General features: G+C 69.4%; 44 protein-coding genes. 24 read left to right on the plus strand and 20 right to left on the minus strand.

Features of this window, described 5'->3' with window-relative positions:
- Nucleotides 1-506 precede the first annotated feature (506 nt).
- Nucleotides 507-1,514 carry a cobaltochelatase subunit CobS gene (gene cobS, locus AC07NX_RS23550; RefSeq protein ID WP_494645200.1) on the minus strand — a complete coding sequence of 336 codons (1,008 nt, stop codon included), beginning with the start codon at nt 1,512-1,514 and terminating at the stop codon, nt 507-509.
- 136 nt (nt 1,515-1,650) lie between these two features.
- Complete coding sequence (locus tag AC07NX_RS23555; protein WP_494645202.1) at nt 1,651-2,052, minus strand: RcnB family protein; 402 nt, start codon at nt 2,050-2,052, stop codon at nt 1,651-1,653.
- Nucleotides 2,053-2,248: 196 nt separating this feature from the next.
- Here AC07NX_RS23555 and AC07NX_RS23560 point away from each other — a divergent pair, with 196 nt between their 5' ends.
- Entirely contained in the window at nt 2,249-3,013 is a 765-nt protein-coding gene (locus tag AC07NX_RS23560; RefSeq protein ID WP_494645204.1) for a phosphatase PAP2 family protein, read from the plus strand.
- Nucleotides 3,014-3,032: 19 nt separating this feature from the next.
- On the opposite strand, the gene AC07NX_RS23565 is transcribed toward AC07NX_RS23560, so the two are convergent.
- Nucleotides 3,033-3,689 (minus strand): J domain-containing protein, encoded by a 657-nt coding sequence (locus AC07NX_RS23565; RefSeq protein ID WP_035088807.1) that lies wholly within the window; start codon nt 3,687-3,689, stop codon nt 3,033-3,035.
- A 59-nt stretch (nt 3,690-3,748) separates the two neighbouring features.
- Between AC07NX_RS23565 and AC07NX_RS23570 the strand changes: the two genes are divergently transcribed.
- Together AC07NX_RS23570 and cdd are read left to right on the plus strand one after the other, a co-directional pair.
- The gene (locus AC07NX_RS23570; RefSeq protein WP_145683685.1) at nt 3,749-4,021 is read left to right on the plus strand and encodes a BolA family protein; all 273 of its coding nucleotides are present in this window, start codon (nt 3,749-3,751) and stop codon (nt 4,019-4,021) included.
- 104 nt (nt 4,022-4,125) lie between these two features.
- Nucleotides 4,126-4,569, plus strand: a complete 444-nt coding sequence (gene cdd / locus AC07NX_RS23575) for a cytidine deaminase (protein ID WP_494645207.1) — start codon at nt 4,126-4,128, stop codon at nt 4,567-4,569.
- Between the two features lie 58 nt (nt 4,570-4,627).
- Here the strand turns inward: cdd and AC07NX_RS23580 are convergent, their stop codons facing one another.
- On the minus strand, nt 4,628-6,652 hold the full coding sequence (locus tag AC07NX_RS23580) for an alpha/beta hydrolase family protein (protein WP_494645209.1): 2,025 nt from the start codon (nt 6,650-6,652) through the stop codon (nt 4,628-4,630).
- Between the two features lie 352 nt (nt 6,653-7,004).
- Between AC07NX_RS23580 and AC07NX_RS23585 the strand changes: the two genes are divergently transcribed.
- Entirely contained in the window at nt 7,005-9,926 is a 2,922-nt protein-coding gene (locus AC07NX_RS23585; RefSeq protein ID WP_494645211.1) for a TonB-dependent receptor plug domain-containing protein, read from the plus strand.
- A gap of 121 nt (nt 9,927-10,047) precedes the next feature.
- On the opposite strand, the gene AC07NX_RS23590 is transcribed toward AC07NX_RS23585, so the two are convergent.
- From AC07NX_RS23590 to AC07NX_RS23600, 3 genes are all read right to left on the minus strand, one after another.
- A complete protein-coding gene (locus AC07NX_RS23590) occupies nt 10,048-10,416 on the minus strand; it encodes a response regulator (RefSeq protein WP_494645213.1) in 369 nt (122 codons plus the stop codon).
- Between the two features lie 3 nt (nt 10,417-10,419).
- Nucleotides 10,420-12,039, minus strand: a complete 1,620-nt coding sequence (locus AC07NX_RS23595; protein ID WP_494645215.1) for a sensor histidine kinase — start codon at nt 12,037-12,039, stop codon at nt 10,420-10,422.
- A gap of 186 nt (nt 12,040-12,225) precedes the next feature.
- Nucleotides 12,226-13,509 (minus strand): HlyC/CorC family transporter, encoded by a 1,284-nt coding sequence (locus AC07NX_RS23600; RefSeq protein WP_494645279.1) that lies wholly within the window; start codon nt 13,507-13,509, stop codon nt 12,226-12,228.
- 337 nt (nt 13,510-13,846) lie between these two features.
- Between AC07NX_RS23600 and AC07NX_RS23605 the strand changes: the two genes are divergently transcribed.
- The gene (locus AC07NX_RS23605; RefSeq protein ID WP_494645217.1) at nt 13,847-16,585 is read left to right on the plus strand and encodes a TonB-dependent receptor; all 2,739 of its coding nucleotides are present in this window, start codon (nt 13,847-13,849) and stop codon (nt 16,583-16,585) included.
- Nucleotides 16,586-16,668: 83 nt separating this feature from the next.
- The gene (locus AC07NX_RS23610) at nt 16,669-17,907 is read left to right on the plus strand and encodes a histidine-type phosphatase (protein ID WP_494645219.1); all 1,239 of its coding nucleotides are present in this window, start codon (nt 16,669-16,671) and stop codon (nt 17,905-17,907) included.
- 183 nt (nt 17,908-18,090) lie between these two features.
- Here the strand turns inward: AC07NX_RS23610 and aroB are convergent, their stop codons facing one another.
- Nucleotides 18,091-19,200: a 3-dehydroquinate synthase gene (gene aroB / locus AC07NX_RS23615; protein ID WP_494645221.1), complete on the minus strand. Its 1,110-nt coding sequence runs from the start codon at nt 19,198-19,200 to the stop codon at nt 18,091-18,093.
- Nucleotides 19,197-19,811: a shikimate kinase gene (locus AC07NX_RS23620; protein WP_494645223.1), complete on the minus strand. Its 615-nt coding sequence runs from the start codon at nt 19,809-19,811 to the stop codon at nt 19,197-19,199. The genes aroB and AC07NX_RS23620 overlap by 4 nt, the downstream gene beginning before the upstream one ends.
- A gap of 122 nt (nt 19,812-19,933) precedes the next feature.
- Between AC07NX_RS23620 and AC07NX_RS23625 the strand changes: the two genes are divergently transcribed.
- The 3 genes from AC07NX_RS23625 to AC07NX_RS23635 all read left to right on the plus strand — a co-directional run bounded on the left by AC07NX_RS23625 (nt 19,934) and on the right by AC07NX_RS23635 (nt 22,587).
- Nucleotides 19,934-21,382 carry a hypothetical protein gene (locus AC07NX_RS23625; RefSeq protein WP_494645224.1) on the plus strand — a complete coding sequence of 483 codons (1,449 nt, stop codon included), beginning with the start codon at nt 19,934-19,936 and terminating at the stop codon, nt 21,380-21,382.
- Nucleotides 21,379-22,290, plus strand: coding sequence for a site-specific tyrosine recombinase XerD (locus tag AC07NX_RS23630; RefSeq protein WP_494645226.1), 912 nt, complete (start codon nt 21,379-21,381; stop codon nt 22,288-22,290). Before AC07NX_RS23625 ends, AC07NX_RS23630 begins: the two co-directional genes overlap by 4 nt.
- A 75-nt stretch (nt 22,291-22,365) precedes the next feature.
- Entirely contained in the window at nt 22,366-22,587 is a 222-nt protein-coding gene (locus AC07NX_RS23635) for an alkylphosphonate utilization protein (protein WP_035071647.1), read from the plus strand.
- Nucleotides 22,588-22,825: 238 nt separating this feature from the next.
- On the opposite strand, the gene AC07NX_RS23640 is transcribed toward AC07NX_RS23635, so the two are convergent.
- Nucleotides 22,826-23,314, minus strand: coding sequence for a VOC family protein (locus tag AC07NX_RS23640; RefSeq protein ID WP_494645228.1), 489 nt, complete (start codon nt 23,312-23,314; stop codon nt 22,826-22,828).
- Nucleotides 23,315-23,511: 197 nt separating this feature from the next.
- Between AC07NX_RS23640 and AC07NX_RS23645 the strand changes: the two genes are divergently transcribed.
- Nucleotides 23,512-24,651: an aminotransferase class I/II-fold pyridoxal phosphate-dependent enzyme gene (locus AC07NX_RS23645; protein ID WP_494645230.1), complete on the plus strand. Its 1,140-nt coding sequence runs from the start codon at nt 23,512-23,514 to the stop codon at nt 24,649-24,651.
- Here the strand turns inward: AC07NX_RS23645 and AC07NX_RS23650 are convergent.
- Nucleotides 24,648-25,115, minus strand: a complete 468-nt coding sequence (locus tag AC07NX_RS23650) for an Lrp/AsnC family transcriptional regulator (RefSeq protein WP_494645232.1) — start codon at nt 25,113-25,115, stop codon at nt 24,648-24,650. The genes AC07NX_RS23645 and AC07NX_RS23650 overlap by 4 nt on opposite strands.
- 110 nt (nt 25,116-25,225) lie before the next feature.
- Between AC07NX_RS23650 and AC07NX_RS23655 the strand changes: the two genes are divergently transcribed.
- Nucleotides 25,226-25,852 (plus strand): glutathione S-transferase family protein, encoded by a 627-nt coding sequence (locus AC07NX_RS23655; RefSeq protein ID WP_494645234.1) that lies wholly within the window; start codon nt 25,226-25,228, stop codon nt 25,850-25,852.
- Here the strand turns inward: AC07NX_RS23655 and AC07NX_RS23660 are convergent.
- Nucleotides 25,830-26,714, minus strand: a complete 885-nt coding sequence (locus AC07NX_RS23660) for a LysR family transcriptional regulator (protein WP_494645236.1) — start codon at nt 26,712-26,714, stop codon at nt 25,830-25,832. The two genes, AC07NX_RS23655 and AC07NX_RS23660, sit on opposite strands and share 23 nt — an antisense overlap.
- Before the next feature lie 126 nt (nt 26,715-26,840).
- Here AC07NX_RS23660 and AC07NX_RS23665 point away from each other — a divergent pair, with 126 nt between their 5' ends.
- The 3 genes from AC07NX_RS23665 to AC07NX_RS23675 all read left to right on the plus strand — a co-directional run bounded on the left by AC07NX_RS23665 (nt 26,841) and on the right by AC07NX_RS23675 (nt 30,086).
- Complete coding sequence (locus AC07NX_RS23665; RefSeq protein WP_494645238.1) at nt 26,841-27,845, plus strand: aldo/keto reductase; 1,005 nt, start codon at nt 26,841-26,843, stop codon at nt 27,843-27,845.
- Between the two features lie 80 nt (nt 27,846-27,925).
- On the plus strand, nt 27,926-28,963 hold the full coding sequence (locus AC07NX_RS23670) for a mechanosensitive ion channel family protein (RefSeq protein WP_494645240.1): 1,038 nt from the start codon (nt 27,926-27,928) through the stop codon (nt 28,961-28,963).
- 73 nt (nt 28,964-29,036) lie between these two features.
- Entirely contained in the window at nt 29,037-30,086 is a 1,050-nt protein-coding gene (locus tag AC07NX_RS23675; protein WP_494645242.1) for an HpcH/HpaI aldolase/citrate lyase family protein, read from the plus strand.
- Between the two features lie 107 nt (nt 30,087-30,193).
- Here the strand turns inward: AC07NX_RS23675 and AC07NX_RS23680 are convergent, their stop codons facing one another.
- On the minus strand, nt 30,194-30,610 hold the full coding sequence (locus tag AC07NX_RS23680; protein WP_494645244.1) for an OsmC family protein: 417 nt from the start codon (nt 30,608-30,610) through the stop codon (nt 30,194-30,196).
- Between the two features lie 69 nt (nt 30,611-30,679).
- On the minus strand, nt 30,680-30,880 hold the full coding sequence (locus AC07NX_RS23685) for a hypothetical protein (RefSeq protein ID WP_494645246.1): 201 nt from the start codon (nt 30,878-30,880) through the stop codon (nt 30,680-30,682).
- 343 nt (nt 30,881-31,223) lie between these two features.
- On the opposite strand from AC07NX_RS23685, the gene AC07NX_RS23690 reads away from it, so the two are divergent.
- The 7 genes from AC07NX_RS23690 (at nt 31,224) to AC07NX_RS23720 (ending at nt 36,979) form a co-directional block, all read left to right on the plus strand.
- Entirely contained in the window at nt 31,224-32,186 is a 963-nt protein-coding gene (locus AC07NX_RS23690; RefSeq protein WP_494645248.1) for an acetyl-CoA carboxylase carboxyltransferase subunit alpha, read from the plus strand.
- A gap of 297 nt (nt 32,187-32,483) precedes the next feature.
- A complete protein-coding gene (locus tag AC07NX_RS23695; RefSeq protein ID WP_494645250.1) occupies nt 32,484-32,741 on the plus strand; it encodes a type II toxin-antitoxin system Phd/YefM family antitoxin in 258 nt (85 codons plus the stop codon).
- Nucleotides 32,738-33,118, plus strand: a complete 381-nt coding sequence (locus AC07NX_RS23700) for a type II toxin-antitoxin system VapC family toxin (RefSeq protein WP_494645252.1) — start codon at nt 32,738-32,740, stop codon at nt 33,116-33,118. Before AC07NX_RS23695 ends, AC07NX_RS23700 begins: the two co-directional genes overlap by 4 nt.
- Before the next feature lie 89 nt (nt 33,119-33,207).
- Nucleotides 33,208-33,642 carry a carboxymuconolactone decarboxylase family protein gene (locus AC07NX_RS23705; RefSeq protein ID WP_494645254.1) on the plus strand — a complete coding sequence of 145 codons (435 nt, stop codon included), beginning with the start codon at nt 33,208-33,210 and terminating at the stop codon, nt 33,640-33,642.
- Between the two features lie 184 nt (nt 33,643-33,826).
- Nucleotides 33,827-36,052 (plus strand): putative bifunctional diguanylate cyclase/phosphodiesterase, encoded by a 2,226-nt coding sequence (locus AC07NX_RS23710; RefSeq protein WP_494645256.1) that lies wholly within the window; start codon nt 33,827-33,829, stop codon nt 36,050-36,052.
- A gap of 164 nt (nt 36,053-36,216) precedes the next feature.
- Entirely contained in the window at nt 36,217-36,675 is a 459-nt protein-coding gene (locus tag AC07NX_RS23715; protein WP_494645258.1) for a recombinase family protein, read from the plus strand.
- Complete coding sequence (locus AC07NX_RS23720) at nt 36,662-36,979, plus strand: DUF1579 family protein (protein ID WP_494645281.1); 318 nt, start codon at nt 36,662-36,664, stop codon at nt 36,977-36,979. Before AC07NX_RS23715 ends, AC07NX_RS23720 begins: the two co-directional genes overlap by 14 nt.
- Nucleotides 36,980-37,135: 156 nt before the next feature.
- Here the strand turns inward: AC07NX_RS23720 and AC07NX_RS23725 are convergent, their stop codons facing one another.
- The 3 genes from AC07NX_RS23725 to AC07NX_RS23735 all read right to left on the minus strand — a co-directional run bounded on the left by AC07NX_RS23725 (nt 37,136) and on the right by AC07NX_RS23735 (nt 40,160).
- Nucleotides 37,136-38,215, minus strand: coding sequence for a beta-eliminating lyase-related protein (locus tag AC07NX_RS23725; RefSeq protein ID WP_494645260.1), 1,080 nt, complete (start codon nt 38,213-38,215; stop codon nt 37,136-37,138).
- 150 nt (nt 38,216-38,365) lie between these two features.
- Complete coding sequence (locus tag AC07NX_RS23730; RefSeq protein ID WP_494645262.1) at nt 38,366-39,466, minus strand: Zn-dependent alcohol dehydrogenase; 1,101 nt, start codon at nt 39,464-39,466, stop codon at nt 38,366-38,368.
- Nucleotides 39,467-39,689: 223 nt separating this feature from the next.
- A complete protein-coding gene (locus tag AC07NX_RS23735) occupies nt 39,690-40,160 on the minus strand; it encodes a chemotaxis protein CheW (RefSeq protein WP_494645265.1) in 471 nt (156 codons plus the stop codon).
- Nucleotides 40,161-40,387: 227 nt separating this feature from the next.
- Here AC07NX_RS23735 and AC07NX_RS23740 point away from each other — a divergent pair, with 227 nt between their 5' ends.
- Nucleotides 40,388-40,804 carry a hypothetical protein gene (locus AC07NX_RS23740; RefSeq protein WP_494645267.1) on the plus strand — a complete coding sequence of 139 codons (417 nt, stop codon included), beginning with the start codon at nt 40,388-40,390 and terminating at the stop codon, nt 40,802-40,804.
- Nucleotides 40,805-40,952: 148 nt separating this feature from the next.
- Here the strand turns inward: AC07NX_RS23740 and AC07NX_RS23745 are convergent, their stop codons facing one another.
- Nucleotides 40,953-41,753, minus strand: a complete 801-nt coding sequence (locus AC07NX_RS23745) for an inositol monophosphatase family protein (RefSeq protein WP_494645269.1) — start codon at nt 41,751-41,753, stop codon at nt 40,953-40,955.
- A 370-nt stretch (nt 41,754-42,123) separates the two neighbouring features.
- Here AC07NX_RS23745 and AC07NX_RS23750 point away from each other — a divergent pair, with 370 nt between their 5' ends.
- Complete coding sequence (locus tag AC07NX_RS23750; protein ID WP_494645271.1) at nt 42,124-42,516, plus strand: hypothetical protein; 393 nt, start codon at nt 42,124-42,126, stop codon at nt 42,514-42,516.
- Entirely contained in the window at nt 42,513-43,367 is an 855-nt protein-coding gene (locus tag AC07NX_RS23755) for a sigma-70 family RNA polymerase sigma factor (RefSeq protein WP_494645273.1), read from the plus strand. The genes AC07NX_RS23750 and AC07NX_RS23755 overlap by 4 nt, the downstream gene beginning before the upstream one ends.
- Before the next feature lie 220 nt (nt 43,368-43,587).
- Here the strand turns inward: AC07NX_RS23755 and AC07NX_RS23760 are convergent, their stop codons facing one another.
- Both AC07NX_RS23760 and thiE read right to left on the minus strand, forming a co-directional pair.
- A complete protein-coding gene (locus AC07NX_RS23760; RefSeq protein WP_494645275.1) occupies nt 43,588-44,007 on the minus strand; it encodes a hypothetical protein in 420 nt (139 codons plus the stop codon).
- Between the two features lie 79 nt (nt 44,008-44,086).
- Nucleotides 44,087-44,746, minus strand: a complete 660-nt coding sequence (gene thiE, locus AC07NX_RS23765) for a thiamine phosphate synthase (protein ID WP_494645277.1) — start codon at nt 44,744-44,746, stop codon at nt 44,087-44,089.
- Nucleotides 44,747-44,892: the final 146 nt, after the last annotated feature.

Below are 44,892 nucleotides of genomic sequence, written 5' to 3' on the forward strand. Positions count from 1 at the left end.
CACGGGCCGGGCCATGCCCCGGCCCGTGGCGACCACAACTCTGACAGATCCCGGACACACAAGGGGTCGCGCCGCCCCGTCCGTAGAGAGCCTGACGCCAATCCGCCATCGCCCATCGACCCCTCATCCGTCGGCTACGCCGACACCTTCTCCCGCAAGGGGAGAAGGGAAGTTGACGACTATCCATCCTTCCTTCCCGCGCCAGGAAGGGTTGAACAGCGACTACCTGTCGCCTTCAACGACGACTTGAAGCTCAACCGTTAGCTGCTGAATGAGCGATGCGAAGCGCTGGGCTCTTTGGGGCTCGCCAAACGAGATACCCTCCTCAACAGCCCGAAACGAAGCTTCCAATTCCATGAGCGCGTCTGAAATCGCGAGTTTGATCGCGCTGACACTCGCGAGGTTTCCCTGCGGCACAACGATGCTCCATCTATGGGCTGGGACGTCGTCACGACGTTCCGCTGGAGTCGGTATGCCGAAAGAGTTTCGACCGGTCTAGCGACTCCCTAAGCCACCTTCACCCGCGCCGCGCTCTCCGGCAAATCGGTCCCGAACGCGCGCTGGAAGAACTCGGCCACGGTCGGTCGCTCCAGTTCGTCGCACTTGTTCAGGAAGGTCAGGCGGAAGGCCAGGCCGATGTCCTTGTCGAAGATCTCGGCGTTCTGGGCCCAGGTGATCACCGTGCGCGGGCTCATGACGGTGGAGATGTCGCCGTTCATGAAGGCGTTGCGGGTCATGTCGGCGACGCGGACCATGGCGGCGATCGTGCGCTTGCCTTCCGGGGTGTCGTAGGTCGGGTTCTTGGCCAGGACGATGCCGGCCTCGACGTCGTGGTCGAGATAGTTCAGCGTCGTGACGATGCTCCAGCGGTCCATCTGGCCCTGGTTGATCTGCTGGGTGCCGTGATAGAGGCCCGTGGTGTCGCCCAGACCGATGGTGTTGGTCGTCGAGAACAGCCGGAAATAGGGGTTGGCGCGGATCACCCGGTTCTGGTCCAGCAGGGTCAGCTTGCCGCCGGCCTCCAGCACGCGCTGGATGACGAACATCACGTCCGGCCGGCCGGCGTCGTATTCGTCGAACACCAGGGCGATCGGGCGCTGCAGGGCCCAGGGCAGGATGCCTTCGCGGAACTCGGTGACCTGCTTGCCGTCCTTCAGGACGATGGCGTCCTTGCCGACCAGGTCGATGCGCGAGACGTGGCTGTCGAGGTTCACCCGCACCAGCGGCCAGTTCAGCCGGGCGGCGATCTGCTCGATGTGGGTCGACTTGCCGGTGCCGTGATAGCCCTGGACCATCACCCGCCGGTCGTTGGCGAAGCCGGCGCAGATGGCCTTGGTCGTCTGCGGGTCGAAGCGATAGGCCGAGTCGATCTCGGGGACGTGGCTGTCCTTGTGGCTGAAGGCGGGGACCTTCATCTCGCTGTCGACGCCGAACGCGTCGCGGAGCGTCACCCACTTGTCGGGGGCCAGGGTGATCAGGGGATCGGCGGCGTGGCTGTCGGTCAGGTCGGGCATGATGCCTCCCGCTTACCGCTTTGACGTGGGGGAGGGGAAGGGCGAAGGCCAGTCCCGAAGGGAAAAAACACGACGCCCCGGGCGGCTGGGCCGTCCGGGGCGCGCGATGAGGTCCTCCGAGGGGAGAGGGAAGGACCTAGTGGTTGGCGATGATCACCGAGGCGATCAGGCCGGTGGCCACGGCGGCCAGGATGTAGCTGTCGTCCACGCGCTGCCAGCGGTAGCCGCGGGGCGGGGCGCGCAGGCCGTGACGGCGCCAGTCGCTGACATAGTAGCGGTTGTCGCGATAGCGGGCGTCCAGGCGCTGGCCGCGTTCCCAGCGACGGTAGTCGCGGCGCTCGTGGGCGGCTTCCCGGCGGCTGTGGCCGTAGTCGCGGCGGTCGTGGCGATCGTAGCGGCCGTCGTGGCGCTGGTCGTCGTGGCGCTGGTCGTAGCGGCCGCGGTCGTCATGGCGCTGTCCGGCGGCCATGGCCGTGCCCGACAGGGCCGTGCCGGCCAGCAGGGTCGCGGCCAGGGTGGTGATGATCAGACGCTTCATAACGAGGTCCTTTTCTGTTGGTGGCGGTCCGACACCGCCGAACCTCTTCGATAGTCCGACACTAGCGAATGGGGTTTGGACCGGACATGAACGGCGCTGGTCAGGAATGGTTCATCACATTTCGAAGGTGCAACATTTGGCCGGGCCGCCGGAATACTGGCGCGGCGCGAAACCGGCCTTGGCGCGTTCACTTGCCATGACGCGCTTTTCCTTCCTTCAACTTCACCGCGATTTGCCGCGACTGCTGACCGCGGCGCGAAACGAGCTGGGCGCAGTGGCGGCCCTGCTGGTGCTGGCGGGCGGCGCCCTGGCGTTCCTGGAGCTTTCGGACGACGTGGCCGAGGGCGACACCGCCGCCTTCGACCTGGCCGTGCTCAAGGCCCTGCGGCTGCCGGGCGACCCCAACGGCCTGGTCGGGCCGACATGGCTGCACGTGGCGGCGGCCGACGTCACGGCCCTGGGGTCGATCACGGTGCTGGGCCTGGTGGTGCTCCTGGCCCTGGCCCTGATGCTGAGCCTGCGGCGCTGGAGCGAGGCCCTGGTGGTGCTGGTCGGGGCCGGCGGCGGGGTGGCGATCAGCCAGGGCCTGAAGCAACTATTCGGGCGCGAGCGGCCGGACCTGGCCTACCGCGCCGTCGAGGCGGCCAATCCCAGCTTCCCGTCCGGCCACGCCATGCTGTCGGCCGTGGTGTTCCTGACCCTGGGCGCCCTGGCGGCCCGGTTCGCGCCGCGCCGGCGGGTCAAGGCCCTGGCCCTGGGCGCGGCCGTGCTGCTGAGCCTGCTGGTCGGGGCGTCGCGGATCTATCTGGGCGTCCACTGGACCAGCGACGTCCTGGCCGGCTGGAGCCTGGGCGCGGCCTGGGCCATGGCCTGCTGGGTGGCGGCCTGGGCGTGGGAGCGGTGGTTTCCCAAAACTTCCGATCATCCCGGCGAAGGCCGGGATGATCGAGGCATAATATGAACGCAGCCGTGCCGAAGCGCTACTTCGCCAGCCCCGACTTCTGCAGGGTCTTGTAGGCCTTGATAACCCGCTGCAGCTTGTGCTCGGCGCTGCGGTCGCCGCCGTTCATGTCGGGGTGGCAGCGCTTGAGCAGGTCCTTGTAGCGGGCGCGGATCGCCGCCCCGTCGGCCCCCGCCTCCAGGTCGAGGTCGGCCAGCGCCTGGCGTTCCAGCTTGCCGAGGCTGCGGCCGGCGGCGGCGGCGGCCGATTCGGCCCTGCGCTTCTCGGCGCGGAACAGGCCGAACGGGTCGTTCAGGTGGCGGGCGTCGCGGGCGGCGGCGGCGGCGGCCTCGCGCGAGCGGCTGTCGGCCTTCATCGACCAGGTGGGCCGGCCGCCGGTCATCTTCTCCTGCTCCTGCTGGGCGCGGATCTGGCCCTCGCTCATGCCGGCGTAGAAGTTCCAGTTCTTGTTGTACTCGGCCGCGTGGCGCTGGCAGAAGTTGTAGTAGACGCCCGGCATGTCGCGCGACTTGGGCGCCTTGGCCGTGGCGGCCGAGCGGCACTCGGGGTGATCGCAGCGCACTTCGCCCGGTTTCAGGGCGTAGACGTCGTTCTCCCGCGCGGCCTCCTCCGGTGATTTCGGGGGGCGGACACGGATGTCGAAAAACTTGGGGCGATATTCGAAGTCGGCGCTCATGGCGCTTAGAGTAAGCCGCAGCTATTTCCGTTCAAGGATTGACAAGCAAGGAAGCCGCCATGGGCGCTATCGCCGACGCCATCGCCGCCAAACTGACCACCGCGTTTTCGCCCACCCGGCTGGAGGTCGTCGATGACAGCGACCGCCATCATGGCCATGCCGGACATCGCGAAGGCGGGGAGAGTCACTTCAACCTGCTGATCGAGGCCCAGGCCTTTGCGGGCAAGGCCCGGGTGGCTCGCCAGCGGCTGATCTTCCAGGTGCTGGCCGAGGAAATGGCGGGGCCGGTGCACGCCCTGTCGATCGTCGCCAAGGCGCCGGGCGAGGCCTGATCGGAGGGTGCGAAAACGGGCTTGCCAGAGCGGCCCGCGACTGATTGCCTCTCCGCCCGGCGCGACCCCGCAACGACGCGATTTCCGCCGGCGACGAGGCCGGCATGAGCGCAACCGAGACATCCCCCACCATCCCGATCTTCCTGGACGAGGACAGCGAGGCCGCCCTGGCGGCCGCCCTGCCGGCCCTGCTGGCGCGATCCTACGCCCGCTATTCGAACTTCACCGTGGCCGCCGCGGTGATCGACGCCGACGGCCGGGCGCACCTGGGGGTCAATGTCGAGAACGCGGCCTATCCGTCCGGCACCTGCGCCGAGCAGACGGCGATCGGGGCGATGGTCACCGCCGGCGGGCGCGGGATCGCCAAGGTGCTGATCGCCGCCGGCTCAAACGGCGTGGTCCAGCCCTGCGGCGCGTGCCGCCAGCGCATCGCCGAATTCGCCACCGACGCCTGCGAGATCGTCTCGGTCCAGGACGGCAAGGCCACCCGCCGCACCCCGTTCCGGAGCCTGCTGCCCGAGTCGTTCGGGCCGCGGGACCTGGGCTAGGGCGCAAGAAAAAGGGGCGGCCCGAAAGCCGCCCCTTCCCACGTCCGGGCCAGGCCGATCACAGGCCGCCGGGGCCGCAGTCGGTCTTCAGGTACTTCTCGATCTCGACCAGCTGGGTTTCCAGCATGTCCGGGGTCATGAAGGTGTACTGGTGGCCCATGTCCTTGATTTCCAGGTACTTGTAGGTCTTGTCGGCCGCCTTCAAGGCGGCGACGAAGCGACGGGATTCCTCGACCTCGACGGTCTGGTCGCGATCGCCGTGATAGACGAAGATCGGGATCGAGACCTTCTTGGCGTTGGGCAGGGGGTCCAGGCCGTCGATGGTCGGCCGCTGGTATTCGCGCAGGAAGCGGTCGTTGTAGGTCTCGCCCTGGAAGCGCTTGATCTCGGCCACCCCGGCCCCGGCGATCGAGCACTGGTACAGGCCGTTGGGGCGGATGGCGGCGGCGAAGGCCGCATAGCCGCCGTAGGAATAGCCGAACAGGGCGACGCGGTCCGGCGAGGCCAGCTTCTGGTCGATCAGGTACTTGGCCGCGTCGTCGTTGTCGTCCTGCATGGCCATGCCCCACTGGGCGTCGCCGGCCCGGGCCAGCTTGGAGCCCCAGCCTTCCGATCCGCGGAACTGCGGCTGGATCACCACATAGCCTCGCGCGGTGAAATACTTGCTCCAGCCCGAGGGGTCCCAGTCCAGCTCGTCGCGGGCCGAGGGGCCGCCGTGCGGGAGGACGATGGCCGGGTAGGGGCCCGGTCCGTAGACATCCTTGGGCGGGGTGTGCAGGAAGGCGGGGATCATCAGGCCGTCGCGGGCGGCGTACTGCACCAGGCGCGACTCGCCCAGCGTGGCGGGATTGATCTGCGGGCGCGACTTGCCCAGCAGGGTCAGCTTGCTGCCGTCCGTCAGCAGGTAGTACTCCGGCGGCAGGTTCGGGCCGGACTTGCGGACCAGGATGTATTTCTTGTCCTTCGACCAGTCGGTGATCTGGGCGCCGGCGCCGTCCGGGTAGCTGAACTTGGCCGGGGGCGCGCCGCCGGGGTCGGACCATTGCAGGGTGGTGGTCTTGATCCCCAGGGCCGCCGGCAGGCTCTTGGCGGCGGCCGCAAGGGCGGGATCGACCCAATAGTCGCGGCCGGTGTCGGCGCCGTAGCTGAAGCCCAGCACCTTGCCGTCGTCGTCGAGGATCGGCCCGCCGGCGTCGAACAGTTTGATCTCGAAGGCCGGCTCGGTGATCTTCCGCTGCTGGACGTCGTACTCGTAGATGCCGGTCTTGTCGGCGCCGTTCTGGCGGACCCTGACATAGACGATGTTCGGATCGTCGCTGAAGCCGACCACGGTCGTCAGGTTGCGGTCCTTGGCGTAGGAGCGGAAGTGTTCCGACCATTCGCCGGTCTTCGGATCGCGGATCTGCTGGGCGACATAGACCTTGCCGTTGTCGAAATCGACCTTCTGGCGGGCGCGCAGTTCGCCGTTATGGTCGGGCTCCAGGCCGCCGAATCGGTCCGAGCCGCGGGTCACGCGATCGGCGCCGCCATCGTAGAGATCGACCTTGTAGACGTCGCCCGCGCCGTTGGCGCCGGTGTTGAGCACCAGGATGTGCCTGGGGTCGTTGGGCAGCCGGCTGAGGATCGATGGGCTGCTGACCGCCTGCATGAACTCCTCGTAGTCGCTCTTGCCGCGGTTCTCGGGCAGGGCCGAGGTCCATTTCGAACCTTGCAGGTCGGTGATGTAGACCTTCTGCAGATGGGCCTTGGTCGAGCCGTAGGTCCATAGCTGCTGGGCTGTGACCGCCAAGCGGTCGTCCTTGACGAAATTCACCCCTATCAGCTCCATCTTGGATGCGCCCAGGATGGTCGGGGCCTTGTCGGGGTTGGCGGTCTCCCAGATGGCGATGACCCGGGTGGCGCCGTCCTGCGAGACCAGGCCGGCGATGTGCTTGCCGTCCGGCGAGATGCTGACGTCGTCGATCTGGGCGTTGCGGGCGAAGTCGTGGGCGGTCGGCGGGGCCGCGGGGGCCTGGGCGAGGGCCGGAGCCGCCGCCCATGTCAGAGCGGCGCCGACGAGCAATCCAAGGTTGCGTAAAGGCATTGTGGCTTCAGATCCCCGCGTTGGATAAACATTGCTTTTTGTAAGAGTGTACTTACTACGTGTCGCCCCATTTCCGACACGCTGGACGAGCGGCATCGATAGGCTCGATCCCGCAATCTATCCAATTTGCGGATGAGTCCAACCCGTCGTGGGCGTCCAAGACGCCGGTGAAAGCGGCGCCGCGAGGTCTTCGTGGCGACACTGTGACCAGATTGTAACGCTGGTCGCCATAAGTTTCCGAACCCGCTTCTTATCGTTGAGCCGGCTTCCGAAGGTGAATAGCGTTCGCCGTAACAGGGGGGTGGCGCAATTTTTTGTCGCGCCCCGCCGTGATGAATTGGCAGGGGACCATATGCTCGACCGCAAGATTTTGCTCACCACTTCAATCCTGGCGGGCGTCGTCGCCCTTGCCGCCGCGCCCGTGGCGGCTCTGGCCCAGGACACCACGACGACGGCCAAGGCGCCGCCGGCCGACACCGAGGTCGAAGCGCTTGTCGTGACCGGTTCGCGCATCAAGCGCACCGAATACACCAGCGCCTCGCCGATCCAGGTGATCACCTCCGAGCAATCCACCCTGCAAGGGCTGGTCGACACCGGCGACATCCTGCAGAAGTCGTCGGCGGCCAGCGGCTCGTTCCAGTCGAACAACCTGCTGACCGGCTACGTCATCACGGGCGGCGAGAACATCAGCAGCGTTTCGCTGCGCGGCCTCGGCGCCAACCGCACCCTGGTCCTGCTGAACGGCCGTCGCCTGGCGCCGGCCGGCCAGGGCGGCACCGTCGGCCCGGTCGACCTGAACGTCCTGCCGTCGTCGATCATCGACCGCACCGAGATCCTCAAGGACGGCGCCTCGTCGATCTATGGCTCGGACGCCGTGGCAGGCGTCGTCAACATCATGACCAAGAAGGACTTCGATGGCGTTGAAATGAACGCCTACGGTTCGGTCCCGACGCGTGGCGAGGGCGAGACGTATCGTTTCTCGGTCACCGCCGGCAAGGTGTTCGACAAGGGCTACCTCAACATCACGGGCGACTACAACGAGCAGAAGGCCCTGAAGGTCAAGGATCGCAAATACACCTCCTGCGCCGAAGACTACCGCTTCGACGCCGCGACGGGCGAACGTGTCGACTTCATCGATCCGAAGACCGGCCACTACAAGTGCTACAACGCCATCAACAACGGTTGGCAGGCGGCCGACCTGTTCGGCGGCGTGTTCCAGTGGGATCCGACCCTGGCCAACGCCCCTCCCGGAGGTTATCCGGCGGCCGGCCTGACCACCCGCGCGTTCCTGCCCAACTGGGTGCGCGCCGCGCGCGCCGGCCAGCCCGCGACCTATCCGTACGCCAACTACGACAGCCCGGCCTACCAGAACGCGGACGCGATCTCGCCGATCAAGCGCGGCACGATCTATGTGACCGGCAGCTATGACGTCACCCCCAATGTCGAGGCCTATACCGAGCTGCTGCTGAACCGCCGCAAGTCGTCGGGCACCAGCATCATGTACCTGTTCGAGACGGTGTCGGCCGACAACCCCGCCAACTCGGTGGCCGCGGGCCTGCAGGCCGGCGGGGCGTCGGGTGACGCGATCCCGCTGATCCTGCTGCCGCACAAGCAGTCGGAAACCATCGACTACGGCCGGATCGTGGGCGGCCTGCGCGGCACCATCAACGGCGCCGGCTTCCTGAACAACTGGGACTGGGACGTCTACGGCCAGTACGGCAAGTCGGACGCCAAATACACCAGCGACTTCATCTATCAGGACCGCGTCTTCGCCACGACCGGCGGCAGCGGCCTGGCCTGCGACCCGAGCGAGATCTCCATCTCGGGCGGCTCGTGCATGACCATCGACTATTTCGGCAAGGACATCCTGGCGGGCAACCTGACGCCCGAGCAGCGCGCCTTCCTGATCGGCGAGGAAACCGGCGCCACCAAGTACACTCAGTACTCGGTCGAGGGCTCGATCAGCGGCGACCTGTTCAACCTGCCGGCCGGCCCGGTGGGGGCGGCGTTCGGCGCGACCTATCGCAAGGACAAGCTGGACGACACGCCCGGCTATAACGCCCAGAACGCCAACTACTGGGGTTACAGCACCGCGGGCCGCACGGCCGGCAGCGACGACGTGAAGGAAGTCTACGGCGAACTGGCCATCCCGGTCTTCAAGGACCTGCCGATGGTCGAGAAGCTGGATCTGAGCCTGTCGGGCCGTTACACCGACTACAAGAGCTATGGTTCGGACGAGACCTACAAGGTCGGCCTGAACTGGCAGCTTTCGTCGTCCTTCCGGATCCGCTCCGCCTACGGCACCTCGTTCCGCGCCCCGGCGCTGTACGAGCTGTACCTGGCCGACCAGACCTCGTTCTTCAACGGCGTCGATCCCTGCGAGCGCTGGGGCACCACCCAGGCGAACAATCCCCGGGTCCAGACCAACTGCGCGGCGGCCGGCATTCCGGACGACTACACCGCTCCGTCCACGCCGCAGGTCAGCACCGGCGGCGGCCTTGGCCGCCTGAAGGCCGAGACGTCCAAGGCCACCACGTTCGGCGTCATCTGGACCCCGAGCTTCATGGACCTGAGCGTGGCGCTCGACTACTTCGACATCAAGGTGAGCAACGAAGTCGCGGTGTTCGGCGCCGGCAACATCCTGGCCTCTTGCTACGCCGGCACCACCTTCCCGAACGACTTCTGTACGCTGTTCGATCGTGACCCGGTCACCCACGACATCTCGGTCATCAACGACAACTACCTGAACGTCGCCAGCCAGACCAACCGCGGCCTGGACTTGAACGCCCGCTACCAGCACGAGTTCACCGTCGGCAAGCTGACCCTCGACGGCCAGTTCACCTGGCAGTTCGAGGACGTGACCAACCTGCTGGAAGGCGGCATCCCCGACGACCACAACGGTGAAACCACCGAGCCGGACTTCACCGGCGTGATCAATGCGCGCTTCGATCACGACGACTGGACCGTCAACTGGGCGGTCGACATGTACGGCAAGGCCTCGGACACCGAACTGCTGGTCGATGGCGACACCCGCTTCAGCACCCGGTACAACAAGCTGCTCTACTCCAAGCAGTATACCGAGTTCACGGCCTACCACTCGCTGACCGTGCGCAAGAAGTTCGACAAGCTGACCCTGCAGGCCGGCATCCTGAACCTGTTCGACGAACTGCCCCCGGCGCAGTCGGCCGGCCAGTTCCGGATCGGCACCTCGGCGCTGAACGCCTACGACCTGCGCGGTCGCCGGGTGATGTTCGAAGTCACCAAGCGCTGGTAGCGTCCGCGCTCCGTGTCGCCGGTTGCGCCGGCGACACGGAGCCAAGGCGATCCACCAGACAAAAGAAGAGCGGCGGGACCTGTCCCGCCGCTCTTTTTTGTTTGAAGGGCCTAAGCCGCCGTCAGGCGATCTGGGCCGCCAGGCCTTCCAGGACCTTGCGCAGGTCGGCCTCGCGGAACGGCTTCTGCAGCACGGTCGCGCCCTTGTGGCCTTCCGAGAGGCCGGCTTCGCCATAGCCGCTGGCGAAGGCGAACGGCACGCCGCGTTCCTTCAGGGCGTCGGCCACTGGGAAGATCGGACGGCCGCCCAGGTTGACATCCAGCAGGGCGGCGTCGATGTCGGCGCCGCTGGCCAGGCGCAGGGCCTCCTCCAGCTCGGCGGCGGGACCGACGACGATGCAGCCCAGATCACTGAGCATGTCTTCCACCAGCATGGAGACCAGAGCCTCGTCTTCGACCACCAGGACCTTAAGGGCGGCGAGGGTCTTCATTGTTCAGGGCTCCAGGGCACGGATCGGCAACCTCATGGTGCATACGAGGCCAAGGCTATCATAGGCCAGTGTGACTTGTGCGGACAGTTCTCCCGCCAGGCCCTTTTCGAGCAGGCGCGCGCCGAACCCGTGGCGGCCGGGCGGGACGACCGGCGGGCCGCCGCGTTCGGTCCAGGTCAGGCGCAGGCCGGCGCCGTCGGGCCCGTCCTCCGGCTCCGGTCCCCAGACCACCCGCACCGCGCCGCCGGGAACCGACAGCGCGCCGTACTTCAGGGCGTTGGTCGCCAGCTCATGGATCGCCATGCCCAGGGCCACCGTCGCCTTGGGGCTCAGCTGGACGTCGCGGGCGTAGTCGAAGGCGATGCGGTCGCGGGCGGCGAAGGCCTCCAGCTCGAAATCGAAGATCTCGCGCAGGCTGGCCCCCTCCCAGTTCTGCTGGGTCAGCAGGTCGTGGGTGTGCGACAGGGCCATGATCCGCCCCTCGAAGGCGTCGCGGAAGGCGGTCGGCGTATCGGTCGTGCGCAGGGTCTGGCTGGCGATCGACTGCACCGAGACCAGGGTGTTCTTCACCCGGTGGTTCAGCTCGTTGACCAGCAGCTTCTGGCGTTCCTCGGCCCGCTTGCGCTCGGTGACGTCCAGCGACACGCCCGCCATCCGCCGGGCCCCGCCATGATCGGCGGTCTGGGCCGCGCGGCCCCGGGCCTGCACCCAGCGGACCTCGCCGCCGGGCGTGCACACCCGGTATTCGATGTCATAGTCGGCCCCGTGGCGGATGGCGTCCTCTATGGCGGCGGTCATGCGCTGGCGGTCGTCCGGATGCACCGAGGCGACCAGGTCGGCGAACCCGAAGTCGTCGTCGGGGCCGCGGCCGTAATTGGCCTTGCAGATGTCCGAGGCCAGGTAGGCGCGGGTCTCGACGTCCAGCTCCCACGAGCCCAGGCGGCCGGACTCCAGGGCGAACTTCAGGCGCTCCTCGGCGTCGCGGCGCTGGGCCAGCTCGGCGTGGGCGGCTTCGTGGGTCCGCACGGACTCGATCGCCACCGCCGCCTGGGCGGCCAGGCCGACGGCCAGGCTCTCGGCGCGCGGGCCGAAGCGCGCCGGCTGGGGATGGCCGAAGAACAGGCCGCCCAGCACCGCCCCCTGGCGGGTGATCACCGGCACGGCCAGGTAGCTGCGGACCGGCAGGTGACCCTCGGGCATGCCGCGATGAGGCGGATTGCGGCCGTGGCGAGGGTCCTGGGTGATGTCGTCCGACCGCACCACCCCCTCGCCGTTGAAGGTGGGCGCGAAGACGGCGGTGTTGCGCGGCGTCGGGAAGGCTTCGAAGGCCGAGCGCGGCGCGCCCGACAGGCTGTAGAGCATGAAGCTCTCGCCGATCTCGTCGACGACCTTGTAGAAGAACGCCCCAAACTGGGCCCCGGTCAGCTCGACCCCGCCGTCGACCACCGTCTGGACCAGGGTCTCGGCGTCGTGGCCGGCGCCGATCGCCTCGGCGATGCGATTGAGGGCGCGAGACCGGCGCACTTCCTCGGCCAGGGCCTCCTCGGTCGCGGCGAGGCGCGCGACAAGGTCCTCGACCTCGTCCTCCTCGGCGCGACTGCTCGCCTTGGCCAAGCTGCTCACCCCCACTCGCCCCGGTCGCCCGCCGTTCCGGGCGCGGTCACAAACGCGTCGCCATGCTCACGGTTCCCCGCGTCCCTCATACTGCGCCGGGACCGGGCCGCCCTTCAACCCGATCGTCGCGCCAAATCGTCGGCCGCCCCCTGGAAATCAGGCCGCTGCGTCGAGTGGTCGACGCAAGGGCGCCGGTCAGCGGGCGCTTTCGTCCAGCCGTCCGCTGATCCGCAGGCCGGTGACCTGGTTGCGCTGGCGGCGCAGCACCTGGAAGCGGTGGTGGTGGAAGATGAAGATCTGGCCGGGTTCGGGGATGGTCTGGGCCTCGTGAATCACCAGGCCGGCGATGGTGACCGCCTCGCCCTCCGGCAGCCGCCAGTCCATCGCCCGGTTGAGGTCGCGGACCGTGACGTGGCCGTCGACGTGGACCGAGCCGTCGGCCTGGGGCCGCAGGCCCTCGACCTTGGTGTCGTGCTCGTCCTCGATCTCGCCGACGATCTCCTCGAGGATGTCCTCCAGGGTCACCAGGCCCTGCAGCGCCCCGTACTCGTCGACCACCAGGGCGAAGTGGCTGCGCCGCTTGAGGAAGGCGTTGAGCTGGTCCTTGAGGTTGGTGGTGTCGGGGATGAACCAGGGCTCGCGCTGGATGGCGGCCACGTCGATGTCGTCGATCGCGCCGTTGGCGGCGGCCAGGGCGCGCAGCAGGTCGCGGGCGTGCAGCACGCCGACGATATTGTCCGGGTTCTCGCGATAGAGCGGGATGCGGGTGTGCTGGGCCTCCAGCGCCTCGGCCACCAGTTCGCGGATCGGCAGGTCGGCGTCGATCAGGGTGATCGACTTGCGGTGGACCATGATCTCCGAGACGTCCATGTCCGACAGGTCCAGCACCCCGCCCAGCATCCGCCGGTCGCCGCTTTCGACCCCGCCCTCGGAGTGATGGTACTCGACCGCGCCGCGGATCTCCTCGTGGGCGGCCAGCACGTCGACCGCCATGTCCAGCTTGACGCCGAACAGTCGCAGCGTGCGCCGCACCACCCACTGGATGGCGTAGATGATCGGGCCGAACAGTCGCACCACCAGCAGGGTGGGTCCCGACAGGAAGCGGGCCACGTCGTCGGACTTCAGGATCGCCAGGGTCTTGGGCAGCACCTCGGCGAACACCAGGACCAGGACGGTCATCGCCCCGGTCGCCGCCGCCACGCCCCAGGGGCCGGGAATGGCGGTGGTCAGCACCTGGGTGGTCAGGGCCGAGGCCAGGATGTTGATCAGGTTGTTGCCCAGCAGCACCGCCCCGATCATCGTCTCCTGGTCGGACAGCAGCCTGTTGACCCGCTTGGCGGGCCGGTCGCCTTCCCGCTCCAGCTGGTGCATGCGGGCCCGGGAGGCGGCGGTCAGCGACGTCTCGGCGGCCGAGAACAGCGCCGAAAGCGCCAGCAGGCCGATGATGATCGGCGCGAGGCCGAGGATGGCGGTCAGGATCATGGACCGGTTGTACGCCGCGCGCGCGGCGAACGGGAGGTGGCTTGGGCCGTGGGGCCCGAGGAGGAGGCGCTGGTCCGGGAGCCCGGGCGCTGGCCTTCGTGGCCCCACGGCGGCGCTTCGGCGAGAGCTGAGGTTTTTATGTGGATATTTTGTTTGCGTGGCAGATTTTGCTGCAGATTTAGCGGCGAATTTGTGGATTTACGAGAAAAGTGTCACATAGCCATGCCATGGCCTCCCCCGACTTCATTCGCAGGAGGGGCTCATGCACCGGTTCACCGATACAGGCGCGGCGTCGACGCACGCGCGCCGGGCTGGAATTCGTAGACGCGCGCTGATGGCCGGCGCCCTGGCGACGGCGGCCTTGGCGGCGGGTCAGGCCTGGGCGGCCGATCCGGCGACCGACGCCAGCGACGCGGCGACGGTCGACTCGCTGGTGATCGTCGCCAAGCGCAACGACGCCGCCAAGGCCCAGATGAACGCGCTGACGCCGGTGGCGATCCTGTCGGCCGAGGACCTGGAACACACCGCGGTCCACAACGTCGCCGAGGCCCTGGGCATGATGCCCAGCGTCAATGTAATGAACACCGGCTCGTCCTTCTTCGGCGGCATCGACGGCGCCTCGCGCGGCGAAGGCATGTTCGTGTCGATCCGCGGCCTGAACGCCGAGTTCAACGTCAACATGATCAACGGCGTGACCGTGGCCCAGGGCATGCCCTACAGCCGCCAGGTCCAGCTGAGCCTGCTGCCGCCCTCGGGCCTGCACACCATCCTGCTGAACAAGACCTCGACCGCCGACATGGACGGCGACGCGATCGGCGGCACGGTCGACTTCCGCACGCCCTCGGCCTTCGACTATCGCGACGACTTCCACGGCTCGATCACGGCGTCCGGCCGGGTCGAGAGCCGGGCCCGCGACTATGGCGACAAGGGCCTGGGCGGCGGCCTGTCGGGCGAATGGGCCCACAGGTTCGGTGCGAACCAGGCTTTCGGCGCCTATGCCAGCGCCTTCTACGACAAGCGCAACTACGCCAACAGCGAGATGGCCGGGGTCATGGCCGCCCGCAGCGACGGCGGCTGGGGCTATCTGGTCAAGGACGCCGCGGGCAACAGCTATCCGGGCCTGGATCCGGAGCAGAACATCACCCAGACCGGCGCCAACTTCGGCGTCTCGAACGGCTACACCGCGCGCTGGGGCGGCAATTTCACGCTCGACTGGCGTCCGGACGATACGCTGGACGTCTATCTGCGCGGCTCCTACGCCTCCGCCAAGACCCAGCAGAACTCGACGCTGAGCCAGTACGTCAGCGCCACCAAGAGCTACAAGGAAGCCGTCGCCGGCAGCGGGCGCTACAATCTCAGCGTCGACGCGATCTCGACCCGCGTCTGGTACGAGACCAATCCCGAGAAGGCCGACCTGGGCACGCTGCAGTTCGGCGGGGACAAGACCCTGGGCGCCTGGACCCTGTCGCCGCAGCTGTTCTACAGCGAGGGCGACAACGACCGCCCCAACCACATCGAGGCCTCGGCCCGCATCAACCAGAGCGACCGGTTCAACAACGGCTCGAACCGGCCGCTGGGCGGCCTGTCGATGGGCTACACGGACGACCTGCCCCGGCCGCTGTTCACCCCGGCGATCTTCAACGACCTGAACAACGCCGGCTCCGCCCTGCTGGCCCGCCGCGCCGGCCAGCTGACCGAGCAGTTCAGCGGCCAGCAGAAGTACGGCTTCAAGTTCGACGCCAAGCGGGTCTTCGAGGGCGGCGCGCTGCAATGGGTCAAGCTGGGCGGCAAATATGTCGACAGCCACCGCCGGGTCACCAACCGCGACTGGACCAATGACCACTTCGCCAACCTGATCGGCCAGGGCGGCCTGACCTGGGACAGCCTGGGCCTGACCACCGGCTATTACGACCACATCTATCCGGGCGAATACGGCTGGCGGGTTCCGAAGGTCAGCCAGGACAAGCTGTTCGAGTACTTCTACAAGTACAAGACCGACGCCAGCTTCGACACCTGCGGCTCGAACGCCGTCAACAACTACAACTGCAACACCCAGAAGGGCGACGAGGCGGTGGCCTCGCTCTACGCCATGGCCGACTACCAGTTCGGCGATGTCGAGGTCATGCCCGGCCTGCGCTACGAGCATACCAAGATCGACAACACCTACTGGGTGATCCCGACCACCAGCGCCGGCCAGCAGACCGGTGACTGGGCCCATAGCGACACCACCTATGACGAGGTCCTGCCCAGCCTGTTCCTGACCTGGCGGCCCGGCGACGCGGCGGTCTATCGGGGATCGGTCTGGACCTCCTACACCCGTCCGGCCTTCATCCAGCTGGCGGGCGGCGAGCGTCGCCAGGTCAGCGACGACGGCAATGTCTCGATCACCAAGGGCAATCCCGACCTGAAGCCGATCAAGGCGATCAACCTGGATCTGTCGGGCGAATGGAGCAACGCCAAGGGCGGCTACGCCATGGTCGGCGGCTTCTACAAGCACCTGTCGGACTATCTCTACGACAACGGCTCCAGCCCGGTGAACTCCGACACCCTGACCGAGGGCAAGGTCACCACCGTCCAGCCCACCAACGGCGGCGACGGCGACGTCTATGGCCTGGAGCTTCAGCTGCGCCAGAAGTTCTCGGACCTGCCGGGCCTGCTCGGCGGCCTGGGGGCGGGGCTGAACGTCACCCGCCAGTGGACCAGCGTCGACCTGGGCGATGGCGTCGACAACCGCATCCAGAACGCGCCGGACTGGCTGGCCGACGCCCAGCTCTTCTACCAGAGGGGCGGCTTCAGCTTCGACGTGATCTACCACTATACCGGCGCCTATGTGGCCGACTACGACGTGTTGGACCAGGCCGGCGAATGGGACAATCTCTGGGTCCGGCCCCTGCGCAGCGTCGACCTGCACGTCGGCTACGCCTTCGACAACGGCGTCAAGCTGGACCTGTCGGTGGCCAACCTGCTGAAGGACGAAAGCTACTGGTCGCATATCGGCCAGCACAGCCTGGCGCTGTCCGACGTGGTGGACTCGGGCCGCACCAGCCTGCTGACCCTGAAATACGCCTACTGAACCCGCCGGATCCCGGCCGCTCGCGGCCGGGATCCTTCGCTCCGGCGCGGGCCTCGCGCCGACCTCACCGACAGGCGCGCCTGATGAAGCCTTTCCTTTCGATCCTCGCCTTCGCGGCGCTCCTCGCCCTCGGCGGCGGCGTCGCGGCGGCCCAGGACCCTGGGTCCTCCGGGCCGCTCAAGGTCGAGCGCACGGTGATGCTGTACCGCCACGGCATCCGGGCCCCGCTGCCGGGCGAGGCGGCGGTCGACGCCTACGCCCATCCGCCCTGGCCGGTCTGGAGCACGCCGCCCAGCCTGCTGACGCCGCATGGCCGCGAGGCGGCGCGGCTGATGGGCGTCTATGATCGCCAGCGCCTGTCCGGGCTGGGGCTGGTCGCGCCGACGGACTGTCCCGCGCCCGGCGCGATCGCCATCTGGACCAACACGGCTCAGCGCACCATCGCCAGCGGCGAGGCGTTCGCCGACGGGTTCGCGCCGGGCTGTGGCCTGGCCGTGGGCCATCAGCCGCTCGACACCGAGGATCCGCTGTTCCATCCCGTCGAGGCCAAGGCGGTCGAGTTCAGCGGCGCCGAGGCCGCCGCCGCCATCGTCGCCGAGACCGGCGGTCCCGCCGCCCTGGTCGCCCCCTACGCCGGCAAGATCCGCGAGATGGAGCGCGTGCTGGGCTGCGACCGCGCCCAGCCGCCCTGCGACATCGCCTCGGCCCGGACGGGGCTGGCGCCCAGCGCCAAGGGCGACGGCCTGGTGCTGGACGGGCCGATCTCCATCCTCTCCGGCACGGCCCAGGTGTTCATGCTGCAATACGCCGAAGGCCTGCCGCTGGACCAGGTGGGCTGGGGGCGGGCTTCGCCGCGGACCCTGGAAGAGGTTTCGCGCCTCCACGCCCTGCTGTTCGACATCCATGCCCGGCCGCGATACATGGCCCGGCGCATCGGCGGGCCGATGGCCAGGCGGATCTCCACGATCCTGGCGTCGCGGGACGCGCCCCCCGTCAACGTCTTCGTCGGCCACGACAACAACATCGCCGCCCTGGCCAGCCTGATCGGCGCGCACTTCAAGATGGACGGCTACGGCCAGGACGATCCGCCGATCGGCGGCGCCCTGGAGCTGCAGGTCCTCGTCGACGGCCAGGGACGCCGGTTCGTCGCCGCCTTCTACGAGGCCCAGACGCCCGACCAGCTCCGGCGGCTGGCCCCCCTGTCGCCGGCCAATCCGCCGACGCGGCGCGCGCTGGCGCTGGCGTGCCAGGCGTCGGGGCAGGGGCCTTGCCGGCTGGACGACTTCCTGGCCGCGCTCGATCGTCGGTTGAAGGCCGACTAGGAGCGGTGCAGCCTCGGAATAAGGCAATTATTTCAAGGATATATTGGTTGTCATCCCGGAAGCCCCTTAGGGGCTGTCCGGGACCCAGGGGACTGGGCTGAGGCCTTGCGGTTCACCTGGGTCCCGGACAAGCGCTGCGCGCTTTCCGGGATGACAACGGAAGGCGGCGCCGGAATGCGGAACCTACACCGCGCCTTCCTCGATCAGGAACGCCCGCAGCGCCGCGCGGTCGACGTCCTTGGCCACGAAGGCGTCGCCGATGCCGCGCACCAGGATGAAGGTCAGCAGCCCGCCCTCGGCCTTCTTGTCCTGGGCGCTATGGGCGATCAGGGCGTCGGCGCTGAACGGCTCGGGGCGGATGTCGGACAGCCGGGTCGGCAGGCCGGCGGCCTTGATCGCGGCCTCGGCGCGGACGGCGTCCTGGGTCGAGCACAGGCCCTGGCGGACCGAGAAGCGGAAGGCCTGGGCCATGCCCAGCCCCACGGCCTCGCCATGCTTGAGGGCGTCGCCGAAGCCCATCTCGCCCTCGACCGCGTGGCCGAAGGTGTGGCCCAGGTTCAGCAGGGCCCGACGGCCGGCCTCCTTCTCGTCCTCGGCGACGATCTCGGCCTTCATCTCGACCGAACGGCCAACGGCCTTGACCAGGGCGGCGGTGTCGCGCTCGAGCACCGCGTGGACATTGGCCTCCAGCCACTCAAAGAAGGCGAAGTCGCCCAGCAGGCCGTACTTGAGGATCTCGGCATAGCCGCAGGCCAGCTCGCGGGCCGGCAGGGTGCATAGGATGTCCAGGTCGGCCAGCACCAGGCGCGGCTGGTGGAAGGCGCCGATCAGGTTCTTGCCGCGCGGGGTGTCGATGGCGGTCTTTCCGCCGACGGACGAATCCACCTGGGCTAGCAGGGTGGTGGGGATCTGGATGAAGTCGATGCCGCGCTTGTAGATCGCCGCCGCGAAGCCGGTCAGGTCGCCGACCACCCCGCCGCCGAACGCGATGACCATGTCGCCGCGCTCCAGGTTCAGGGCCAGCAGGCGGTCGCTGAGGTCGGCCAGGCCCTCGAAGCTCTTGGTCTCCTCGCCGGGCGGCACCAGGATCACCTCCGTGGCGACGCCGGCGTGCTCCAGCGCGTTGGCCAGGCGCTCGCCGTGGTGCTCGCCGACGATGGTGTCGGTGACGACGGCCACGCGCTTGCGCTTGAGCAGGGGGGCGATGTGCTCGCCGGCGCGGTCGATCAGCCCCGTGCCGACGACGACGTCATAGGCGCGCGCGCCCAGGCCCACGGGGATGGTGGTGATCACTTGGACTCGCTTTCGGACGTCTGCAGATGGCCCCTCAGGGCCTGGATCACGGCCTCGACCGCCACGCCGTGCGCGGTGTCGCCGGTCTCGACCGTCAGATGGGCCTCGCCATAGGCGGGGTAGCGGAGGGCGGCGTGCTCGCGCAGCACGTCCATCGGGTCGCGGCCCTTCAGCAGCGGCCGGCCTTCCTTGCGGCCGACGCGGCGGGCCAGCAGCTCCAGGTCGGCCTTCAGCCAGACGGCGATCGCCTTGGACTTGATCAGGGCCCGGGTCTCGGCGTTGACGAAGGCCCCGCCGCCGGTGGCCAGCACGTGCGGCGGCTCGTCCAGCAGGCGGGCGATCACCCGCCGCTCGCCGTCGCGGAAGGCCGGTTCGCCCATCTCGGCGAAGATCTCGGGGATCGAGCGGCCCGCGGCGGCCTCGACCTCGTTGTCGGCGTCGCGGAACGGCAGGTCCAGGGCGCTGGCCAGCCGGCGGCCGACGCTGGACTTGCCCACGCCCATCAGCCCCACCAGGACGATGGTCCTGTGACGCAGGGCGGCCCTGGGATCGAGGTCCTGGGAGTCAGGGGCCTGGAGTTCGGGGCGGGAAGGGGCGGGATCGTCGGTCATGGCCTGCTGGCGGTTTACACGAGGGCGGGGCCCGCCGCCAAGGTTTGGACCAAAGGCGCGTCCAGGATGGTCCAGAGGGCGAAAAGTTTTCGCCGACCCCCGTCCTGCGGCATAGTTGAACCATGGCTCCTTTCACGCGACTCACGACCCGTTCGGCCCTCGTCCTGGCGGCGGCCCTGCTGTCGGCGTCGCCGGCCTGGGCCCAGGTGCAGGTTCAGTCCCTGGCCGCGCCGGACCTGTTCTCGCCGCCGGCGGCGCAGACCGGCCTGTCGGGCGACCTGTGGAAGGACGCCTCGCCCGGCGTCGCCAGGGAAGCCCTGCCCAAGCTGGCGGCCAAGCCGCTGTCGCCCGCCGCCGCCGGCCTGGCGCGACGGGTGCTGGCCACCGGCGCCAACGCCCCGGCCGGGATCGGCGACAATCCCGAACTGGGCGCCGCCCGGGCCCTGGCCCTGATCGCCCTGGGCGAGGCCAAGGGCGCCGACGCGGTGCTGGACCGCGTCCCCGGCGTGGCCGCCAGCGCCCCGCTGTCGATGGCGGCGGCCGAGGCGGCCCTGATCACCGGCGCCGACGACAAGGCCTGCAGGATCGGCGAGGCGCTGAGCGTCGAGCGCGGCGCGCCCTACTGGCTGCGGCTGCGGGCCTTCTGCCAGGCGATCGGCGACCAGCACGATGCGGCCCAGCTGACCTTCACCCTCGCTGCCCAGCAGACCAAGGACGCCGACTACGCCCGGCTGATGAACGCCCTGCTGTCCGGCGCGCCGGCCGGGGCGGCCAACCTGAAGAACGGGATCAACTACGCCCTGTCGCGCAAGCTGGGGCTGGACGTGTCGTCGGCCGCCGCCCTCGCGGGCGCCTCGCCGGCCCTGAAGGCGGCGCTCCGGCCGGCGGACGCCGCCGCGCCCAGCGACCTGACCGCCGCCCAGACCTCGGCCCTCGCCGCCCTGCGCGGAGCCAAGGGCCTGGCGGCCTTCACCGACGCGGCCAAGGCCGCCCTGCCGGCCATCGCCGCCCTGGCCCGGGCCGACGCGCCGCTGGAGGATCCGCTCCTGCTGGCCCGCGCCGCCCTGGCGGCCGGCGACGCCGCCACGGCCAAGGCCGTCCGCGGCAAGCTGACAGCTGACGCCCTGCCCGGCGGGGCCACCGCGACCGACCTGGCCCTGCTGGACGGGAGCCTGGCCGCATCCGACGGCGGGAAGGACAGCCAGGTCCTCGACGGCCTGGTCGAGCGCGGCGGCCAGGGAGGGAGCAAGTCGCCCGCCCAGCCGGCCGCCCTGATCCTGGCCGCCTTGGGCGGCGCCATGGGCCCCGAGGCCCGGGCCGCGTTCGCGACCTTCGATCCCGGCAAGTCCGCCGCCCCGGCCGGGCGGCTGGCCGTCCTGGACGACTCCGCCGCCGCCGGCCGCCAGGGCGAGGCGGCCCTGCTGGCCCTGTCGATCGCCGCCGACGCCGGTCCCGCCGGTCCCGGGCCGGTCGATCGCGCCCGGCTGGTCCGCGCCCTGCTGAGGGCCGGGCTGGAGGCCGACGCCCGGGCCTTCGCCGTCGAGGGCCTGCTGGCGCTGCAGGTCAAATGAGCACGTCCGCCATCGGTTGGATCGACGCCTTCCTCGAGATGATGGCCGTCGAGCGCGCCGCCGCCCGCAACACCCTGACCGCCTACGAGAAGGACCTGGCCGACGCCCGGCTGTTCCTGGCCTCGCGCGGCGACCTGGACGGCGCCTCGGCCGAGGCCGTCGAGGCCTATTTCGCCGACCTGGGCGCGCGCGGCCTGTCGCCGGCCACCGCCGCGCGCCGCCGCTCGGCCCTGCGCCAGTTCTATCGCTTCGTGCTGGGCGAGGGCTGGCGCGACGATGATCCCTCGCGCCGGGTCGAGGCGCCCAAGGCCGGCCGGCCCCTGCCCAAGGTGCTGTCGCGGGACGCGGTCCTGCGGCTGATCGCGGCGGCCGCCGCCAAGGACGGGGCCCAGGGCCTGCGCCTGGCCTGCATGATCGAGCTGCTCTACGCCTCGGGCCTGCGGATCTCCGAGCTGCTGAACCTGCCCCTGGCGGCCCTGGCCCGCGACCCGGCCTTCCTGATGGTCAAGGGCAAGGGCGGCAAGGAGCGCCTGGCCCCGCTGAACGACGCTGCCCGCGCGGCGGTGAAGGCCTATTTGGAGGCAAGGCCGCAATTCCTGCCAAACGGCGCCAAGGACAGCCCGTGGCTGTTCCCGTCGCGCGGCAAGAGCGGACGGCTGACCGCCCGGCGGGTGTCGCAACTGCTCGAGGACGCCGCCATCGCCGCCGGCATCGACCGCGCGGCCGTCAGCCCCCACGTCCTGCGCCACGCCTTCGCCACCCACCTGCTGGAGGGCGGCGCCGACCTGCGCGTCATCCAGACCCTGCTGGGCCACGCCGACATCGCCACCACCCAGATCTACACCCACGTGGCGGGGGATCGCCTGGCGGAGGTGGTGCGGAGCAAGCATCCGCTGGGTCGGAAATAGTCCCTCTACCTGGGAGCGTGAGATGACAGGAGGGCCAGAGCGCTATACGAACCTCCACCTTTTCCGGAGAACGACATGTCCGACGAAACCCGCGACAGCAACGGCGCGATCCTGGCCGACGGCGACAACGTCACCCTGATCAAGGACCTCAAGGTCAAGGGCTCGGGCGGCGTGACGCTGAAGCGCGGAACCCTGGTCAAGAACATCCGCCTGACCGGCGACACCGACGAGATCGAGGCCAATGTCGAGAAGGTGCGCGGCCTGGTCCTGCGGACCGAGTTCGTGAAGAAGGCCTAGGCTCGCGAACCCCCTCAGTCGCTTCGCGACAGCTCCCCCAGAGGGGGAGCATCCATCCTCCAGGGGCAGGGCGATCACCATGGATTCCGGCGCCAAGAGGCTGTCATCCCGGGCGTAGCGAAGCGAAGACCCGGGATCGCCGCAAGCGCCGAGCTCACGCCCCGGTCCCGGATCGTCGCGCTACGCGCTCGTCCGGGATGACAGCCATTTTGAGCCGCATCCAATCGGGCGACGGGCTTCAGCCAGCCCCGTCGAACGCCGCCTTCAGCTTGGGCATGTCCAGCTTCACCATCTGCATCATGGCGGCGAACATCCGGCCGACGGCGGCCTTGTCGGGGCTGGAATAGAGGTCCAGCAGTTCCTGCGGCACGATCTGCCAGGACAGGCCGTACTTGTCCTTCAGCCAGCCGCACTGGCTTTCCCGGCCGCCGTCGGCGGTCAGGGCGTCCCAGTAGCGGTCGACCTCGGCCTGGTCGGCGCAGTGGACGACGAACGACACCGCCTCGGTGAAGGTGAAGTGCGGCCCGCCGTTCAGGGCGGTGTAGGCCTGGCCGTTCAGCTCGAAGCCGACGGTCATCACCCGCCCAGGCGGTCCCGCCGGCGGCTGGGCGTCGCTGGGATAGCGGGCGACGTCGGTGATCCTCGAATTGGGAAACAGCGAGACATAGAAGTTGGCGGCGTCCTCGGCCTGGGTGTCGAACCACAGGAAGGGGGTGATCTTGGGCATGGGGGCGTCCTCCGTTTGGGCGGGTGTCGAGCCAAGGACGATCAGGATCGGGTGGTTCCGACATCGTCCCGCGTTTTTCGACGAACCGCCCGTCTCGTGCGGCCGGCGCCGTCCGGTCGAACACGCCCATGTCGACCGCGGCGGCCTGAAGATCGACAGCCGTTGCCGCCCCGGCCGCCGCGGACTAGTTACGCGGCATGTCCGCTTCCGAGATCGAACCCTTCCACGCCATCGCCATCAGCCGTCTGGCCCACCAGATGAAGGCCGAGGGTAGGTCGATCATCCACATGGAGTTCGGCCAGCCCTCGACCGGCGCGCCCAAGGCGGCGATCGCCAAGGCGCACCACGTGCTGGACACCGACGGCATGGGCTATTGGGAGAGCCCGCTGCTGAAGGCCGCGATCGCCCGTCGCTACGCCCAGCTGGACGGGGTCGAGGTCGATCCCGAGCGGATCATCCTGACCTGCGGCGCCTCGCCGGCCCTGGTGCTGGCCCTGGCCTCGAACTTCCGGCCGGGCGACCGGGTGGCCTTGGCCCGGCCCGGCTACGTGGCCTATCGCAACACCTTGAAGGCCCTGAACCTGGTCCCGGTCGAGATCGCCTGCGGCGCCGAGAGCCGCTTCCAGCTGACCGCCGCCCACCTGGCCGCCCTGGACCCGGCCCCGGCCGGGGTGATCATCGCCAGCCCGGCCAACCCCACCGGCACGATCATCCCCGCCGCCGCGCTGGAGGCCATCGCCGCCGTCTGCCGCGAGCGCGGGATCCGCGTCGTCTCCGACGAGATCTATCACGGCCTCAGCTATGGCGAGCCCGCCCGCTCGATGCTGGCCTTCGCGTCCGACGCCCTGGTCGTCAACAGCTTCTCCAAGTACTTCAGCATGGCCGCCTGGCGGCTGGGCTGGGTGGTCGTCCCGGCCGACCAGGTCCCGCGGGCCCGGGCCTTCATGGGCAACCTGTTCCTGACCCCGCCGTCGCTGAGCCAGCACGCCGGCCTGGCGGCCATGGACTGCCTGGACGAACTGGAGGGCCACGTCGCCGTCTACCGCGCCAACCGCGCCCTGCTGCTGGACGCCCTGCCGGCCCTGGGCCTGGCCTCGATCGCCCCACCGGACGGGGCCTTCTACATCTATGCCGACATCGGCCACCTGACCGATGACAGCCTGGCCTTCTGCGAGGCTCTGCTGCGCGACACCGGCGTGGCTACCGCGCCCGGCGTCGACTTCGACCCGGTCGATGGCCGGCGGTTCATCCGCTTCAGCTTCGCGGTCTCGACGCCCGAGGTCGAGGAGGCCCTGCGGCGGATCACGCCGTGGTTCGCGGCGCGGGCCGCGGCCTAACGCCCGACGCTCAGCAGCGCCTTGCCGATCGGCCGGGGCGGCTGGCTCTGCAGCACCACCGAGGTGGTCACGGGGCCGAAGCGGCCGATGGCGTCGACGATCGTCGCCAGGTCGCCGGCCGAGGGGACCAGCGCCTTGAGCACGAAGCAGTCGTCGCCGGTCACCCGGTGGACCTCGACCACGTAGGGCAGGCGCTCGAACGTCTCCAGGCAGGCGCGCATGTGCTCGTGGGTGGTCTTCAGGCGGATCACGGCGCCGAGCGACAGGCCCAGGGCCCGCGGGTCGATCCGGGCGCCGTAGCCGGTGATGATCCCGCGTTCCTCCAGGCGCCTGACCCGCTCGGACATCGCCGGCTGCGACAGGCCGACCTGGCGGCCCAGCTCCGACAGCGAGATCCGGCCGTCGACCTGCAGCGCTTCGAGGATGGCGATGTCCTTGGCGTCGAGGCCATCCGGGAGGGGCATATGCGGTTCTCGCCTTGAATTCATCGGAACTATCGCGCTTTGGCCGATGAATGGCCATGCCCTTCGGTCCGCCGGCCGGCCATTCTGCGTCGGCGACAAGGGAGTGCGCGATGCGACTGATCGGAATGCTGGATTCGCCCTATGTGCGGCGCGTGGCGGTGACGCTGCGGCGACTGGACCTCTCGTTCGAGCACGAGCCGGTGTCGGTCTTCCGCGCCTACGACGCCTTCGCGGCGATCAATCCGGTGGTCAAGGCGCCGACCCTGGTGACCGACGACGGCGTGGTGCTGATGGATTCGGGCCTGATCATCGAGCATCTGGAGCGGCTGGCCGGACGGCGCCTGAGCCCCGACGGCCTGGCCGACCACGCCCGCGCCCAGCGCATCCTGGGCCTGGCCCTGGCCGCCTGCGAGAAGACCGTGTCGCTGATCTACGAGTTCAACCTGCGCCCCGAGGACAGGCGCCACGCCCCCTGGATCGACCGGATGCGGGGACAGGCCGCCGCGGCCTGGCGCCTGCTGGAGGCCGAGCTGGCCTCGCCGCCGGCCGGGCTGGAAGGTTCGCAGGCCGAGCTGACCTGTGCGGTGGCCTGGACCTTCGCGATCAAGAGCTTGCCGGACTCGGTCGACACGGCGGCCTGTCCCAACCTGGCCGCCTTGACCGCGCGGGCCGAGGCGACGCCAGCCTTCCTGGCCGCGCCGTTCGACGAGGAGTCTAGGCGCGCATCCAGTCGATGAAGGCGCGCAGGGCCGGCGAGAGCTGGCGGCGGCTGGGATAGTAGAGGAAGAAGCCGGGGAACGGCTCGCACCAGTCCTCCAGCAGCGACACCAGCCGCCCGGCCGCGACGTCGGGCGCCACCAGGTCGCGCAGCAGGAAGGCCAGGCCCGCGCCGTCCAGGCAGGCGCGGCGGATCACTTCGTTCTCGTCGCTGACCAGCACGCCGGGCGGGTTGACCACCACCTCGCGCCCCTGGCGCTCGAACTCCCAGGCCCAGGGCTGGCCGCTGCCTCGGCGGACCAGCAGGCAGCGGTGGTGGAGCACGTCCTCGGGCCTTGTCGGCGCGCCGTGGGGCGCGACATAGGACGGGGCGCAGACCAGGGACTGGCTCAGCTCGCCGCCGAGCGGGGCGGCGATCATGTCGGCCTGCAGGCTCTCGCCCAGCCGCACGCCGCAGTCGAAGCCGCCGGCCACGATGTCGGAGAGGCCGTCGTCGCAGACGAGCTCGACGCGCACGTCCGGATAGGCGTTCAGGAAGCCGCCGATCCGCGGGCCCACCAGCCAGCGGGCCGCCGAGCGGGCGATGTTGATCCGCACCCGCCCCGAGGGCCGGTCGCGGAACGCCGCCACCTCCTCGAGCGCCGCGTCGATGTCGGCCAGGGCCGGGGCCAGCCGGGCCAGCAGCCGCTCGCCGGCCTCGGTCGGGGCGACGCTGCGGGTCGTGCGGTGCAGCAGGCGCACGTCCAGCCGGGTCTCCAGGTTGCGCATCGTGTGGCTCAGCGCCGAGGCCGAGACGCCCAGCACCTGGGCGGCGGCGCGGAAGCTGCGATGCCGGGCCACCAGGGCGAAGACGGCGAGGTCGGGCAGGGGGCGCTGGTCCATTACTGAACATTGCTCAGCAGTCCGTTGAGACTTCAAGCGCTTATCCCGGGGATACCCCGCGCCCATCTTCATCCCGTCGGAGGGCCGCGCCCTCGCGACCCCAATTCCGGACATGAGGATATCACCATGAAGACGCGCAAACTCGGCGACGGACTGGAAGTCTCGGCCATCGGCCTGGGCTGCATGGGCATGGGCCAGGTCTACGGCACGGCCCTGGACAAGGCCGATGCCTTCAAGGTGCTGGCCCGGGCGGTCGAGCTGGGCGTGACCTTCTTCGACACCGCCGAGGTCTACGGCCCCTACACCAACGAGGTGCTGGTCGGCGAAGGGCTGAAGCCCTTCCGCGACAAGGTCGTGATCGCCACCAAGTTCGGCTTCGACATCGCCCCGGAAGGGACCGCCGAGGGCTTCGCCCGGATGCGCGGGACCGACAGCCGGCCCGAGCACATCCGCGCCGTGGCCGAGGCTTCGCTCAAGCGCCTGGGCGTCGAGGTGATCGACCTGTTCTACCAGCACCGCGTCGATCCGAAGGTGCCGATCGAGGACGTGGCCGGGACGGTCAAGGACCTGATCGCCGAGGGCAAGGTCAAGCACTTCGGCCTGTCGGAAGCGGGACCGGAGACGATCCGCAAGGCTCATGCGGTGCAGCCGGTCGCGGCCCTGCAGAGCGAATATTCGCTGTGGTTCCGCGACCTGGAGCAGACCACCCTGCCGGTCCTGCGCGAGCTGGGCGTCGGGCTGGTGCCCTACAGCCCGCTCGGGCGGGGTTTCCTGACCGGGGCGCTGAAGAGCGGCGAAAGCCTGGCCAAGGACGACTTCCGCCGGGGGCTGCCGCGCTTCCAGGGCGAGGCCCTGGCCAAGAACCTGTCCCTGGTCGAGGCCCTGACGGCGATCGCCGCCGAGAAGGGGATCACCCCGGCCCAGCTGGCTCTGGCCTGGATCCTGGCCCAGGGCGAGCACATCGCCCCGATCCCCGGCACCACCAAGATCGGCCGGCTGGAGGAGAACCTCGGCGCGGTGGAGGTGGTCCTGTCGGCCGACGACCTGGCCCGGATCGCCGCGGCCGTGCCCGAAACGGCGGTCGAGGGCGCGCGCTACAGCGAGGCCGGCCTGGCGATGGTGGGGCGCTAGCCGGAAAGGAACCCTCTCCCTCTGGGAGAGGGTCTTTGGGGCCTTGATCCCCATGCCGGGGCGCCCCCACACTCGCCGCCATGGTCGACAATCCGCTGCAGCGCCTGGACGCCCTCGAGTTGGTCAAGATGGGCAAGAGCACCATCACCCTCGGGGGGCTGGGCGCGGCGATCGTGATCGTGGCGGCGGCCATGCTGGCGGCGCGCCTGGCCGCGGCCGGCCTGCGCCGCCTGCGGGCCCGCGCGGTCGACAACGCCTCGTCGCTGTATGTCGTCGAGAAGCTGGCGACCTATGGCCTGGTGGCGGTGGGCCTGCTGGCCGCCCTGTCGACCATGGGCATCGACCTGACCTCGCTGGCGGTGTTCGCCGGCGCCCTGGGCGTCGGGGTGGGCCTGGGCCTGCAGGGCGTGATCAAGGACTTCGCCTCGGGCATCTCGCTGGTGTTCGAGCGGCTGGTGGCGGTGGGCGATTTCGTCGAGCTGTCCAACGGCGCCCGGGGCGTGGTCCACGAGATCGGGCCCCGGGCCACCCGCATCCGCACCAACGACAGCACCGACATCATCGTGCCCAACTCGGTCCTGGTGAACGATCAGGTCATCAACTGGACCCTGCATCATTCCAACCGCCGCATTCGCGTGCCGTTCGTCACCGCGTTCGGGGCCGACAAGGAAAAGGTGCGGGCCGCGGTGCTGAAGGCCGCCCATTCGGTGCCGTTCACCTCGCCCGACGACGCCCTGCGCAAGACCCAGGTCTGGCTGGTCGGCTACGGGGACTCGGCGCTGAAGTTCGAGCTGGTCGTCTGGCCGACCCTCGAATCCGTGCGCCGGCCGGCGGCGATCTTCGCGGCCTATACCTGGGCCATCGACGACGCCCTGCGCGGGGCCGGGATCGAGATCCCCTATCCGCAGCGCGACCTGCGCCTGCGCGGGGTGCTGGGCGAGGAGGGTGACGAGGCCCGCGCGGCCCTTCGCCTGGAACCGCGCGCCAGCCGCCGCGCCAGGGCCAAGGCCGCCGCCGCCGCCGCCGCGTCCAGCAACGACGCGGCCGAGGACCTGACGCGCGAGGATCCCGAGGAGCCGCCGCAGCCGGTCCAGGGGCCGCCCAAGCCTGAACGTTGATCACTTGACGTCGTTACCGCGCCGCCGCAGTCTTCTCGCAACTGCGAAATAAGAAACGACGCCGGGAGCCGCCATGAAGACCCCCCGAGGCTTTTTCAAACCCCTGGCGATCGGCGCGCCGACGCCGTGGCGGGAGCCGCCGGCCCGGGTCGAGCGCATGATCCACTTCGTGCCGCCGCACCTGGAGAAGGTGCGGGCCAAGGTCCCCGAGATCGCCCCGACCGTCGACGTGATCCTGGCCAACCTGGAGGACGCCATCCCGGCCGACGCCAAGGGCGCGGCCCTGGCCGGGACGGTGGCGATGTCGCGCGAGGTGGACTTCAGGGCCCTGGGCGTGGGCCTGTGGGTGCGGATCAACTGCATCAACTCGCCCTGGCACCTGGATGAGGTGGCGACCCTGGTCGAGAAGGCCGGCGACCGGATCGACGTGATCATGGTCCCCAAGGTCGAGGGCCCGTGGGACATCTTCTACATGGACCAGCTGCTGGCCTCGCTGGAGGCCAAGCACGGGGTGACCCGGCCGATCCTGCTGCACGCCATCCTCGAGACCGCCGAGGGCGTGATGAACGTCGAGCGGATCGCCGGCGCCAGTCCGCGGATGCAGGGGATCAGCCTGGGCCCGGCCGACCTGGCCGCCAGCCGCGCCATGAAGACCACCCGGGTGGGCGGCGGCCATCCCGGCTATCGGGTGATCGAGGATCCGCGCGCCGATGGCGGCGAGCGCGCCTCGGTGCAGCAGGACCTGTGGCACTACACCTTCGCCAAGATGGTCGACGCCTGCGCCGCCCACGGGATCAAGCCGTTCTACGGTCCGTTCGGGGCCATCGACGACCCGGTCGCCTGCGAGCAGCAGTTCCGCAACGCCTTCCTGATGGGCTGCGCCGGGGCCTGGAGCCTGCACCCCAGCCAGATCGAGATCGCCAAGCGGGTGTTCTCGCCCGCTCCCGACGAAGTGGCCTTCGCCCGGCGCATCCTGGAGGCCATGCCCGACGGTTCCGGCGTGGCGATGATCGACGGCAAGATGCAGGACGACGCCACCTGGAAACAGGCCAAGGTCATGGTCGACTGCGCCCGGCTGATCGCGGCCAAGGACGCGGAGTATGCGGGGCTCTATGGGTTTTAGGGGGACCCCCTCAGTCGGCCTCGCCGACAGCTCCCCCGGAGGGGGAGCATCTGCGTGGCGTAGATCCTCCCCCTTTGGAGGAGGTGGCCCGAAGGGCCGGAGGGGTTTCAAGCCACCGACGTCACCACCCTAGACCCCGCCACCAGCATCTTGTGCACCGGGCAGGCCTCGGCGATCTCCATCAGCCGGGCGCGCTGGGCGTCGTCCAGGTCGCCGCCCAGGGTGATCGTCCGCTCGAACAGGTCGGCGGGGACGGCGGCCGGCTCGCGCCGCCAGGTGACTTCCACGTGCACCGCCCCCAGCGGCCAGGCCTTGCGTTTGGCGTAGAGCCGCAGGGTCTGGGTCGTGCAGGCGGCCAGGCCGGCGGCGACCAGGTCATGGGGATTGGGGCCGATGTCCAGCCCGCCGTCCACTGGCCCGAGGTCGGCCGCGAAGCGGCTGGGGCCGGCGGTGACCAGGATCTGCACCCCGCCGTGGCCGCTGTCGTCGGCGGTGGCGGAAGGACGGGCGGGGGCGACGATCATCAGGCGGACTCCGGCAAGCGAGTCGCGACTATAGCGCGCGTCGAATGCGGCGCTTGCACCTTCGCAGGGTCAGGCGGCCGCCTGCTGGGCGGAGGTCACGGCGAACAGCTGGGTCGCGCCGCGCCACACCTCGACGGTGTCGCAGCCGCGATGGACGCCGACCAGTTCCTCGGCGCGGCGACGCGCGGCCTGGTCGTCGGGGCAGGAAGTGACGTCGAAGCGCGGCACCGAGCCATCCGGCTCGACACAGAAGAAGGTGAACACCTGCATGGGAACATCCGTTCGCATCAGGCGGGACCGGGTCCATATTCGATGGGCGGGGCCGCGGGCGTCGGCTTTGGTTCTAAGCCGACCAGTTGCATATAGGCGAGAACCCCGCGATTAACCAGTAATCATCGGTTTTTGGACGAGACTCTCCTGGGGACGAATCCCTGGGACTCGAAAGGGGTTCCCTCGCCGCCATGGTGTCGCTGCGACGACGAGTCGCAGGGCGCGCCCGTCCACGGGCCTCGTCCGGGGCGATTTCGAGGCCGGCGGCGCCAAAACCGGTTTCGTTTTCGGTTATCGCGCTCTAGGTTCGCCACCTTTCCGCAACGGCGACGTTAAGAGACCCATGGCCGCGCACTATCTCGACTTCGAGCGACCCATCGCCGATCTGGAAAGCAAGATCGAGGAGCTGTCCCGGCTTTCCGAGACGGCGGGTCCCGGCGCGTTCGAGACCGAGATCCAGGCGCTTCGCGACCGGGCGCAACAGCTGCGCAAGGAAGCCTATGCCGGCCTCGACGCCTGGCAGAAGACCATGGTCGCCCGCCATCCCGAGCGTCCGCACCTGAAGGACTATGTCGCCGGCCTGATCGACGAGTTCGTCGAGCTGCGCGGCGACCGCAAGTTCGCCGACGACCAGGCGATCGTCGGCGGCCTGGGCCGGTTCCGCGGCGTGCCGGTCGTGGTCATGGGCCACGAGAAGGGCCACGACACCACCACCCGTCTCAAGCACAATTTCGGCATGGCCCGCCCCGAGGGCTATCGCAAGGCCGTGCGCCTGATGGACATGGCCGAACGCTTCAACCTGCCGGTCATTACCTTCGTCGACACCGCCGGCGCCTATCCGGGCCTGGGCGCCGAGGAGCGCGGCCAGGCCGAGGCCATCGCCCGCTCGACCGAGCGCGGCCTGGTGCTGGGGACCCCGATGGTCGCCACCATCGTCGGCGAGGGCGGCAGCGGCGGGGCCATCGCCCTGGCCGGCGCCAACAAGGTGCTGATCCTCGAGCACTCGATCTATTCGGTGATCTCGCCGGAAGGCGCGGCCTCGATCCTGTGGCGCGACGGCGCCCGGGCCAAGGACGCGGCGGCCAACATGAAGATCACCGCCCAGGACCTGATCCAGCTGAAGATCGTCGATCGCATCGTCGACGAGCCGGCCGGCGGGGCCCATTCCGACCCGGCCGCGGCCATCGAGGCCGTCGGCGACGCGGTCGAGGACGAGCTGAAGGCGCTGATGCAGCTGTCCCCCGCCGAGCTGAAGAAGCAGCGGGCCGCGCGGTTCTACGCGATCGGCCGCGAAGGCCTGCAGTAGTGTTCGAGCCGGGTCCGCGCGATCCTCTTTTCGGGGGAGAGGTCGGAGGACGGCGGCAATCGAACGGCAATTGGTTCAGCGCCGGGCTGGATGGCGGCTTAGCCGATGCTGGTTGGCTGGCCCTTCCCATGATCGCCATTCTCGGTGTCGGTGCGTTGGGCGTGGCTGCCTGGCGGCATTTTTTTGGCGGTCGTCGATAAATTCCCAGACTTTGTTCTCTGCGTGGGTGGCGTCATTGACGTCTGATAAGCGCGCGCGCAGGATCTAGTCCATTGAACGGTCTAGAATGGTCGCGGCATGGAAATCTCGGTCACCGACGCCAAGGCGCAACTCACCGATCTTGTGCGACGCGCTGAGGCCGGCGAAGACGTTGTACTGACTCGGCACGGCCATCCGGCGGTGCGGCTGGCGCCTGTCAGGCGGTTGGTCGACATCGAGGCGCGGCGCGCATTGATCGAGCGGGTGCGCAAAGCCGGTGGCGCGAAGGCCTCGCCTGGACCATCCGCCGCGCGCAGCCAGGACTTTCTGTATGGCGACGACGGCATGCCGGAATGATCGTCATCGATAGCTCGGCTCTGATGGCGATCGTTTTGGACGAACCTGAAGCAGACCGATGCGGACAGGCCTTGCTAAGCGAACCTGACCTGGTGATTTCGGCAGTGACATTATCCGAAGCGCTGATCGTGGCTGGTCGTCGCGACAGGGGCGCGGAGATGTCGGAGCTGCTCGACGGCTTGCCGCTGGACATTATCCCGGCGTCGGAAGCCATTGCCCGACGCGTCGCCGAGACCTATTCGCGATGGGGCAAGGGGCGACACCCCGCGTGCCTTAACTGGGGAGATTGTTTTTCCTACGTGACGGCTCGAGATCGCGGCTGTCCGCTGCTCTATGTCGGCGACGACTTCGCCAGGACCGATCTCGTCGCGGCGTGAAGAGATTTGTCGCCAGCATGTCACGTCTGTTCGCCTGACCTCGTCATGTCCCCGAAGCCCGACCGCCGGGCCAGATCGAGGACAAGACCATGAGCTCTGAAACCGCCCCCTTCCGCCACGACATCAATGTTCCGGCCGTCTACCAGGCCTTCATCGCCGCCGAGACCGCGGCGGTGGGCGCCGGGGTCGACAAGCCTCTGGTGCACCTGCTCAAGCTGCGGGCTTCGCAGCTGAACCAGTGCGCCTTCTGCGTGAAGATGCACGCCAAGGAAGCCCGCGCCGATGGCGAGACCAACGACCGCCTGGACCGCCTGGTGGTCTGGAGCCACGTATCGGACTTCACCGCCAAGGAAAAGGCCGCCCTGGCCTGGACCGAGGCCCTGACCCAGCTGCCCACCCACGCCGACCTCGGCCCGCTGCGCGCCGCGCTGCGCGAGCACTTCACCGACGTCGAGGCCAGCGCCCTGACCACGGTGATCGCGATGATCAACCTGTGGAACCGGCTGGGCGTGTCGGTGCACTGACGTGTGGACGCTCCCTCCGGGGCGGATACGCGTCGCGACGGAGGGAGCGACAGCTCACGGTAAACACCCCGGCAAGCACTGTGACGCCGCCGCGAAGTTTTCGTGAAATAGCAGCGCTTGCGCCCGCGGATTAGCCAGTCGTTAGGTCAGAAATGGTCCCTCCAGTCGCGAGTGGAGGCGTAGCATGTTCACCCTGCGAGACACCGTGTCGTCCCTGGTCCCGGCCCGCGCCGACACCCTGGGCAAGACGCTGTACGAGCGGTTCCGCGAGGAGCCGGACACCCTGATCGTGCCGGTGCTGGACGCCGACGACCGTCCCATCGGCCTGGTCGAGCGCAACGCCTTCTTCCTGCGCATGGCCGCCGAATATGGTCGCGCCCTCTACGCCCTGCGGCCGATCTCGGTGCTGATGGACAGCGATCCGCTGGTGGTCGAGGCCGATGTCGAACTGGCGGCTTTCACCAGCGACAGCCTGTCCTACCGGGCCAGCGACCTGCTGCGCGGCTTCATCGTCACCGACCAGGGCCGCTATCTGGGGGTGGGCACGGTGCTGGGCCTGCTGCAGGCGGCCAACGAGACCAACCGCCGGGGCGTCGAGGCCCTGGCTTCGGCCAAGGCCGACGAGGAGCGGGCCCGCACCTTCATGACCGCCGTGGTCGAGGCCATCCCGTCGATGGTGTTCGTCAAGCGGGCCGACGACCACGCCTATGTGTTGCTGAACCGCGCCGGCGAGAAGATCCTGGGCCACGCCCGCGCCGACATGATCGGCCGCACCGACGCCGACTTCTACCCGCCGGAGCAGGCGGCCATATACCGGGAGCGCGACGCCGAGGTGATCTCCTCGGGCGAGGTGCGGGTGATCGAGGAGGACCACGTGCCGCGCAAGGACGGCTCGGTCGCCCTGCTGCGCACCAAGAAGATCGCCATCCCCGGCCCCGACGGCGTGGCAGAATACCTGCTGGGGGTGTCGGAGGACATCGCCGAGCGCAAGCGGGCCGAGGCCCAGATCGCCCGCCTGGCCCACTATGATCCGCTCACGGACCTTCCCAACCGGCTGCTGTTCCAGAAGGATCTGGCGGCGGCGCTGGGCCGGGCGGCCCGGCGCGAGGAACTGGTGGCGGTGCACTGCATCGATCTGGACCGCTTCAAGACCGTCAACGACACCCTGGGCCATCCGGTCGGCGACGCCCTGCTGAAGATCGCCGCCGAGCGCCTGCGGGCCTGCGTGCGCGAGGGCGACACCATCGCGCGCCTGGGCGGCGACGAGTTCGCGGTGGTCCAGTGCGGCCTGACCGACCTTTCCGGCGCCACGCGCCTGGCCGGCCGCATCGTCGAGGCCCTGGCCCAGACCTTCGAGCTGCAGGGCCACCAGGTGATGATCGGCGGCAGCGTCGGGGTGGCGGTGTCGCCCAACGACGGCGCCGACAGCGACGAGCTGCTGAAGAAGGCCGACATGGCCCTCTACCGCGCCAAGGCCGACGGCAAGGGCGCCTTCCACTTCTTCGAGCGGGCCATGGACGAGGCCTTGCAGGCGCGCCGCGCCCTGGAGCTGGACCTGCGCCTGGCCCTGGCCGAGGGCCAGTTCGAGCTCCATTACCAGCCGCTGTTCAGCCTGGGCGCCGACCGGGTGATGGGCTGCGAGGCCCTGCTGCGCTGGCGCCATCCGGCGCGGGGCATGGTCTCGCCTGCCGATTTCATCCCGCTGGCCGAGGAGATCGGCCTGATCAACCCCCTGGGCGAATGGGTGCTGCGCGAGGCCTGCCGCGAGGCGGCCGGCTGGCCCGAGCATGTCCGCCTGGCCGTCAACCTGTCGCCGGCCCAGTTCCGCGACTGGCGCCTGGTGGCCACCGTGGTCTCGGCCCTGGCGGCCTCGGGCCTGGCCGCCCAGCGGCTGGAGCTGGAGATCACCGAGTCGGTGCTGCTGCAGGACACCGCCGGCAACATGTCGATCCTGCACGACCTGAAGGCCCTGGGCGTGCGGATCTCGATGGACGACTTCGGCACCGGCTATTCCAGCCTGAGCTACCTGCGCAGCTTCCCGTTCGACAAGATCAAGATCGACCAGACCTTCGTGCGCGACATCCTCGACGACGCCGACGCCCTGGCGATCATCAAGGCCGTGCTGGACCTGGGCGCCAGCCTGGGCATCACCACCACGGCCGAGGGCGTGGAATCGGCCGAGCAGCTGGACGAGCTGCGCCGCCAGGGCTGCGGCGAGATCCAGGGCTATTTCATCAGCCGCCCCAAGCCGGCCGCCGAGATCGCGGCGATGCTGGGGGTGACGGTGGAAAACAAGATGAAGGCGCCTGTCGTCACCTTCTCCCATGGGGAGAAGGAGGGGCCCGCGCCGAAGGCGTGGGAGGATGAGGGGGTTCCGAGCGAACCGGCGTGCCGGCAGGGCGCCCAGTGAAATCGTTGGCGGCGTAATCCCTCACCCTCCCACCGCTTCGCGGCGGGCCCCGCCCTCTCCCGCTGGGAGAGGGTCTCGGTTGGCGAGAGAGGGTTATCCCCGACGTTCGTGCGCTTAGGGTCTAGCGCCCCGCCTCCGCCTTTGCCACACACCGACCCATGCGCATGGTCGGCTATCTCAGGGTTCCGCCCGTCAGGGGCGTGGTGATCGACGGGCCGCAGTCGCAGCGGCTGTTCGAGGCCGGCTGCGACCAGCTGTTCCACGACCGCTGCTACGGCCTGGCCGTGCACAAGCCGGGGCTGGACCAGGCCCTGGCCGCCATGAAGCCCGGCGACGTGCTGGCGGTCATCAACCTGCACGCCTTCGCCGCCCACCTGGTCGACCTTCTGGAAGTGCTGGCGCGGTTCGAGGCGGCGGGAATTCAGTTGCTGACCCTGGCCGAGGGGATCGACACCCGCGCGCCCGGCGGCTTCTTCAAGGCCTGCGCCCAGCTGGCGACGTTCCACGACCAGCGCCGCATGGTGCGGACGGCGGAGGAGAAGATCGTGCGCGAGGGCGGGCGGCGGTCGGCCCCGGCTGGACAAGCGTCCGAGCCGGCCCCAGATCTGGATCCCGACGCTTGAGGAGACCAGCCATGGCCCCCGCGCCCGCACCGAAACGTCCTGCGGACGGGCGCCCGGCTTCTTCAGCGCCTGGATGGACGTCAACTTCACCGGCCTGATCGTCGCCAAGGGCGGCTACGACGCGGCGGCCGGGCGTTACACCCTCGTCGGCGAAACGCCGGACTTCGACCACCCCGGCCGGATGATCCCGCCGCGCGAGGTGATGACGCGCCTGGACGACGACCACTTCACCTACGCCTATTACGAGACGCGCGACGGGCGGGAAGCCCTGGCCGTGCGGCTGGACTATACGCGGGTGCGTTAGGGGCGGTCCGAGAAGCCCCCAAAATGGTTGTCATCCCGGAAGCCTCGCAGAGGCTGTCCGGGATCCAGGGACCGGCGCACCGCGGCTGCCCTGGGTCCCGGCTCTCCGCTTCGCTTCAGCCGGGATGACAACTTTAGAGCTGTTTCGGCTTAAAGCTCACGCCACGTCCCTCAGCGCCTCGCCCAGCTCCTCGACCATCTCCGGCGTCGTCGCCCATGAGCACATGAAGCGCGCCGTGCCGTCCAGGAAGCGGTAGACGAACCAGCCCTTGGCCCGCAGCCGTTCCAGCGCCGCGTCGTCCATGTCGACGAACAGGCCGTTGGCCTCGACCGGATGGCGCAGGGGGAAGGGCATCAGGGCCGCCAGTTTCCGGGCCATGGCGTTGGCGTGGGCCGCCCGCGCCGCCCATGCTCCCCCTGAAGAAATGGGCCCGCCGTCGTTCCCCTCGCCCAGCAGGCCCAGCCACGGGGCGGACAGGAAGCGGCCCTTGGAGACCAGCTGGCCGGCGTGCTTGAGGCGGGCGTCCAGGCGGCGGCCGAGCGTCTTGTCCAGGAACACCACGGCCTCGGTCGGGGTCGAGCCGGCCTTGGTCCCGCCGATCACCAGGATGTCGACGCCGATCCTGGCCACCCGCTTGAGGTCGAAGCCCGCCGCCACGGCGTTGGCCAGGCGCGCGCCGTCCAGGTGGACGCCATGGCCCCGGGCCTTCACCGGCGCGATCAGGGCGGCCAGATCGTCGGCGGAATAGACCGTGCCGTATTCGGTGGCGTTGGTCAGGGACAGGGCGGCGGCCGGCTGGCGGTACGAGACGTCCGGCTCGTTCAGGGCCAGCTCCAGCCCCGGCAGGGCGATCCGGCCCGAGGCGCCCGGCAGGCCGATCAGGCCCACCCCCTGGCCGAAGAAGCCCGGCGCGCCGGTCTCGTCGGTGCAGATGTGGGCGTGCTCGTGGGCCAGGACCGCCTCGTGCGGCCGGGCCAAGCAGGTGAGGGCGAAGGCGTTGGCGGCGGTGCCCGAGGCGGTGAACCGCACCTCGGCGTCGGCGTCCAGCAGGGCGCGGATGCGGTCGGCGGCCAGGGCGCTGACATGGTCGGTCCCATAGCCCGACGCCGTCCCGGCGTTGGCGGCGACGATCGCTTCGATGACTTCCGGCATGGCCCCGGCGACGTTGTCGGAGGCGAAGTCGTAGCGGGCCATGGGAGGGGTCTCGGGTGGGTGTCGGGGCCGACCGGATGCCATGGCGCCCAATCGTTGTCATCCCGGAAGCCTCGCAGAGGCTGTCCGGGACCCCGGGGACTGGGCGAAGGCCTTGCGGTTCACCTGGGTCCCGGACAAGCGCTGCGCGCTTTCCGGGATGACAAGGGTAGGGGAGGCGAGGGGCGAAAACCCTCAGTCGAACACGATCACCGACCGGGCCAGCTCGCCGCGCTTCAGCTCGTCGAACGCCGAATTGACCTCTTCCAGCCTGATCCGCCGCGAGATCAGCTCATCCAGCTTCAGCCTGCCGCCCATATAGGCGTCGACCAGGCGCGGCATGTCGACTGGGAAGCGGTTGGACCCCATGAAGCTGCCCTGGATCTTCTTCTCGCCCAGGAAGTCGGGGCCGTGCAGCTCGATCATGGTGCCCACCGGGATCATGCCGATGATGTTGGCCGTGCCGCCCCGGCGCAGCATCCTGAAGGCCTGCTCGGCGGTGACCTTCAGGCCGATGGCCTCGAAGCTGTGGTGGACGCCGCCGCCGGTCAGCTCCTGCACCGCCTTGACCGGGTCGTCGGCCCCGGCGTCGATCACGTCGGTGGCCCCGAACTGCTTGGCCAGCGCCAGCTTGCCCGGGATGCGGTCGATGGCGATGATCCGGCCGGCCCCGGCCAGGACCGCGCCGTTGATGGTCGCCAGCCCCACCCCGCCGCAGCCGATCACGGCCACGGTCTCGCCGGGCCGCACGCCCGAGGTGTGGATCACCGCACCGACCCCGGTCATCACCGAGCAGCCGATCAGGGCGGCGCGGTCGAACGGCATGTCGCGGCGGATGGCCACGCAGGCGTGCTCGTGCACCAGCATCTGCTCGGCGAACGACGACAGGTTCAGGAACTGGGCCATCCGGGTGTCGCCGGACCCCGACAGGTCCTCGCGGAACAGCCGCGGTTCCTCGCCCTTGGCCCGCCTGGTCTCCGGGCTGATGCACAGGCTCATGTGGCCGGTCAGGCAGACTTCGCAGTGGCCGCAATAGGCGCTGAGGCAGGTGATCACGTGGTCGCCGACCTTGACGGTCCGGACCTCGGACCCGACCGCCTCGACGATCCCGGCGCTCTCGTGGCCCAGCACGGCGGGCAGGGGATGGGGATAGGACCCCTCGACGAAGTGCAGGTCGGAATGGCAGACGCCGGCGGCCTTGGTGCGGATCAGCACCTCGCGCGGGCCTGGCTTGCCGATCGACACCTCCTCGATCGTGAGCGGCTGGCCCACTTCGCGCAGAACGGCGGCCTTCATCGGCGATCTCCCTCTTGTTGCGGGAGACCCTAGCGTCGGGGCGGGGGGCGACGGAAGGGGTTGTTGAAACATTTGTTCGACAGCTGCGCCGCGAACAACTTCATTGTCATCCCGGACAAGCTCGGCGGAGCCGAGCGCCGATCCGGGACCGCCGGAAGCGCCGAGTTCACGCCCGGGTCCCGGATCTTCGCGCTGCGCGCTCGTCCGGGATGACAGTCTTGATTTAGGCCGCGATCGCCACCTTGCGCTCGGGCAGGATGGCGTCCACGGCCAGCAGCACGATCATCGCCGCCTCGGTGGTGATCACCGCCGAGACCAGCGGCGAGGCCGCGTCCTCGCCCAGCGGGGGCGGCGGGCTGATGGCGTCGGCGGAAACGATGAAGCTGTCGCAGACGGCGTCGACCAGCAGGCCGGCGACGTCGTCGTGGTGCTCGACCACGATGATCACCTGGCGGGCGCTGTCGGCGGCCACGCCCTTGCCCAGCCGTTCGGACAGGTCGATGACCGGCATCACCTGGCCGCGCAGGTTGATGACCCCGCGCACATAGGGCGGAGCATCCGGCAACGGGGTGGCGGGGGTCACGCCGCGGATCTCGCGGACCGCGCCCACCGGCACGCCATAGGTCTGGGTCCCGACTTCGAACGACAGGATCTGCAGATCCTCGCCGGCCGCGTAAGCCACGTTCCTGGACATCGCCTCGTCGCCTTCAAGCCTGTCGTCGCCCGTTCTGGGCGCCGTCTTGGCCGCAGCTTCGCGCGGAAAGGTGAATCAATCGGCCTTGTTTTCAAGGATTTGAGGCCGGAAGGGCGGCCGCCGAAGCTGACGGGTCCGTTCAGCCTGCGTTCAGCCGCCGGATCCGAAGATGATTTCAACATGGAGACGGGACGTAACCCAGCCCTTCTCCCGGAAGGAACAGCGTCATGACCCGCAATCTGAAGACCACGATCGGCCACATCGCCGCGGGCGTCGCGGCCCTGGCCATGGTCGCCGGCGCGAGCGCCGCCTCGGCCCAGAGCTACCGCCACGGCGGCTATTACGGCGGCCGTCATCACCATCGCGACAACGACGTGGGCGTGGCCATCGCCGGCGGCATCGTCGGCCTGGCCCTGGGCGCGGCGATCGCCGGCAACAACAACAACCACTATCGCCGCGGCTACAGCTACGACTACGCCCCGCCGCCGCCCCCGCCGCGCTACTACGGCGGCTACGGCTACGGCCGGCCCTACGGATACGGCCATGGCCGAGGCTACGGCCGGGGCTACGCCCGCGACTGCTGGACCACCCGCGACTACGACCGTTACAGCGGCTCGGTCTACGAACGGACCGTCTGCCGGTAAGGATCGCCAGCTCGAAGACGAAGACGCCCCGGGCTCGAGCCCGGGGCGTCTTTGTTTTTGAGCTGGCGATCAAGCCCCCAACGGTTGTCATCCCGGACAGCTTCCGGGAGGCTTCCGGGATGACAATGGTTGGGCCGGGATCGACCCTTTACCCCGCCGCCGCCCGCAGCCGCTCCAGCACCTGCGGATGCAGTTCCTGGTTGGCGGCCAGGATCGAGGCGCCGGCCAGCGGGTCGCCGTGCTCTTCGATGGTCGACACCTTGCCGCCGCTCTCGGTGACCATCAGCACGCCGGCCGCCACGTCCCACGGCTTGATGTTGCGCTCCCAGTAGCCGTCGAAGCGGCCCGCCGCGACCCAGGCCAGGTCCAGGGCCGCCGCGCCGAAGCGGCGCACGCCGGCGACCTTCTGGCTGACCTGGTGCAGCTCCTTGAGGAACTGGGCGTGCCCGGGCTTGCCCAGGAACGGGACGCCGGTGGCCAGGATGCTTTCGTCCAGGTGGCGGCGCGCCGCGACGCGCAGGCGCTTCTCGGCGCCCAGATAGGCGCCCTTGCCCTTCTCGACCCAGAACAGGTCGTTGGTGATGGGATTGTAGGTGACGCCGGCCACCACCTCGCCCTCGCGCTGCAGGGCGATGTTGACGGCGAAGTGCGGGATGCCGTGCAGGAAGTTGGTGGTGCCGTCCAGCGGGTCGACGATCCAGGTGTGGGTCTTGTCGGTGCCCTCGACCAGGCCGCGCTCCTCGCCCAGGAAGCCGTAGCCGGGGCGGGCCTTCTCCAGGATCTCGAAGATCACCTGCTCGGCCTTCTGGTCGGCGGCGGTGACAAAGTCGGCGGGGCCCTTCTTGGACACCTGCAGCTCGGTGACCTCGCCGAAGTCACGGGCCAGGCCGCGGGCGGCCTTGCGCGCGGCGTCGATCATCACGTTCAGGAGGGCGGAAGCGGTGGCCAAGGCGGGTGTTCCTCATAGGTCCCCCTGCGCGGCGTCATGGAGCTGACGGCGGGGGATATGCAGCGGGCGGATAGAAAGATCGGGAAAGTGGGCGCGATACCTAGTCGCCTGGACGGATGAAAGCAAGGCGAGGGGATTTTGTCGCGCTCACCAGCCCCGCTCATCCCGGCGAATGCCGGGACCCAGATCCCATGGCGGGGAGCCTGATTGGATAAGCGCCGAGCTCTTGGAACCCGCCACACCGCTATTCCATCTGGGTCCCGGCATTCGCCGGGATGAGCGGATATTTGGATTTGGGCAGCTAAACCAACCTGCCATGTCACATCCGTGGCGCCAATCTCGTCCTGTCTCCAAATACGGAGACCACGATATGCGATGGGCGAAATGGATCCTGCCGGGGCTACTCGCCCTGAACGGCGCGGTGATGATGCTGGCCCCGGCCTGGTGGTATCCGCGCGTGCCGGGGGTGATCGAGACCGGGCCGCTGAACGACCACTTCGTGCGCGACATCGGCGCGGCCTACCTGGCCTGCGCCCTGGCCCTGGGCTGGGCGCTGGCCAATCCGGCCAAGGGACTGGGCGTGGCGCTCGCGGCCGCGACCTTTCTCTGCCTGCACAGCCTGATCCACCTGATCACCCCGTTCTGCGGGACAGCCCTGCCGTGGCCCCTGCTGCTGCGCGACTTTCCGGGCGTGTTCCTGCCGGCGATCATCAGCCTGCTGGTGTTGCGATCGTGCGTCCGGCGCCAGAAGGTGGGGTCATGAGCGAGCAGGACGCCCTCTTCGAGCAACGCCGCGGCGCCATGACCGGCCTAGCCTATCGCATGCTGGGCTCGCGGGCCGACGCCGAGGACGTGGTGCAGGACGCCTGGATCCGCTGGCGCGGGGTCGATCCGGGCGCGGTGGCCAATCCGGCCGGCTTCCTGAACAAGGTGGTCACCCGCCTGTGCCTGGACCGGCTGAAGTCGGCCCGCGCCCGGCGCGAGGTCTATGTCGGCGAATGGCTGCCCGAGCCGGTGGTCGACGAGGACCACAGCACGCTGGGCGAGGACCTGACGGTGGCCTTCCTGCTGGCCCTGGAGCGGCTGACCCCGCTGGAGCGCGCCGCCTTCCTGCTGCACGACGTGTTCGACGTGCCCTTCGCCGAGGTCGCCAGGACCCTGGGCCGGGGCGAGGCGGCTTGTCGGCAGCTGGCCGCCCGGGCCCGCGAGCACGTCAAGGCCGGCAAGCCGCGCTACCGCCCCAGCGCCGAGGAGGAGCAGCGCCTGACCGGCGCCTTCCTGGCGGCCGCGATGAGCGGCGACGAGAGCCTGCTGCGCGGCATCCTGGCCCAGGACGTGGTCATGCATTCCGACGGCGGCGGTCTGGTCAGCGCGGCCATCAATCCGGTGTACGGCCTGGAAAAGGCCGTGCGCCTGGTGCTGGGCATCAAGAAGAAATGGCCCGCCCCCGAGGGCACCGCCGCCCGCCTGGCGCGGATCAACGGCGCCCCCGGTATCGTGCTCAGCCACGACGGCGTGGTGTTCCAGACCATGGGGCTGGAGATCGCCGACGGCCGCATCAAGGCGGTCTACACCATGCGCAATCCGGAGAAGCTGGCGCGGCTGAACAGCTGAGGCCCCAACACCCTCTCCCGGAGGGTAGAGAGCTATCGCCTATGGATCTGCTCTGAAAAAACCTGTCATCCCGGACAAGCTCGGCGGAGCCGAGCGCCGATCCGGGACCGCCGCAAGCGCCGCGTTCAGGCCCCGGTCCCGGATCTTCGCGCTGCGCGTTCGTCCGGGATGACAACGGTTGGGGCATAGGTGATCGCCTCCCCTCCGGGAGAGGGTTTCCTTACGGCAGGGCCACCTTGGGCAGGCTGTCCTTGGTCTCGCAGGCCACGCGGCCGGCGCCGCCGGCGGCGCCCTTGATGTCCTCGATCTTCTCGCCGCCGCGCCAGCCCTTGGGCAGGCCCTGGTCGCCGGTGAAGTCCATGCCCAGGTCGATCCACTTGTCGGTGGCGCAGTCCAGGGCGAAGACCATGATCGGCCCCTTGCTGGCCGGCCAGCCCTTGTAGGGGCCGTTGGGCCTGCCCTCTGCGATGCGCACCACGATCAGGCCGGACGTCTGGTCCATCCGCATGAAATCGGCGTCGTAGAAGGTCTTCGCCTCGCCGGGCGAGGGCTTCCAGTCTTCCGCCCGGGGCGCGCTGGCCATCGCCGTCGCCAGGCCCAGGACGGCGACGCCAAGCCAGCACAGACCAAGCCGCCACATTTGGGCGTCCTCCCCGTATTTTTATCGCTGGGAAGAGGTTACGCCCGGCAAGCTTCAGCGGCAAGTTAGGAGAACGGCGTTATCCGTCCCGGGCGGCCAGGCGCGCCGCGAGGCCCTGGGCGATGGCGGCGTTGATCGCCGCCACGCCCGCCGCCGGACCGCCGGCGTGCTTCCAGACCCCGGCCGAGACGGCCAGGAAATCGGCCCCCGCCGTGGCCAGGCCGGCGGCGTTGTCGGCGGTGATCCCGCCGATCGCCACCGAGGGGACCTCCATGGTCTCCTGCCAGATCGACAGGATCTCGGGATCGGCGGTGGTCGGGGCGTCCTTGGTGGTGGTCGGGAAGAAGGCCCCGAAGGCCACGTAGTCGGCCCCGGCCTCGGCGGCCTCCATGGCCAGGTGGCGGCTGTCATGGCAGGTGACGCCGATCATCGCGCCGGGGCCCATGATCTTGCGGGCTTCCCGGAAGGGCGTGTCGCTCTGGCCGACATGGACGCCGTCGCAGCCCAGCCGCGCGGCCAGGTCCGGACGGTCGTTGAGGATCACCGCCACGTCGCGCGACCGGGCGATGGGGCTCAGGGCCTGGACGGCGGCGGCGATCACCTCGTCCGGGGCGTCCTTCAGGCGGATCTGCAGCGCGGCCACGTCGCCGCCGTCCAGGGCGGCGGCCAGGTCGCGGCCGAAGGCGGCCAGGTCGTCCAGGGCCGGCGGGGTGATCAGATAGAGGCGGCAGTCGGTCATGGGGCCGGGATTACGCCGATTTGGCCGCTGACGCAGCCCCCTCCGGCCCTTCGGGCCACCTCCCCCAGAGGGCAGGGGAATCGCATATGGATTTTTGATCCGAACGGGATTCTGAGGGTGTCTGCTTTGTGAGGCGGAGGCTCTGG

It is taken from the genome of Caulobacter sp. GW821-FHT09A05, assembly GCF_059418465.1.

Excerpts from the sequence above, each read along its gene's own strand:
- cobS (WP_494645200.1), bottom strand. The coding sequence starts at position 1,514 with ATGCCCGACCTGACCGACAGCCACGCCGCCGATCCCCTGATCACCCTG.
- AC07NX_RS23555 (WP_494645202.1), bottom strand. The coding sequence starts at position 2,052 with ATGAAGCGTCTGATCATCACCACCCTGGCCGCGACCCTGCTGGCCGGC.
- AC07NX_RS23560 (WP_494645204.1), top strand. The coding sequence starts at position 2,249 with ATGACGCGCTTTTCCTTCCTTCAACTTCACCGCGATTTGCCGCGACTG.
- AC07NX_RS23565 (WP_035088807.1), bottom strand. The coding sequence starts at position 3,689 with ATGAGCGCCGACTTCGAATATCGCCCCAAGTTTTTCGACATCCGTGTC.
- AC07NX_RS23570 (WP_145683685.1), top strand. The coding sequence starts at position 3,749 with ATGGGCGCTATCGCCGACGCCATCGCCGCCAAACTGACCACCGCGTTT.
- cdd (WP_494645207.1), top strand. The coding sequence starts at position 4,126 with ATGAGCGCAACCGAGACATCCCCCACCATCCCGATCTTCCTGGACGAG.
- AC07NX_RS23580 (WP_494645209.1), bottom strand. The coding sequence starts at position 6,652 with ATGCCTTTACGCAACCTTGGATTGCTCGTCGGCGCCGCTCTGACATGG.
- AC07NX_RS23585 (WP_494645211.1), top strand. The coding sequence starts at position 7,005 with ATGCTCGACCGCAAGATTTTGCTCACCACTTCAATCCTGGCGGGCGTC.
- AC07NX_RS23590 (WP_494645213.1), bottom strand. The coding sequence starts at position 10,416 with ATGAAGACCCTCGCCGCCCTTAAGGTCCTGGTGGTCGAAGACGAGGCT.
- AC07NX_RS23605 (WP_494645217.1), top strand. The coding sequence starts at position 13,847 with ATGGCCGGCGCCCTGGCGACGGCGGCCTTGGCGGCGGGTCAGGCCTGG.
- AC07NX_RS23610 (WP_494645219.1), top strand. The coding sequence starts at position 16,669 with ATGAAGCCTTTCCTTTCGATCCTCGCCTTCGCGGCGCTCCTCGCCCTC.
- AC07NX_RS23620 (WP_494645223.1), bottom strand. The coding sequence starts at position 19,811 with ATGACCGACGATCCCGCCCCTTCCCGCCCCGAACTCCAGGCCCCTGAC.
- AC07NX_RS23625 (WP_494645224.1), top strand. The coding sequence starts at position 19,934 with ATGGCTCCTTTCACGCGACTCACGACCCGTTCGGCCCTCGTCCTGGCG.
- AC07NX_RS23630 (WP_494645226.1), top strand. The coding sequence starts at position 21,379 with ATGAGCACGTCCGCCATCGGTTGGATCGACGCCTTCCTCGAGATGATG.
- AC07NX_RS23635 (WP_035071647.1), top strand. The coding sequence starts at position 22,366 with ATGTCCGACGAAACCCGCGACAGCAACGGCGCGATCCTGGCCGACGGC.
- AC07NX_RS23640 (WP_494645228.1), bottom strand. The coding sequence starts at position 23,314 with ATGCCCAAGATCACCCCCTTCCTGTGGTTCGACACCCAGGCCGAGGAC.
- AC07NX_RS23645 (WP_494645230.1), top strand. The coding sequence starts at position 23,512 with ATGTCCGCTTCCGAGATCGAACCCTTCCACGCCATCGCCATCAGCCGT.
- AC07NX_RS23650 (WP_494645232.1), bottom strand. The coding sequence starts at position 25,115 with ATGCCCCTCCCGGATGGCCTCGACGCCAAGGACATCGCCATCCTCGAA.
- AC07NX_RS23655 (WP_494645234.1), top strand. The coding sequence starts at position 25,226 with ATGCGACTGATCGGAATGCTGGATTCGCCCTATGTGCGGCGCGTGGCG.
- AC07NX_RS23660 (WP_494645236.1), bottom strand. The coding sequence starts at position 26,714 with ATGGACCAGCGCCCCCTGCCCGACCTCGCCGTCTTCGCCCTGGTGGCC.
- AC07NX_RS23665 (WP_494645238.1), top strand. The coding sequence starts at position 26,841 with ATGAAGACGCGCAAACTCGGCGACGGACTGGAAGTCTCGGCCATCGGC.
- AC07NX_RS23670 (WP_494645240.1), top strand. The coding sequence starts at position 27,926 with ATGGTCGACAATCCGCTGCAGCGCCTGGACGCCCTCGAGTTGGTCAAG.
- AC07NX_RS23675 (WP_494645242.1), top strand. The coding sequence starts at position 29,037 with ATGAAGACCCCCCGAGGCTTTTTCAAACCCCTGGCGATCGGCGCGCCG.
- AC07NX_RS23680 (WP_494645244.1), bottom strand. The coding sequence starts at position 30,610 with ATGATCGTCGCCCCCGCCCGTCCTTCCGCCACCGCCGACGACAGCGGC.
- AC07NX_RS23685 (WP_494645246.1), bottom strand. The coding sequence starts at position 30,880 with ATGCAGGTGTTCACCTTCTTCTGTGTCGAGCCGGATGGCTCGGTGCCG.
- AC07NX_RS23690 (WP_494645248.1), top strand. The coding sequence starts at position 31,224 with ATGGCCGCGCACTATCTCGACTTCGAGCGACCCATCGCCGATCTGGAA.
- AC07NX_RS23695 (WP_494645250.1), top strand. The coding sequence starts at position 32,484 with ATGGAAATCTCGGTCACCGACGCCAAGGCGCAACTCACCGATCTTGTG.
- AC07NX_RS23700 (WP_494645252.1), top strand. The coding sequence starts at position 32,738 with ATGATCGTCATCGATAGCTCGGCTCTGATGGCGATCGTTTTGGACGAA.
- AC07NX_RS23705 (WP_494645254.1), top strand. The coding sequence starts at position 33,208 with ATGAGCTCTGAAACCGCCCCCTTCCGCCACGACATCAATGTTCCGGCC.
- AC07NX_RS23710 (WP_494645256.1), top strand. The coding sequence starts at position 33,827 with ATGTTCACCCTGCGAGACACCGTGTCGTCCCTGGTCCCGGCCCGCGCC.
- AC07NX_RS23715 (WP_494645258.1), top strand. The coding sequence starts at position 36,217 with ATGGTCGGCTATCTCAGGGTTCCGCCCGTCAGGGGCGTGGTGATCGAC.
- AC07NX_RS23725 (WP_494645260.1), bottom strand. The coding sequence starts at position 38,215 with ATGGCATCCGGTCGGCCCCGACACCCACCCGAGACCCCTCCCATGGCC.
- AC07NX_RS23730 (WP_494645262.1), bottom strand. The coding sequence starts at position 39,466 with ATGAAGGCCGCCGTTCTGCGCGAAGTGGGCCAGCCGCTCACGATCGAG.
- AC07NX_RS23735 (WP_494645265.1), bottom strand. The coding sequence starts at position 40,160 with ATGTCCAGGAACGTGGCTTACGCGGCCGGCGAGGATCTGCAGATCCTG.
- AC07NX_RS23740 (WP_494645267.1), top strand. The coding sequence starts at position 40,388 with ATGACCCGCAATCTGAAGACCACGATCGGCCACATCGCCGCGGGCGTC.
- AC07NX_RS23750 (WP_494645271.1), top strand. The coding sequence starts at position 42,124 with ATGCGATGGGCGAAATGGATCCTGCCGGGGCTACTCGCCCTGAACGGC.
- AC07NX_RS23755 (WP_494645273.1), top strand. The coding sequence starts at position 42,513 with ATGAGCGAGCAGGACGCCCTCTTCGAGCAACGCCGCGGCGCCATGACC.
- AC07NX_RS23760 (WP_494645275.1), bottom strand. The coding sequence starts at position 44,007 with ATGTGGCGGCTTGGTCTGTGCTGGCTTGGCGTCGCCGTCCTGGGCCTG.
- thiE (WP_494645277.1), bottom strand. The coding sequence starts at position 44,746 with ATGACCGACTGCCGCCTCTATCTGATCACCCCGCCGGCCCTGGACGAC.